Source organism: Streptomyces sp. NPDC098781, from assembly GCF_044759995.1.
Classification (GTDB): Bacteria; Actinomycetota; Actinomycetes; order Streptomycetales; family Streptomycetaceae; genus Streptomyces.
Genome location: NZ_JBIWAK010000005.1, coordinates 561,163 through 617,433, shown reverse-complemented (window position 1 = coordinate 617,433; position 56,271 = coordinate 561,163). Strand labels below are relative to the sequence as shown.

Genomic DNA, 56,271 nt, shown 5'->3' with positions numbered 1-56,271 from the left:
CACCTCGCCCTCCGCCTTCTCCCGCTCGGCCTGCTCCGGGCGACCCCCCTGCGCGAAGGCCTCGGCCGCCTCACGGCGCTTCTTCGCCTCGCGGGTGATCACCTTCTGCACCTCGTCGTCGGAGAGCTCGCGCTTCTCCTTGCCCGCGACCTCCTCCTTGGTGATCGCGGCGAGCGTCAGCCGGAGCGTCGAGGAGCGGAGCTCGTCGCGCTCCTTGATCGCGGCGTTGAGGTCTTCCTGGAGCTTCGACTTGAGCGTGGTCATGGGGTTGATTGTCGCAGGTGCGGGGACGGTAACGCCCGTGGATTTCAAGGGGCGGGTGGGGAAGGTGCCGGGGAGGACCCGGGACCTGCGGCCCGAGGGTATGAAGATCTGCGAGGACCTGGTGGGCCTGGTGGGCCTGCTGGGCCTGGGGACGACGGCCCGGCACAGCACCCTCCCCCGGTCTGACACGATGGTCGTATGCGCGCGCGATACGGAGTACCCCTGGGAATCACGGCGGTTGGCGCCGCCGGACTGCTGTACTCGGCGGGAATCGAGGCCCGCTCGTTCCGCCTGCGACGGGTGACGGTCCCCGTCCTGCCGGCCGGCATGCGACCGCTGCGGGTGCTCCAGGTCTCCGACATCCACATGGTCGGCGGCCAGCGCAAGAAGCAGCGCTGGCTGCGCTCACTGGCCGGCCTGCGCCCCGACTTCGTGATCAACACGGGCGACAACCTGTCGGACCCCGAGGGCGTGCCGGAGGTGCTGGACGCGCTGGGGCCGCTGATGGAGTTCCCCGGGGCGTACGTCTTCGGCTCGAACGACTACTACGGCCCGAAGCTGCGCAACCCGGCGCTGTATCTGATCGAGAAGGCCCAGGGCCGCCATGGCCTGAACGGCAACGCGCCCGCCGTCGGCGCGATCCACAACCCCTGGCAGAACCTGCGCGACGGGTTCGACGCGGCGGGCTGGCTGAACCTGACCAACACCCGCGGGACGCTGAAGGTCGAGGGCGTGTCGGTGGAGCTCACCGGCCTGGACGACCCGCACATCAAGCGGGACCGCTACGAGCAGGTGGCCGGTGGCCCGTCGGGCGCCGCCGACTTCGCGATGGGCGTGGTCCACGCGCCGTACCTGCGCGTACTGGACGCGTACACGGCCGACGACTACCCCCTGGTCCTCGCCGGCCACACCCACGGCGGCCAGCTCTGCATCCCGTTCTACGGCGCCTTGGTCACCAACTGCGACCTGGACACGGACCGGGTGAAGGGTCTGTCGACGCACACGGCGGAAGGCCGCACCTCCTACCTGCACGTCTCGGCAGGCTGCGGCGCGAACCGCTACACCCCGTTCCGCTTCGCCTGCCCGCCGGAGGCGACGTTGCTGACGCTGGTGGGGCGGGAGTAGGGACCGGGGCTGGGGGCAAAGGGCAAGGGCCGGTGGCCGAAAGCCGCCCGGTTGAGGTTGGGACATAACCCCAAATAACCCACCCGGCCCACCCGTATCGCCCATTTCCCTCACGCTGCTTAGCGTGAGGGCATGACTGCCCCGATACCCAGGGACATCCCGGATCTCCCCGCGATACCGGGCATACCCGTCCTGTTCCCCTCCCACGTCCCCGCGACAGCGGTGGTGGCCCCCACCCCTCGCCGCCTGGCCGCCGTGTTCCGCCTACTGGTGGCCCTGGCCGCGGCCGCGGCGGTGACCGTGGAACTGGCCCTCGGCAGCCCCCTGCGCACCCTGAGTCACTTCGCGATCCAGAGCAACATCCTGTTGGCCCTGGTCTTCGCCCTCTCGGCCCGCCTCGCCTGGACCGCGCGCCGCCCGCTCCCCTCGACCCTGACGGGCGCCACCCTCCTCTACGCCGTGACCACGGGCCTCGTGTACCACCTGCTCCTGGCGAACGGGGGCAGCTCCTACGCGCTGCCGGGCGTCCTCACGGGTACGGCGACCGCCCCGACGGGCTGGCACGCGATCACCAACCAGGTCCTGCACACGGCCACCCCTGTCGCCGCCCTGCTGGACTGGCTGCTTCTCACGTCCTCCGGCCACCTGCACCTGCGCCAGGCCACGACGTGGCTCCTGTACCCCCTCGCCTACCTGGGGTTCGCCCTCACCCGAGGCGAGCTGCTCGTCCCCGGCACGCCGGGCCGCTACCTCTACCCGTTCCTCGACGTCGCCCACCACGGCTACAAGAGCGTCCTGGGCAACGCCCTCCTCCTGGGCCTCGCGATCTACGCCCTCGCGATCCTCCTGGTAGCCCTGGACCACGCCCGCCCCAACCCACTGCGCCACCGCGCCCACCACACCCCGAAAACCGGATTTCGTCTCCAGCCACCGGTGGGCTAAAGTAAACGACGTCGCCGCGACAGCAGCGACATCGGGGTGTAGCGCAGCTTGGCAGCGCGCTTCGTTCGGGACGAAGAGGTCGTGGGTTCAAATCCCGCCACCCCGACAGTGAAACACCAGGTCAGGCACCTACCGGTTCGGTAGGTGCCTGACCTGTTTGGTCTGTGTGTCCATCTGGGGTCAGCACGAAGACAGCGGAAGCGCTTCGGCTGAGCCTTGGTCGGGGACCCGTCGGGTGAAGCGGTAGCACTGGTTGGCTGCGGCCTCGGAGCTGGAGACCAGGACGGAGATCGTCAGGGTGTCCTGTTCACGCTCCACGTTCCTGACCTCGAAGGAACGCCGTCCGGTGGGGTCGAGGGCATCCTGCACCCCCGTACGCGTCAGGTCCTCGGCGTGCATGCTCGAAATGCGTGTCAGTGCGAGACGGACTCGGCTGCCGATCTGGGTGCTCGGGCGGCACACGTCGTCGTCCCGTTCGGAGACTCTTGCCGTCCATGTCCGGTCGGGGCGGTGGGTGTAGGTGGAGACGAAGCACCGGGTCGCCTCGACGGGGCCGCCGCCGGGGAGCATGGCGTCCTCGTCGTACTGGGTGGTTCTCGCGGCGGTGGCGGTGAACTCGCGGCGGGACGGGTCGTAGGTGATCACGGGGGCTTGGGAGTGGTGCCAGATCACGCCCGTGAGTGCGTCGGGATCAGTGGTGCCGCCGGCGGTCAGCGCGCGGGCCGTGTCGTCGGCGGTGGCGCGGGCCTGTTTCCGGAGCGATGCGAACGCCTTGTCACTGCGGTCGCTGTTGACGTTTTCGTCATGCCAGTGCCGGTACCACAGCCAGGAGACGACGAGGCCGAGAACGACAGCCAAGGCGATCAGGGTGGTCAGGCAGCCGGTGGTCACGAAGCGGTTCGCCCGCCTCGTGACCACCGTGCCGCCGTCTATGTCAGATCCCACTAGCTGCCCTTGTACCCGATCGCGGCCAGGGCCTGATCCATGACCCGGGCGTAGCCCGTGGTGCCGGCATTCTTCGGGTGGAACGACTCGAGGCTGGCGCAGACATTCTCCCCGGGCCAGGGCAGGCAGGGAGCCTGGTTGGCCGGATCCCCGTCGTGGAAGTCGCCGTCGCCGTTCGGGCCGGCGACGACACGGTTGATCCACTCGTCGCCGTCACAGATTCCGTGCCCCCGGAAGGCGGGTATCGCATCGGCGAAGGCCACCTTGGTCCCGGCCCTGTTCAGCTCGGCCACCTTGGCCTGCTGCTTGTCCCGCACGTAGTCGGCCAGCTGGTTCAGGGCGTCGAAGTCGGCTGTCACGCATTGCTCTTCACTGACCAGGCGAGGGTAGCCCATGAGGACGATCTGAGCGTTCGGCGCAGCATCAGCGATGTCATCGATCAGGGCGCCGGTGGCCGAGACCGCCTGGTCGACCTTGCCCGTGTAGTCGGCCGGGTCGCACACCCCGACGATGAAGCAGTTCGTGACGGCGTTGGTGAAGTTGTCACCGTCGTTGCCGCCGATGGTCAGCATGACCAGGGTGGTGTCCGGGCTGAGCACACCGGAGTCGATCTGGCTCTTCTCGCGGTAGCTGCCGATCTTTCCCCACGGTGTGGGGTTTCCTGTGGTCAGCTGCCAGGTGTGCGCACCGGAGCAACTGACGTCCAGGTAGTCGACGGTGCTGCTCCTGTCGTCGGAGAGCTCGCCGAGGCTGGTGCTCTGGCCGGGCAACAGGACCTTGCGCGGCCAGGAGTTGTCGCTGCGCCGGCACGCGTTCCAGCTGCTCTCCCCGTGGTCCCGGTCGGACTCGGGTGAATAGGCTCCGGCACCCTCACCGGAGGTGTAGGAGTCACCCATGGCGACGACCATGTGCTTCGGCTTGCCCGACAGCGGCTGGAAGGCGACGGCGTCCCAGGCGACATCCTCGTCGGCGGTGCCGTCGTCCGTGGTGTTGGTCAGTTCCACCTGCGGGGTGCCGGTGAAGCGGTAGACGCCGAGTTCGACCCAGGTGTTCTCACTGAAGTGGGTGTTGACGTAGCGGTGGCGGTCACCGCCCGCGACTCCCTTGATCACGTAGTGGGCCTGCTGGGTGTGCGCCCCGGTGTCCGGTTGGTGCACGAGAACGCGAGCCCACTCGACGGTGCGGTCGAGTGTCCAGGTGCCGTCGATCGTCATCCGGCCGCCGGCGCCGCCGAGATGAGCGGTGTCGCGGGTGTGCGTGTACCAGAAGTGCCCGCCGTGCCCACCACCGATCTGATGCAGGTCTCCCTTGGCCTCGTACGGGCCCAGACCCGGTCCGGTCGCCGCCGGGTTGGGGTGGAACGTGAACTGGAAGTTACCGGCGTCGGTGCCGGACGATCCGCAGGAACTGTGGGTGTCGATGCTGTCGGGGACGGACTCCACGATCAGCGCCCCGGTGGGGCCGGCGTCGCACTCCGGCGTGCCGTACTTCAGGCGATAGCCGCGGCCCGGCTCCTCGCGCAGTGTCACGTACTTGATGCTCTCGTTGCCGCAGTCGGCATCGCAGTTCGGCTTCCATGTCACGTTCGAGCCGCGCCACCAGTACTTCTCGTAGCACTGTGCGTCGGGACAGTCCGGTGGGTTGGCGGCGTCACAGTTGTTGGTGGTGTTGCAGAACGCGTCCAGGGGTGGCTTGACCCGGTCGCGCTGCCCCGGGTTGATCCACCAGGCCGGGCGGAAACCGGCGCTGGAGAAGCCGGACTCGCCGGGCCAGTCCTGCCGCCCGTCGGTGGCATAGGAGTAGCCGGTGTCCATGGACCAGGCGGACCAGCCCATCACCTTCTCCTGGTACGGCCAGTTCTGAGGCTTCGCGGCGTCACGCGGGTCGGACATGAACGGGTGCCGCGAGGGCGGGTAGAAGGGGTTCGCGGGGTTGTTGTACCAACCCAGGCCCCACGGCTTACCGTCACCCTTGTTCTCGTTGAAGCCGAGGTTGTAGTTCCACAGCGCGGCGAACCAGTTCTCCGGCTTCGACGGGTCGTCGTTGTTGACCGTGATGGTCTGTCCCGCGGTGTGCAACTGGTTCCACTTGTCCGCGAGGATGTACATCGACGCCGCGATGTTGACCGCGTAGTCCAGGGCCACGGCCTTCTGCGTCGCCGGCGGGAGAGACGTCTCGCCGTCCTTCTCGTGGCCCGCGAGGCGCATGCCGTCGGTGACCTGGCCGACGCCGTAGCCGCAGTCGGACTCGGCCCAGCGGATCTTCCAGTACTCCTCGGACGTCTCCCCCTTGTGGCCGTAGAAGCCGGCGATCGCTGCCTGCGGGCTGCCCATCTGGCCGGGGATGGAACCGGATTCGGCCTGCCAGAGGTTCGACTCCTGCGCGAGCACGCCCAGCATCACCTGGGCGGGGATCCGCCCGCCGCCCTTCAGAGTGGGGGGCGGGAACAGGCCCTGCGGGTCGACGGTGCCCAGGCCGGACTGGGAGCGCCAGTCTCCCTGCTTGATCCACTTGGCGCGCAGTTCGCCGCGGATCGCCATGTCGACGGCCCACTCGACCTGGTTCGGTGTCGGCTGCAACGCCAACGCCTTGACGTCGTTGCGCGGGACGGAGCACCAGCGGTCGGTGTCGACCGGGTTGTGGGCCCGCTCGTCGGCGCGCGCGGCCCGTCCGGTGCCACCCGAACCACCCTTGCCGGTGGCCTCGAGGGCCGGGGAGAAGGACGCCTTCCCCGTGCCGCCGGGCCGATCGGTGACCGTCTCGGTGATCTTCTCGCCGGTGGTGGTCGCCGTACTGGTGATGGTCAGCGGTGCGGCATCCCCGTCTGTCGGATCCGGCGACGTGCGCGCCCGGGGTGAGGGTTCGGCCTTGGTGAATCCCTTCCCCGCCTTGCCGATCCGGTCCAGGCCCGCACGCACGCCGGGCATGAGCACGGGGTCGACGGCCAGTCGGCCATCGCTGGACACATCCGTGTCCGTCGGAACGTCCAGGCGAGTCACGCCGGTGCCCGCGAGCTTCGTGTCCGTGGCGTCCCCGGTGAGGAACGCCCGGCCTCCGGTGCCCTGTTCGAGGGCCAGGTCGCCCAGATTCCCCGACGCGAGTGTCGTCGTCGCACCGTGGCGCTTCCACAGCTTGGCGCGCGCGGTGCTGCCGCTGGGGTCGAGGAACGCGATCCCCTTGCTGGTGGGGCGGATGTCGAACGGCACCCCGTCCGCGGCCGCCAGTCTCCGGAGCTTCCCTTCCGCCGGGTCGACGTGCACCAGCTGACCGCCGTGCGCAGCGACGACACCGTCCTTCACAGGGACGGCGGAGGTCACCTGCCCGGTGACCGTGGTATCGGCGGCTGTCCTGCCACTGGTGTCGACCGTCACGAGCCGGGTCTTGTCGTCGCGGAACGCGGTGAACGCGGCCGTCCGGGTCTCGGGGTTGCACGACGGGTCGAAGTAGGCGAGCGAGCTGGTGAAGGGCAGCTTCGTCACGCGGCCGGTCTCCAGATCGACGACCGCGGCCAGCGCCCCGCCCTGCATGAGGTCCGGCTTGTTCGTGAACGTGCGCGGCGCGTACACGACCGCGGCGTGATCACGGTCCATGACGCAGGAGTTGCCGATCCACGAGTCCGCCGGCATGCCGGGCTCCGCCAGCGTGGCGGCGGTCCGCCACTCGTACGCGTCCATGCTGTCCGCCACGAGGACCTTGAAGCCGCCGCTGTCCGCCGCGGTGGTCACGGCCCGGTCCGCCGAGGTGTTCCAGCCCTTGCCGAGCCTGCTGCCGGGATCCGGCACGCGTGTCGGCGGCACGGACGACGCGCTGCCGGACGCCTTCGGGTCGGGCGGACTGGTGTCGGCGAACGCCGGGGCGGCTTGTATGAGCCCGGTCAGGACCGCGGTGGCCGCAAGGCCCGCGATCCCGGCACGGGCCGGTCTGCGAACTCTCAACTGCTCTCCTCCAATGGGAGTCTTCGGGCAGGGCCGAGAAACCGACGCAGCCTTGCGGGAGACAGGGAACCGCGACGGTCGACTGTGGTGACGTCCTCCCGGCCCTGAAGGCCGGGACTTCCTGGCTGTGAACCGAGCGAGAGAGTGGCTGTCGGTGCCGGCGAGGACCGCCCGCGCACCGTTCCGGCGTGAAGAGGCGCAGTCGCGTCCTGGGGAGCCGGGGTGAGGTCAGGTATCCGTCGGCACCCGGGGACTGGTCGATCCTGAAGGCGACTGTCGGCATCGCGGCATGGCGAACCCCCTCCCCCGGAGCGACACCGGCCCCCCGGTCGCTCACTGAAAGCGCTTGTGCGGTGGCCATGCCCCGCCGCGCACGGCAGTCACCATAGGCACAGGCCACCCACACGTAACAAGGGGTAACTCCGGACTCACGTGATGTTGACGTGAAACGGTTGCTCGGTCAGCGCCGCACCACTCGTGCAGACCGACGATCAGAACCAGCCATTCGCACATCACGCCCAACGGGGGCAAACAGAGAAACTGCGCAGGAGTGAGGGCCCTGGTGGTACATGGCCCCACTGGTTACCCATGGCCGAAAATAACCTGATCGTTACCGGCGGACACTGTGCTAGATTTCCGTTTCGATTCCGGCCAGTCACGCTTCGCTGCCCGTACAGGGCCGAAAGCGGACCGGGCCATTCTGACCAAGTGGCCCGGGACGGAATCGCAGGGAAAAAAATGGGGGGATACATCTTGAGCGGAAAAGCTGCACGAATGGCGTTGCTGCGTATTGCCGAGTCGGCCGAGAAGTCGATTCCGTAGACCACAACCTCGTACGCAGATTTCTGTTTCCGCCGGCGCGTCCGCCGCTCGGCGATGTGAGTCGATTTCCATTCGGTCACCGGTCCGTGACCGAAGGCTCTGACGCGCCCCATCTCACCCACGATTCTTTTCATGTATGAGCAGAAAAACAGGGGGCCTTTCGTGCGCATACGCACCATACTGACCATGGCAGCTGTCGGATCGATCGCGTTGACCGGCGTCACCGCGACTCCGTCTCTGGCCGCCGGCGAACCGGTCCCGGTGCCGGAGATCGTGTCGGACGTTCTGACTCCCGAGGAGGAGGCGGAGGTCCACGCCGAGGCGGACCCCACCGACAAGGTGGACATGTTCTACAAGGGCGAGAAAGTGGACCCGGCATCCGACTGGGACGGCGCCGAAGTCTGTGCCGAGGTGTCGGAGGACGGCACCATGCAGTGCTTCGACAGCAACACCGAGGCCAACAAGCACCTCGCCGCCCATGCGCCCACAGCTCAGACCCGGGCCGGAGCGAAGCAGGCACTGACCGCCCGGAAGTCCCAGGACTGCCCCAACAGCTGGGTCTGCCTCTGGCAGGACTCCAACTACACCGGCAGGCGGCTCCAGTGGCCCACCTACGACACGGCCAAGACTCGCCACCTCGACCAGTACTCACCGTCGTTCAGGGACAAGGCCACCTCGGCCTTCGTCAACCGCCCGCAGCGCGGAGTCGAGGTGTACGACTTCCGGACGGGTATGCCCGACCCTCACCTGTTCCTGGGCGCGGGATACAGCATGTACAAGAACTTCAAGGACATTGATTACACCTACGGCGGCAGTTGGAACGACAAGGCTGACGCCATCAAGTTCTGATCCAGCGATTTGGCCGGTACCGGCACCACGGATTCGGGGTGCCGGTACTCTGATATATCGCCTCCAGCCCAAGAATGCGACGGAGTACCCAGTGAAGCGCACCCCCCACACCGCAGCCGTTCTCGCGCTCGGTGCCGTCCTGGTCGCCGGAACTTCGGCATGCAGCACCGATAGCGCTGCGAAACCGGACAAGATCGGCGTCGTGGAAAAGCTGCCGACGGACACGGACGAGGCGCAGTCGAAGAAGAATGCCCGGGAATTCCGGTCCTGGATCACTGAGCACGGCACCGCACAGCAGAAGGAAGCGGTCGGTCGGGTCCAGCGCATCATCGGTGAGTGGAACGAAAAGACGGGGAACGCCTACATCTCCACCGACATCAACGGGGGAAAGACCCAAGTCGAGGATCCCCAGGCTGCCGCGACCTCGATCGCCAAGGCATTCGGCGACTGGAAGGACTCCGACGAGGGATATGCGTCCGTGTACGACGTCTTCGGCAACGCCATGATCACCAACTACAAGTTCTGACGAAGCCTCAGTCGGGTCCCGCCCGGGGTCCTCACCGATGGACCGCCCATCCCACCGCTCGTTCCGACGAACCCCTGCAAGCCCGCCCCACCGCAGGAGCGCACAGGACCGTCACCGTCGCCGCCGCGATCAATGTGACCGTCAGTTCTCCGATCGGCCCGCGGAGCCATGCCGCGGCGTACCAGTCCCCGTGTTCGGCGGTCTGGGCGATGAACCCGTGGAGGAGGTAGCCGTAGAGCGTGCCCGTGCCCAGGGGTGTGAACCACGTTCTGTGGCGCGGTACGTGGGCGAGGAAGGCGGCCGTCAGGGCGGTGGAGCAGCCGAATGTCGTCAGGGTCATGAGGGGGCCGTACCAGGCCGGGGCGGACAGGGCGGTGGCGCTGGTGTTGTGGAAGAACCAGGCGTAGTTCAGGTGCGGGACCGCCCAGTACGCCAGGAGCAGTGCGCAGGCGAACAGGGGGGCGGCCAGGAGGCGGGGCTCGGGCCGGGTCGTCAGGTGGTGGAAGTGGTGGGGTTTCAGGCACAGGCCCAGCACGAAGTACGGGAGGAACTGGGCCACCCGCTGAAGGTCCAGGTCGTTTCCGATGGACGGGGACAGGGTCGCCGTCGCGGCGATCACGAGGGCCACCGGCAGCGGCCATCGCAGGGACCGCCAGATCGGCGTCGACAGGCGCCAGATGAACAGGGCCGCCAGGTACCAGGTCAGGTACAGCGGGTCCAGGAGGGTGATCGGGCGGTCGGGGTCCTCGCTGGACCAGCGGGTGAACAGGGTGTACGCCGTCTCGAAGACGACGTACGGCACCGCTACGGCCGTCAGCAGGCGGGTGATGTCTCTCGGCGTCGCCCGGAAGCCGCGCGATAAGTAGCCCGAGATCACGGCGAACAGCGGCATGTGGAAGGCGTAGACGAGCATGTAGAGCGCGGTGATCGGCCTGCTGCCCTCGCGCAGTGGTTCCCAGGCGTGGCCCGCCGCCACCAGGACGATGGCCAGGTACTTGGCATTGTCGAGGAAGGGGTCCCGTCGCGCCGCAACGCGCCCTGCCGGTCTCGCCGGCGCAGTTGCTTGTGGGACGGCAGTTGCGTGGGGGGCGTGGGCGTCCAGGTGGGGCATTGGCAGCAACCCTAAACACACCCCTGCGCCCTCGCTCAACTCCCCGAGGTCAGGGCTGGGTGTCGTCTTTGCCGGCCGGCCGTTTCCGCATGGCCCATGGGCCGTTCAGCGGATGCGGCCGGCCTCCAGGTCCTTGCCGACGACCAGGGTGAGCGCGCCCGCCGCCGCGTCCGACGCCGGGGTGGGCCTGAGGCCGGACAGGCCCAGCCGCGCGACCAGCGCCTCGGCCTGCTTCTCCTGGCCCGGCGGGTAGGTGACCTTCGTGACGCCGGTGTTCTCGGGGGCGTTGCCCGTGCCGGTGACCGTGACTCCGGACTCGCGCAGCCGCTCGGCGACGGTGCCGGCCAGCCCCTGGACCGCAGTGCCGTTGAGGACCTGGACCCGTACGGCGGAGGCGTACAGGGGGTTGTCCTTGGTGTCCTTCTCCAGGCGCTTCTTGTCGACCTCCCTGTCCTTGGCCAGTGAGGTGAACAGGTTGGTGGCCTGCGGGTACTGCCAGACGACGTTGGCCCGGTCGGTGGCCACGTCGGCCTCGCGCGGGTAGTTGGGGACCGTGAGGAAGGTCAGGCGGTCGCTCGGGATTCCCTTGAGCTCCGACGCCAGGGAGTACAGCGGCCTGATGCCGGCCAGATCGGGGTCCGTGGTCAGGGACTTGGTGGCGGAGCGCAGAAAGCCGTAGAGCGAGTTCGGGCTGGTCAGCTTGGACTGGGCCTTCTTCGTCAGGGCGTTCATGAACTCCTGCTGGCGGCCGATGCGCCCGATGTCGGAGCCGTCGCCTACGCCGTAGCGGACGCGCACATAGCCGAGGGCCTGTTCGCCGCGGACGGTCTGGCAGCCGGCGTCCAGGTCGAGCCGGGCTTTCTTGGAGTGGATGGCCTCCTCGGGGCAGACCTCTATGCCGTCGAGGGCGTCCACCATGCCCTTGAAGCCCTGGAAGTCGACGGACATGAAGTGGTCGATGCGCAGACCCGTGTTGGCCTCGACCGTCTTGATGGAGCAGGCGGCGGCCCCGGCGACCTCCCCGCCGGAGCCGCCGATCGCGAACGCCTCGTTGATCTTGAAGTGGTGCGGGCTGGAGGTGCCGCCCTCGCCCTTGTCGCAGGCCGGTATCTCCACCCAGGAGTCACGCGGGAACGACACGACCGTGGCCCACTCCCGGTTCGCGGGCACATGCAGCACCATCAGCGTGTCCGACTGCATGGTGGTCAGGTCCTTGCCGTACTTCGCGTTGGCGCCGTCGCGGCTGTCGGAGCCGACGACGAGGATGTTCTTCGAGCCGGGGCTGAGGTTGGCGGGACGGTCCCCGCCGATCCGGTCGTCGACGTCGGCGGATCTGATGTTGTCGTCGAGGTCCTGATAGACCCAGGCGCCCACACCGGCGACACCCAGGACGGCCGCCGAGGCCACCACCGCGCTCCACGCCAGGATGCGTCCCCGCCTGGTCAGCCGTGCCTTGCCCGGCACGACCGGCGTCCGTCGCCGTTTCCCCGATCCACTCACCAGCGTCCCTCCCCCTGGGCCACGTCGGCCCCATTATGAACAGACGACGAATTCGGTGCCTTCCGTTGCGCCGACGGTGCAAAGAGGCGCCGCCGCGCGCAGGGTGAGGACCAACCGCCGAGTTCGCGGACGCCATCTCCGATACGACCGTCCCCGCCGCCGCGCACCAGGCGGCCGGCCGTCGTGGGCGAACAGCGCCCGGCGTCAGGCGGGTTGGAGGTGGTCCGGCAGGCCGGTGGTGGCCACCACGCGGTCGCTTCGGCCACCGGGCAGCGCGTACGTGTGCGGCAACTCGTCGGGAAGTAGCGCCAATTCGGCGTCCGGAAGCCCGGCCAGCGCCCGGTGCGCGCGGTGGCGTCCCGAACGGGTTGGGCGGTGGCCACGACTCGCCGTCGAGCACCCGCAGCATGTACGGCCGGCCGCTCGACCGCATCGACAAGGGTGCCGGGGACTTTGGCCACCGCCGCCGATGTGGAGGCCGAGAAGGCGATCCTCGGCGTCATCCGTGCCGCACGGCCCGACGACGCGGTGCTCGGCGAGGAAGGCGGGCAGCACGGCGCCACCGACGCTGTGCGCCAGTGGTTGGTGGATCCCTTGTGCGGCACGCTGAACTACGCGGTCGGAAGCATGCTGGTGGCCGTCAATGTAGCGCTGCGCGATGGGGCTGCGGCGGTGGCCGACCCGTTCGGCGGTGAGGTTTTCTGCACCGACGGGGAGACCGCCGGGGTGCGGCAGGACGGGGCCGACGACGCACTGCTAACGCCCACGCCCGCCACCCGGTTGGTGGACGTCGACCTGGAGTCCAGGAGCGTGCATTTCGCGGCCGGCATCGCTTTGTGCCGGGCTGCCGGCTGCATGGTCACCGGGATCGACGGTGCCCCGATCGGTGAGGCAGGTCGTGGGCTTGTGGTCGCCGCCGACGACGAGACCCACGGGCTGCTGATGTCGATGCTGCGCGGCCGAAGCCGGCGCTGTGACGGCACGGGCGGCCGGGGCGGGATCGTGATCACCGTCGTATGGGCGAGCTCCCCGCCGAGGCGCTCCTGCACCAGCCGGCCGTCGCCGGGCCGTCGGCCTCCCGCGGCTCCGGCAGGACCAGCGCCTCCAGCTCGCCCCGTCCCCAGCGCCGGGGGGCGGACGGCTGCGGTCCGGGCGTGCCGTCCGGGCGGATGCACGCGGCCGCCGAACCGGGCCGTCGCGCTGTCCGCCCGGTTCCCCGCGGCCGGCCCAGCCGGGGATCGGCCATGCCCTGTCTCCCTCGCGCTGACCCGCACGTCGTCCGCGATACATCGGGCGGTACCTCGTGCGGAAGGCAGACCCCCCGCCCGGCCAGGACGCCCTTCATACTGGGGCACGGCCCCCGGCTCACCAGCAGAACAGGACCCTCATGTTCGGACTGAGCGAAATCGCGATCATCCTCCTCGTCGTCGTAGCGGTCCTCTGTGCCCGGAAACTCCCGGACCTGGTCCGCTCGGCGGGCAGGTCGACGCGCATCCTCAAGGCGGAGGCCGGGGCGACGAGGGACGAGGACGACCGCTCGGTTCCGCGGGTGATCCAGGGCGAGACGGTCACCAAGCCCGAGGGGACGCAGCCGCCGCAGGGGTGACGAGCCACGCAGGGGGCGGGCGGACAGGTCGTCCGACGTCGTCTCAGTCGATCCTCGGCGCCACCCGGCCCAAGCCATGGATGCCCTGGTGGCGGGGTTCCGCCTCCCGTGGGGGGCCCTGTTTTCCGAGTTGCTCGTCCAGGGCCATGGCGGCGGTGATCAGGGAGAGATGGGTGAACGCCTGGGGGAAGTTGCCCAGTTGTTCGCCCGAGGGGCCGATCTCCTCGGCGAACAGGCCCACGTGGTTGGCGTACGTGAGCATCTTGTCGAAGGCGTAACGGGCCTGGTCGAGCCGGCCGCTGCGGGCGAGGGCCTCGACGTAGAGGAAGCTGCACAGGTTGAACGTGCCCTCGGAGCCGCGCAGGCCGTCCGGGGAGGCCACGGGGTCGTAGCGGTAGACCAGGCTGTCGCTGACCAGCTCCTCCTCCATGGCGTCGAGGGTGCTGAGCCAGTCCTGGTCGTGTGCGGAGACGAAGCCGACGCGGGGCATCAGCAGCAGTGAGGCGTCCAGGACGTCGGTGTCGAAGTGCTGGACGAAGGCCTGCCGTTTCTTGTGCCAGCCCCGCTCGACGATCTGCCGGAAGGCGGCGTCCCGGGCGACGGCCCAGCGAGGCAGGTCGGCGGGGCGGGAGGCGTACAGGGCCGCGCGGATGCCGCGGTCGAACGCCACCCAGGTCATGAGCCGGCTGTAGGTGAAATTGTGCCGTCCGCCCCGGGTCTCCCAGATGCCCTCGTCGGGGCGGTCCCAGTGGTCGCAGAGCCAGTCCAGCACGCCGTTCAGCGCCGTCCAGCCGCGGATCGCGCCGATGTCGTGGCCGACGATCAGGGCGTCGGCGGCCTCGCCGTAGATGTCGAGCTGGAGCTGGTTCGCGGCGGCGTTGCCGGAGCGGACGGGCCGGGAGCCCTGGTAGCCCTCCAGGTGGTCGAGGATCTCCTCGGTCAGGTGGGGTTCGCCGTCCACCCGGTACATGACCTGGAGGGGGTCGCCGGACGCCATGCCGCCGGCCACGATGCGCTCGTGCAGCCAGCGCCGGAAGGCGAACGCCTCGGTCTGGAAGCCCAGGTCGATCAGGGCCCGCACGGACAGCGAGGCGTCGCGGATCCAGGTGTAGCGGTAGTCCCAGTTGCGCTCGCCGCCGATCTGCTCGGGCAGTCCCATGGTCGCCGCCGCGACGGGGGCCCCGGTGGGGGCGTAGGTGAGGAGCTTGAGGGTGATCGCCGAGCGGTTGACCACGTCCTGCCAGCGCCCCCGGTAGGTGCAGTCGCGCAGCCACCGCAGCCAGAAGGCGCGGCAGCGCTCCAGTTGCTCTTCGACCTCGTCCCCGGACAGCACGGGCGGCTCGGGGCCGCCGCTGTCGGTGGTGGTTAGCACGATGGTGGCGAACTGGCCGGCCGAGAGCGTGAAGACGGCGGTGACGTCGTCTCCGTCGGCGTGCAACGCGGCGTCACCGGTGATCCGTACATGCAGGTCGGTGCCGGGGCCGTGCAGAACGGCGGAGCGGTCGTCAGGCCGGGTCAGTCGGTGCGGGGCCCGGCCGTAGTCGAAGCGCGGCCGGCAGTCGAACGCGAAGGGCAGACTTCCGCGGACGACTCTGGCGACCCGGACCAGGGTGTGCCGGTCGGTCGCGACGGGCGAATCGAGCGGCACCATGAAGTCGGCCACCTCCCCGACGCCGCCCGGTGTCATGAACCGGGTGACCAGGATGGCGGTGTCGGGCATGTACAGCTGCCGCACGGTCGTGGACCCCTCGCCGACGTCCGCCGCCAGCCGGCAGTGGCCGCCGCGCTCGCTGTCGAGCAGCGAGGCGAACAGGCTGGGCGAGTCGAAGCGGGGGCTGCACCACCAGTCGACGGATCCCTCCGAGGACACCAGGGCGGCGGTCTGGAGGTCGCCGACCATGCCGTGATCGGCGATGGGCGGGTAGGGGTTCACGTGCCGTCCTCCTGCGGTGTGCCACCACGGCCGTACGGCGCCGGGCCGGGGCCTGCCGGTTCGGCTCGGGCCGGCCGGGAGAGACTTTGCCTCCCGGCCGGCCCGCGCGTGCCGGCCCGCGACGTCGGCATGATCCGGACGACCGGGCCTAGGCGCTGAAGTCGTCCTTCCGTGCGACGCAGAGCGCCCAGATGACGAACCCGGATATCGCGATCATGATGACCGACCACACCGGGTAGTACGGCAGGGAGAGGAAGTTGGCGATGATGATCAGCCCCGCGACGGCCACGCCGCCGATCCTGGCCCACATCGTCGGCGCGAACAGCCCGATGCCGATGAGTACGGCGACCACGCCGAGGATGAGATGGACCCAGCCCCAGCCGGTGAGGTCGAACTCGAAGACGTAGCTGCGGGTGGCGACGAACACGTCGTCCTCGGCGATCCCCATGATGCCGCGGAAGATGGCGATGAGTCCGGTGATGGTGAGCATGACGGCGGCGAAGACCGTCAGGCCCCCCGCCCAGGCGTGTTTCGTCGTGTGCGCCTGCCTCGTCTGTGGTGCGGCCATGGTGGTGCCTCGTTTCCTTGTGGCGGGTCCTGGCAGGTACGGGCTCAGGTGTGGTGGGACGTGGGGGTGTCGGCGCGGGCCGACGAGCCGGCGCCGCTCAGGACGAGTTCCTTGGCACGGCGGAACTCGTCGTCGGTGATGTCGCCGTGGCTGCGCATCTCTGACAGCTTGGCGAGCTCGTCGGCGCTGCTGCGGCGCGTGCCGTCACCCGCCGTGTCACGGATGTAGTCGTCGACCGCCCGCTGCTGTGCCTGGGCGTGGTCGATCTCGCGACGGCCCATTCCCTTGCCACGGGCGATGAGGTAGACGAACACGCCGAGGAACGGCAGCACGATGCAGAACAGCAGCCAGCCGGTCTTGGCCCAACCGCTCAGGGAGTCGTCGCGGAAGATGTCGACGATGACCCGGAAGAGCACGACGAACCACATGATCCACAGGAAGAACCACAGCAGCGTCCAGAACATGCTCAGCAGCGGATAGTCATAGGCGAGGTACGTGTGTGTGCTCATCGTCTGCCTCCGTCCCTGGCGGGGCGTCCGCGCTCCACCCACTTCAGCGTGCGCATGCTCAACAGGAACGACCTCACCCAGGGCGGGTGAAGCTTCCCCGGCGCAGCGCGGACCGCCAGGCGAAGGCCACGCCCAGCTCCACGAGTCCGAGCAGCACCAGCCACAGGCCGAGCAGCCGGGTCAGCACCACGGCGGACTCGCTGGGCAGGGCCAGCACCACGATGCCCGCGACGACGCCGAGCGCCCCGGCGGCGAGGACGAGGCCGCGGTGGGGCAGGCCCTCGGCGGCCAGCGCCGTCCAGGCGGTCAGCATTCCGGTCACGACCCATGTGGCGCCGACGATCAGCGAGAGCGCGGCGATCGTCTGGAGCGGGTGGCGCAGGCACAGCACCCCGGCGAGGACGTACAGCGTCGCCGCGAGCAGCCCCAGGTGCCGGTCGCCGCGCTCCCGTGCGAAGGAGGCGACGAACCGGAACCCGCCGGTCACCAGCAGGTACAGCCCGATGATCACCGCCAGGACGTGCAGGGTCGCGTCGGTCCAGGCCAGGGCGATGACGCCCGGCACGAGAGCGGCGACCGCCGAGCCCAGCAGCCAGGTCCACGAGCCGCCGACCTGCGCCAGCAGCCACTCGGTGTCCTGTTCCGGGGCGCGGACCGTCCCGTCGGCCGCAGGTTCGGGTCCGGGCTCCGGCGTCGGACCACGCGGCACGGTCATGGCTCCTCCTCGCGCGGTACGACGTGTGCGGCACCCTCACGGGGCAAGCCTGGCGCGCGCCGCATCGTCCCGGGTCACCCCTGGCGGGTGATCCCTGACGCCGCCGATGGCGATGAGGTGGACTCGGACGAGTCTGACGGATCTGCCCGGCAGCAGGGCTACGGCCGTCCGGAGCTGGAGGGTGAGCCATGTCGATACCGAGTGCGTTCGCGGCCTCGCTGCCTCCCGACGAGCGGGCGGCGTACGGCAGAAGCGCCCGTGGGCGGGTCTCGCGATCCGGGCAGGGCCGTTTCGAGGCGGGGACCGACCGCCCCGACCCGATCGAGGTGATCGAGCGTCAGTCGGCCACCCGGGTACTGGAGTTGGTACCGATCCGCTACGGCCGGATGCTGGAGTCCCCGTTCCGTTTCTACCGGGGCGCCGCGGCCATCATGGCGATGGACCTGGGCCGGCTGCCGGACACGGACCTGACGACACAGCTGTGCGGTGACGCCCATCTGTTGAACTTCCGGCTGCTGGCCTCGCCGGAGCGCCATCTGGTCTTCGACATCAACGACTTCGACGAGACGCATCCCGGCCCGTTCGAGTGGGACGTCAAGCGGCTGGCGACCAGCTTCGTGATCGCCGCCCGCGCCAACGGGTTCTCCACCGCCGAGCAGGACGACGCCGTACGGGAGTGTGTGCGGGCGTACCGGACGCGGATGCGGGAGTTCGCCGGGATGGGCACCCTGGACATCTGGTACGCCCAGGACGACGCCGATCACATGCGGGAACTGATGGCGTCCTCGATGGACAAGCGGACCAGGCACCTCACGGCGCAGGCCACCCGGAAGGCGCGCACCCGCACTCATATGCAGGCCTTCGCCAAGCTCACCCGGGTCACCTCCGACGGCCGGCGGATCGCGCCGGACCCGCCGCTGATCATGCCGCTCAGCGACCTGATGACCGGCTCGGGCGCCGGCGAGGAGGCCAAGGAACTCCAGACCGTCTTCGAGGAGTACGCGAAGACCCTGTCCTCCGAGCGCCGGCACCTGCTCAGCCACTACCACCTGGTGGACCTCGCCCGGAAGGTCGTGGGGGTCGGCAGCGTCGGCACCCGCTGCTGGATCATCCTGCTGCTCGGCCGGGACGACGAGGATCCCCTGCTGCTCCAGGCCAAGGAGGCGCAGGAGTCGGTGCTGGCCGCCCACGTCGGCGGTGACCCCTACGACAACCAGGGCCGGCGTGTGGTCACCGGGCAGCGGCTGATCCAGACGACCAGCGACATCTTCCTGGGCTGGACCCACATCGTGAGCGGCCTCGACGGCCGCGGCCGGGACTTCTACATACGGCAGCTGCGGGACTGGAAGGGCATCGCGCGCCCGGAGACCTGGGACCCCGACATGCTGCGCCTGTTCGGCAAGCTGTGCGGCGGCAGCCTCGCACGGGCCCACGCCCGCTCCGGCGACCCGGTCGCCATCGCCGCCTACGTGGGGGGCAGCGACCGCTTCGACCGTGCGCTGACCGAGTTCGCGCAGGCCTACGCCGACCAGAACGACCGGGACTTCGCGGCGCTGGGCGAGGCCGTCCGCTCCGGGCGGGTGACGGCGACCGACATGTGAGGTCGGTGCGGTCCGTCGGGCAGCTGCCGCTCAGTCCGGCAGCTGCCGCATCTCCAGCACCCGCAGCCCCAGCGACTGGCAGCGGGCCAGCAGTCCGTACAGGTGGGCGTCGTCGATGACGGGGCCGTACAGCACCGTCTGACCGGACATCACCACGTGATCCAGCTCGGGGAACACCTTGGCCAGGGTCTCCGACACATGTCCCTCGACTCGGATCTCGTAGCGCATGTGCTGCCCTCCCGCCGGCAGACGCTGGCAGACCTGCTGGGGCCATCGTCCCGCCCCGGGAAAGGGCCGCACCTCACCCGGCGCAGGTGACCCGGGCGCCGTCCGGGCGCCGGGATCAGTGGGTCAGGACGATCTTGAACAGGATGATCAGCAGGCCGAGCACCAGGTTGACGGCGGCGCTGAGGGCCATCAGACGCGCCGAGGCACCGGCCCGCCGGGCGGCGGCCAGTGACCAGCCCACCTGTCCCGCCACCGCCACGGACAGCGCCAGCCACACGGCACCCGACACGTCCAGCCCCAGGAGCGGGCTGACGGCGACGGCCACGGCCGGCGGAACGGCAGCCTCGACGATCGGCCACTCCTCGCGGCACACGCTCAGCACAGTCCCCCGGTCCAGGCCGTGCTGCTGCGCGAGGCGGGCGCCGAACAGCTGGGCGTGCACATGCGCCACCCAGAAGACCAGTCCGGTGAGGAGCAGCAGCAGGACCATTTCCAGTCGGGGGAACGACCCGAGCGCGCCGGCGCCGATCACCACCGACGCGGCGAGCATGGAGCCGTAGACGCCGCCGGTGTAGTCGGCGTGCTCCCGGCGCCGCGCCCGGCGGTCCCGGGCCGTCGCGGACCGGTCAGTCGACATGGCCGCCTCCCGAAGTCGGCGTGTACGGCGGCGCCGGTCACAGCAGACGCAGCTCGCGGGCGCGTCGTACGGCGTCGCTGCGGCGGTTGACCGCCAGCTTCCGGTAGACGCTCTTGAGGTGGGTCTTGACCGTGTTCACGGAGACGTACAGGTCGGCGGCGATGTCCTCGGTCGACATCATCTGCGCGAGCCGTTCCAGGACGTCGTGCTCGCGTCCGCTGAGTTGCTCCACCAGCAGCGGGGCGGGCTCGTCGGAGGCGGGCCCCGGCATCAGCCAGTCGGCGGCCAGGGCGCGCAGCGGCGGGCCGGCCAGGTAGGGGCCGAGCCATGCCCCGGCCTCCAGGAACGGCAGCCGCAGCCGCTCGCGCCGGGCGTCGGTGAGCGCGCGGGCGAGCAGCCTGCGGGCGGTGGCGAGGTCTCCCGCCGCGTGCGCGGCCTGCGCCCTGAGCAGGGTGGCCCGCACCAGCACCGCCGGACCGGTGTCCGCCTCGGCGCCGATGACGTCGAGCAGCTTCAGGGCCATGTCCGGGTTCCCCGCCGCGAGGTGGGCCCGCGCCGCGCCCACCGCGCAGGTCGGCAGGTCGCCGGCGACCGGCTCAAGCACCTCCGCCGCCTCGTCCGCCCGGCCCTCGGCCAGGTGGGCGGCCGAGGCGACCAGCGCGGCGTGGCTGCGCTCCCAGGGGGAGACGGCATCGGCGGTCACGGCGGGTTCGGCGGCCGCGAGGGCGGCGCGGGTCCTGCCCCGGGCCAGCAGGAGGCGGGCGGTCGCGATGGACCGGCCCGCGGCGGTCACCGGGTCGCGCGCCGCGAGGTGGCTCGTCCCGTCCAGCAGCGCCTCGGCCTCGGCCAGTTCGTTGCGGTCGACGGCCACGGCGGCCAGCACCAGCCGGCCCAGCGCGGACACGGACGCCTCGGGCAGGCTGAACCGCTCCGTCTCCGTCATCGCCGCGACGGCCTGGCGTTCCGCCCGGGTCGGCCAGCCGTCGAGGTAGTCGATGAGCGCCAGATGCTCCAGCGACTCCTCCCTCGGCAGTGCCGTCGCGGCGCCCGCTGTCGTGTCGGCGACGGTGCTGAACGCGTCCCGTGCCTCCGCGAAGCGCCCGGCCCACAGCCGGGTCGAGCCCAGGTGGGTGAGCAGCAGCGCGGGCAGCTCCGGGTGCTTGTCCAGCAGGTGGGCCGGGACCTCCCGCTCCAGCTCACGTGCCGTGCGCACGGCCTGCTCGGCCCGGCCGGGCGCCCCGGCCAGCCGGGCCGCGAGCGCCTCGAGGAGCGCACAGCTGAGCCGGGCCGCCGCGGGGCCGTCGGTGTCGGTGGCCAACTGCTCCTCGGCGTGCTGGAGGCGGGCCAGCGCACGGTCCAGGTCGCATGCGGACAGGTCGCGGGCCGCGCGCACGACGTCCGCCGCGGGGCTGGTCGGGCCGGGGCCCATGCCGGAGAACAGCTCGGCCAGGTCGTCGGAGCGCATACCGGTGAAGAGCTGTCCGATCGCCAGGTCGTCGACGAAGGCACGGGCGGTGAAGTCCCACTCCCCCGCGGCGGCGCCGTGGGCCAGCATCTCCGGCAGCAGCCCGGACCGTCTGAGCCAGCGCGCGGCCCGCAGGTGCAGCTCCGGTTCCAGATCGGCGGAGCGCTCCAGCAGATGGGCCCGGAGAATCTCCCGGAACAGTGGATGCAGCCGGTACCAGCTGTGTCCGAGGTCCTCGACGAACGCGTTCTCCCGGTGCAGTCCCGCGAGGATGGCCTCGGCGTCGCTCCGGCCGGTCAGGGCGTTCGCCAGGCCGACGCAGAAGCGCTCCAGGACGCTGACCCGCAGCAGCAGGTCCTGGGTGGGCGGCGGCTGCCGGTCGAGGACCTCCGCCAGCAGGAAGTCGGCGACCGTGCTGTGCCCGGCCTCGAACTCCTTCAGATAGCCCTCCGGGTCGGGGCGCTGCCGTGCGGCCAGGGCGCACAGCCGCAGACCGGCCGCCCAGCCGCCGGTGCGGTCCACCAGGGCGTCGGCCGCGTGGGCGGGCAGGAGCAGCCCGTGCCGCTCCAGGAGGGCGACCGTCTCCTCGGTCGTGAACGCGAGATCGGCGTTGCGGATCTCGGTCATGGCGCCGGCCGCGCGGTAGCGGTGCAGCGGCAGCAGAGGCTCGTTGCGGGTGACGATGACCAGGCGCAGTCCCGGCCCGGCGTGGCGCAGTACGAACTCCAGCTGGCGTGAGATCTCCGGGGCGCTGACCCGGTCGTACTCGTCGAGCACCACGGTCACCGCCTGTTCGCCGTCGGCGAGGCGGGCGGCGAGCCGGGCCAGCAGGGTGCGGCTGACCTCGCTGGCGTCGGAGGGGCAGCCGAGATCGGCGACGGGCACCTGGTGGATGCGCAGCGCCTGGAGCAGATGCGCCCAGAACATCCGCGGGCCCTGGATCGCCGCGTCCAGGGTGAGCCAGGCGACCGGCTGTGCCAGGTCCGCCGCCCAGTCGGCGACCAGCAGGGTCTTGCCCGCTCCGGCGGCGCCGTTGACCATCGTCAACGGGGTGTGCAGGGCCTGGTCGAGACGGTCGACCAGGCGTTGGCGGCGCAGGAACGTGGCGGGCCGGGCGGGCAGGGCGAACCGGGTGCGCAGGAACGGGTCTCCCAGCGGATCGACGACGGGCGCCGTCGGTTCGGAGCGGGATGCGCCCGTGTCGTCGTGGGGCGATGCGCCCGAGTCGTCGTGGGGCGCGGCCGGTTCGTAAGGGTCGTCCTCGTTCGCTGCCACCGCGCTCACCGCCCTGCGGGATCGGGATGCTGCTCCCTCCACCACTTTCACAGCTTTGCCGTGTTCGCGCGCGTCAGCCCCGGACAGCCGCCCCGGCCGCCTTTCCGGGAAGGAGGCGCAGGTCATGTCCGCCGGTGTCACGGGGGCTCGGGCCCTCTCGTCCCGTGGATGCAGCCATCACGACGGCCGAGGGCCCGGGCCGGCCGGCGGACGCCTGGGCGGTCACCCGGGAGTTGAGGAAGGTCCCTGCGGCGGAACCCCGCAGGCCCTGACCGCATCGTCCGGCACCGGTCCCTCCCCTCGTGGGGACCGGTGCCGAACGGCGGGGCGGAGTCGATCCGCTCCGACCCGTCGCCCCGGTGGGCCGTCGGGTCGAGGTGGATCGAGAAGGACGGGGACGGCGCGACTCGCTCGGGGCTCCCGCGCGGGCTGATCCGGCGAAAGGTGTCCGAGAACATGCGGCGCCATGAGTGGGGTCTCCGAGCTCTGCGCTGGTGGTCTGCCTGAGCGACGTACGAGGGCTGCGCATTTGCGTCGTGATCCTGCCAGCCGAGGGTGCCGGGGAGGAGGTTCCGGTCTCCGGACGCCTCCTTAGCCGCAGGTCAGCCGTATAAAGTGAGTTTTCCGGTCCGGATGTCCAGGTGGCGCTGAGAAAGGGAGTGCAGGCCCTTGAGTTTCGACTCGTCGGCGCGCACCGCCTTCGCGGAACGGCTCGCGTTGCTCTACAAGGAGGCCGGCAACCCGCCCCTGAAGAGCGTCTCGGAGGCGGTCGTCCGGCTCCAGCGGGTCGATGAGCGAGGACGTCCGGTACGGGTCTCCGCCCAGCGGATCAGCGACTGGCGGCGGGCCAGGAACGTACCCGCCCAGTTCGCCGCCCTCTCGGCCGTGCTGCACGTCCTGATCCCCCAGGCACGGCGTGAGCGCCCCACGCCGGTGTCCCCCGGACTCTACGACCTCGGCCAGTGGCAGCGCCTCTGGGAGCGGGCGACGGCCGGGGAGGAGGAGGCGCAGACGCCGGTCGAGTCGCCCGCGGTGTCCGGCGGGGTGTGTCCGTACCGGGGGCTGGCCTCCTACCGGCAGGAGGACGCCCGCTGGTTCTTCGGCCGGGAGCGCAGCACCGAGGCCCTGGTCGCCCAGCTGCGCGCGGTGGAGAAGACCGGCGGTCTGGTCATGCTGGTCGGCGCGTCCGGGGCCGGGAAGTCCTCCCTGCTGAACGCCGGTCTGGTGCCCGCCCTGCGCGGCGGCGCGCTCGGCGAGGAGGGCGAGCGGCCCGGCACGGTCGTCCAGTTCGTGCCGGGCGTCGATCCGCTCGGCGAACTGACCCGCCGCATACCGGAACTCGCCGACGTCGTGGCGTCCTCGGCGGGTCCGGACCGGGCGGAGGACCCGGAGGACCCGGGCGGCGGCCAGGAGGAAGGCGGCGCGGGCTTCGCGCAGGCCGCACGCGAGGCCGTCGCCGCGTGGGCCGGCCGCGAGGCCTCCGGCGGCGCCCCCGCGGTGCTCATCGTCGACCAGTTCGAGGAGACCTTCACCCTCTGCGCCGACGAGGCGGACAGCCGCACGTTCGTCCGGCTCCTCAACGCCGCCTGCACCCCCGCCGATCCGGCCGGGCCGCCGCCCGTCCTGGTCGTCCTCGGCATCCGCGCCGACTTCTACGAGCAGTGCCTGTCCCACCCGGAGCTGGCCGACGCGCTCCAGCACCGGCACATGGTGCTCGGGCCGCTGACGACCCCGGAGCTGCGGGAGGCGGTGACCGGTCCGGCGAAGGCCGTGGGGCTGGAACTGGAGCCGGGGCTGGCCGAACTGATCGTGCGCGAGGTGAGCGCGGACGGGCCGCGCGGCACCCATGACGCCGGCGCGCTGCCGCTGCTGTCGCACGCGCTGCTCGCCACCTGGCAGCGGCGCAAGGCGGGCCGGCTGACGGTCGCCGGGTATCGCGCGGCGGGCGGCATCCAGGGCGCGGTCGCCGCCACCGCCGAGCGCGCCTGGTCCGGCCTCGACCCGGCGGCCCGCTCGGCCGCCCGGCTGCTGCTGCTGCGGCTGGTCCGGCTCGGCGAGGACACCCAGACCACCCGGCGGCGCGGCACCAGGCGGCAGCTCGCCGCGGAGTCGACGAACCCCGGGAAGACGGAGGAGTCGCTCGAAGCGCTGGTGCGCGCCCGGCTGGTGACGCTGGACGCGGAGACCGTGGAGATCACCCACGAGGCGCTGCTGCACGCCTGGCCCCGGCTGCGGGACTGGATCGACGAGGACCGGCAGGGAAACCTGCTGCGCCAGCGTCTGGAGGAGGACGGTCAGGCCTGGGAGGCCTCCAGCCGTGACTCGTCGCTGCTGTACCGGGGTTCCCGGCTGGAGCAGGCGCGTGGCTGGGCGCGGTCGGCCGGGGACACCTTCCTCACCCGCGGCGCGGTGGAGTTCCTGGCCGCCTCGGTCCGGCTGCGCCGGCGCACGGTGTGGTTCCTGCGGAGCGCGGTCGCGGCGCTGGTCGCGCTGGCGATGCTGGCCGTCGGCGCGGCGGTGGTGGCCTGGCAGCAGCGGGACGACGCGATGTTCGCCCAGGTGCTGGCCGAGGCCGACCGCTTCCAGTACACCGACCCGTCGCTGTCCGCCCAGCTCGACCTGGTGGCGCACCGGTTGCGCCCCGGCGACGAGGACACCACCAGCCGGCTGATCTCGATCGTGAACGCGCCGCTGGCCACCCCCTTGCGCGGCCACACCGGCGCCGTCTACCTCACCAGCTTCAGCCCGGACGGCCGGCTCCTGGCCACCGCCAGCTACGACCGGACCGTACGGCTGTGGGACGTCGCCGACCGGGACCGGCCCAAGCCGCTCGGCACGCCGCTGACCGGGCACGACAGCTGGGTGAGCAGCGCGGTCTTCAGCCCCGACGGGCGCACCCTCGCCAGCGCCGCCGACGACGGGACGGTGCGGCTGTGGGACGTGACCCACCCGGACCGGCCGGCTCCGCTCGGCGCCCCCCTGACCGGGCACGAGGGCACGATCTACCTGGTCGCCTTCAGCCCGGACGGCCGTACGCTCGCCTCCGTCAGCGAGGACCGCACCGTACGTCTGTGGAATGTGGCGGACCCGAAGCGGCCCAAGGCGCTCGCCACGCTGACCGGGGCCGAGGCTGCCGTACGGTCCGTGGCGTTCAGCCCGGACGGCGACACCCTCGCGGCCGGGGGCGACGACAACACCATCCGGCTGTGGGACGTGGCCGAACCGGGCCGGCCGCGGGAGCTGGGCGAGCTCACCGGGCACACCGACCTGGTGCACTCCGTGGCCTTCAGCCCGGACGGCCGCACCCTGGCCAGCGGCAGCGCGGACGACACGATCCGGCTGTGGGACGTGACCGACCCCCGGCACGGGCGCCGGCTGGGCGCACCGCTCACCGGGCACACCGGCCCCATCTGGTCGGTCGCCTTCAACCCCCGCGGCACGATGCTGGCCGCCGCCAGCGCGGACAGCACCGCCAGCCTGTGGAACGTGACCGACCCGGCCTACCCGTCCCAGGTCGGTGAGCCGCTCGCGGGCGCCAGCGGGGAGATGTACGCGCTGGGCTTCAGCCCCGACGGGCGCACCCTCGCCACCGGCAGCGGCGACTCCAAGGTCCGGCTGTGGTCGATCCCGACGGCGGACATGATCGGCCGCGGCGGCGCGTTCCGGCCGGACGGGAAGGTGCTCGCCACGGCCGCGCGCGACGGCAGCGTCCGGCTGTGGAACGTGGCCAGGCCCGCCCGGCCCGCCCTGCTGAACAAGCCCTTCATGCCCGGCGACGGAGGCCAGCGCTCCCTGGCGTTCTCCCCGGACGGCCGTACTCTCGCGGTGCTGACCGGCAGTCGCCAGGTCCATCTGTGGGACATCGGCGACCCGGCCCGGCCGGTCTCCCTCGGCCCGCCGCTCACCCTGCGCACCCGGTTCATGGGGCCCGACGCGCTCGCGTTCAGCCCGGACGGGCGCACCCTGGCCACGGCGTACGACGACCGCACCATCCAACTGTGGAACGTGGCGGACCCGGCCCGGGTCGTCCCGCTCGGGCAACCGATCACCGGCCACACGGGCTACATCAACTCCCTCGACTTCGGCCCGGACGGCCGCACCCTGGCCAGCGGCAGCGCGGACTCCACGATCCGGCTGTGGGACGTGACCGCGCCCGACCGGCCGAAGGCGCTGGCCAGGCTCACCGGCCACACCGGTCCCGTCAACGCGCTGGAGTACAGCCCGGACGGCCATACGCTGGCCAGCGGCAGCGACGACGACTCCGTACGGCTGTGGGACGTCACCGATCCGCGCGCGGCCGGCGAGCTGGGCTCTCCCCTGACCGGGCACACCGAGGCGGTCGTGTCGCTGACGTTCGCCAAGGGCGGGCGGTATCTGGCCAGCGGCGGCAACGACAACACGGTCCGGCTGTGGAACGTCTCCAGCCCGTCCGGCGCCTCCGCGATCGGCCAGGCGATGAGCCCGAACGCCAAGACGGGCAACTTCCTGTCGTTCAGCCCGGCCAGCCACATGCTCGGCGTCTCCAGCGGCACCGACACGGTGCGGCTGTGGAACCTGGACGTGGACCAGGCGATCGACCATGTCTGCTCGACCACCCGGGGCGTGCTCACCCGGGAGAGGTGGCACGAGTACCTGCCGCGGCTGTCGTACGAACCGCCGTGCGCGTCGTAGGTCGCGTCGGCACCGGCCCGTCCCGCCGGCTCAGCTCCCCTCCGTGACGGGCCGGGGACGCAAGTGACATCACGGGGGCTCTGCGGACAGCGGTTTCCGTGATCCCGATCACAACGCCTCGTCGCAGCCGAAGAGGCGGCTCCCGAGAGGCAGGCAGCCTTGTTACTGTTGGCCCCAGCCCGATCGCTGGTGCATCCCCCGTCGCCAGCGGTCGGGCGTTCTCGTGCGTCGGGCGACCTCGTAGGAGGAGTCGTACGCTGAGGCTGTGCCCAAGGCGTACGAAGTGACCGCGGACGAACCGCGACGCCCTCGCACCCCGATGCTCCGCGACAACCAGCGGCACCAGTGGGAGAAGGACCGCGCCCGCCGCCCGTACGCCACTCGGGCCGCCACCGGCGCGACGGAGCACGAGACCGGCCTCGAACCGCGGGATCTGGTGTTCCACGCCCGTTACCACGTGATCGCCGCACCCCGTGAACTCGCCGACGCCTTCCGCGTACCGGAGGGCACCTTGCTGCTGGAGCGCGCCTACCGGACCCGGCGCGCCGCCGAGCACGCCCCCTTCAGCCTGGTCACCTCCTATCTGGTGCGCGATCTGGTCGCCGCCAACCCCGCGCTGCTCGACGCCGCCAACGAGCCCTGGCCGGGCGGCACTCAGAACCAGCTCTACACCGTCGGCGTCGAGGTCGGCCGGGTCGAGGAACGGGTCTCCGCGCGGCCCCCGACGCGCGAGGAGGCACGGGAACTGGGGCTGCCGCCGGGGACGTCGGTGCTGCTGCTGCGCAAGACGTCGTACGACATCACGGACCGCGTCGTGGAGATCGCCGAGGTGACCCTGCCCGGCGACCGCGCGGATCTGCTCTTCACCACGTCACTGGAAAGGTGGTGAACGCCGCCGTGTCCCGGCGCGTCATCGTCGTCACCGCGGTCCACGGCCCTTCGGCGCCCTTCCTGCCCGAGGCCCACAAGTCGCTGCGCGCGCAGGAGTTGCCGCCGGGCTGGGAGTGGCACTGGGTGATCCAGGAGGACGGCCGGACCGAAGACGTCCGCCCCTACGTCCCCGACGACGCCCGTGTGACGTTCCGTCAGGGCCGCCCCGGGGGCCCGGGGGTGGCACGCACCTTCGCACTGGCGCACGCCGAGGGCGAGTACGTGAAGGTCCTGGACGCCGACGACCAGCTCACCCCGGGTGCGCTGGCCCGTGATCTCGCCGCCCTGGAGGCCGACCGCTCCCTCGGCTGGGCGACCTCCCGGGCCCTGGACCTGCTGCCGGACGGCACGACGGCCGGCTTCCCCGGCGACCCCGGCGAAGGGCCGATCGAGCCGGGCACGGTGCTGGAGTTCTGGCAGGCCGCCGACTTCCGCGCCCAGGTCCACCCGGCGACCCTGTGCGTACGCCGGGAACTGCTGCTCGCGCTCGGCGGCTGGATGGCGCTCCCGGCGTCGGAGGACACCGGCCTGCTCCTCGCGCTCGACGCCGTGAGCCGCGGCTGGTTCACGGCCGAGGCGGGCCTGCTCTACCGCAAGTGGCAGGGCCAGGCCACCGGCCACCCGGCCCACACCGACCCGGCCGAGCGACAGACCCGCATGGCCGTGGTGGCGGCGAGGGCCCGAGCACTGGCCACGCTCGGCTGGCGGTACCCGCCCGCGACCGGGTGACGCGGACGGGATCGCCGCCCCCGCCCGCTGGCGGCACCCGCCTGCGACCCGGTGACGCGGACGAGATCGCCGCCCCCGCCCGAGGCGCCCTCCGACGCCACCGCCGTGCAGCCGCGGGCGGCCGGGGGAGAACGCCCCCTGAAACGCCGGCCGCGGCGGGGCCCGCCCGAGGCCCCCGCCCGGCGCCCGTCGCACCGCCATACGGCCGCAAGCACTCCCCGCACACTGATCCCGAGCACCTCACGCGCCGGCATCCGCGGACGGCCGGGTGAGAGGGTCGCGGGAACACCGCGCCCGGGGGCGGGGCCGTCCGGGGGCAACCGGCTTCGGCGCCCGCCGCCCCACCCAACTCGTGCGGTGCGCTTGCGGCAGCCCGCGCCGAAAGCCGCATCCCGCCGACGCCCAGGTGTGCGCCCCTCGCCGGCAACGCCGCGGCGGGCGGGGCCCGTCCGACAGTCCCCCGGGCCGCATCTCGATCGGGGCCCGTCACTACGGCGTCGGCGTCGGCCTACCGGTCGAAGGGGAGGTCGAGCATGCGGATCGCGTTGCCGCGCAGCAACTTGTAGGCGACCTCGTCGGAGAGCCCGCCGACATGCTCCTGGGCCACCCGCTTCGTCTCCGGCCAGGTCGAGTCGACGTGTGGATAGTCCGTCTCGAAGGTCGCGTTGTCGACGCCGACCGTCTCGATCGCCTCGATGCCGTGCTTGTCGCGGAAGAAGCAGCAGAAGATCTGCCGGTAGTAGTACGTCGACGGCGGCTCCGGGATCAGGTCCTTCACGCCGCCCCACGCCCGGTGCTCCTCCCAGACGTCGTCCGCGCGCTCCAGGGCGTACGGGATCCAGCCCATCTGGCCCTCGCTGTAGGCCAGTTTGAGCCGAGGGAACTTCACCAGGACCCCGGAGAAGAGGAAGTCCATCATCGACGCCATGGCGTTGTTGAAGCTCAGCGAGGCCTGGACGGCGGGCGGGGCGTCGGGGGACGCGGCCGGCATCTGGGACGAGGACCCGATGTGCATGTTGACGACCGTGCCGGTCTCCTCGCAGGCCGCGAAGAACGGGTCCCAGTAACCGGAGTGGATCGACGGCAGGCCGAGATAGGTCGGGATCTCGCTGAACGTCACCGCCCGCACCCCGCGTTCCGCGTTGCGCCGGATCTCCGCGACCGCGAGGTCGATGTCCCACAGCGGGATCAGGCAGAGCGGGATCAGCCGGCCCGCGCTGTCGCCGCACCACTCCTCGACCATCCAGTCGTTGTAGGCGCGCACGCACGCCAGCCCGACCTCCTTGTCCTTGGCCTCCGCGAAGGTCTGGCCGCAGAAGCGCGGGAAGGTGGGGAAGCAGAGCGAGGCCTCGACATGGTTGATGTCCATGTCCGCCAGCCGTGCCTTCGGGTCCCAGCAGCCGCGCCGCATCTGTTCGCGGGTGATGCCGTCGAGCGTCATCTCGTCCCGGGAGAAGCCGACGGCCGCGATGATGCGCTTGTAGGGGAAGAGCCCGCCCTCGTACTCCCACCAGTCGGTGATCTGGCCCTCCGGGTCGGTGGTGAAGCGGTACTTCCCGCCGACGTACTCCAGCTCACCGATCCCGGCGGTGAGGGGCTTCGGACCCCGGTCCCGGTACTTGGCCGGAAGCCAGGTCTCGAAGAGGTGCGCGGGCTCGATCACGTGATCGTCCACGCTGATGACCTTGGGCAGGTCCTTCGTGCCGCTCTCGGTACTGGCCACGCCATGCCTCCCGAATCTGACGGTCCATCAGATTCAGCGTAGGGGGCGTGCCGGGGAGCGGCAAGAGAGAGCGGCGTCAGCCGTTCCAGCTCTCGTCGTACGGATCCGTCGGCTCCGCCACCGGTTTCGCCTCGGTGACCTCGATGAACGGGATCGGCCCGCCGTTGACCGGGTCCTCGGCGCGGCGCGGGGTGTAGGTGCCGGTGACCCGCAGCCAGGTGTCCGGCTGGAGGACCGGCGGGACCTGACCGGTCAGCGCGACCTTGACCGGCTGGGCGTCGGCGGCACAGCAGTTGAGGGCCATGCGGACGAGGTAGGGGGTGCCGTCGCGGTCGACGGCGAGGAAACCGGTGAGCTGGATCCGGCGGCCCCGCACGGTGCGGCCGTGGTCGTAGACGGCGCGGCCCGCGTAGTCGACCACGCTGAGGGGCAGCGGGTCGGTGGCCGGGAGGCGCGGATAGGCGAGGGGTTCCTGGAGGGCGGTCCCGGCGCGGGTCGCGCTGTAGGAGCCGAGGGCGGGCGGCGCCACCAGGATGAGGGCGAGGAGGGGGAGGACCAGGAGCCAGGAGACCCGGGGTTCGGGGTGGGAGTGAGCCCGTTCGGCGCCCCGCCTGCGCTCGTACCAGACCGTCGCCACCGCCGCCGCGACCAGCACCGCGCCGGCGACCAGCACCAGCGGGCGCAGGCCCTGCTTGACGTACCGCAGATACAGGTCGGTGCTGCCCGCGTGCAGCAGGGACGCGCCGAGCAGGAACAGGACAGCCGACTGGGCCTGCCGGTTCACAGGATCACCCACCCGGTCAGCACCGACGCGACCACGGCCAGCGCGAAGGTGGCCGGTGCGAAGCGCAGGGCGAAGGCACGGCCGAAGGTGCCCGCCTGCATCGCGAACAGCTTGAGGTCGATCATCGGGCCCACGACCAGGAAGGTGAGCCGGGCCGTGAGCGAGAACTGCGACAGGGACGCCGCCACGAACGCGTCGGCCTCGGAACATATGGACAGCACCACGGCGAGGACCGCCAGGGCCAGCACCGAGAAGACCGGGTTGTCGGCCGCCGCGCCCAGCCACGCCTCCGGCACCACCGCCTTGAGCGTCGCCGCCGCCATCGCCCCGATCACCAGGAAGCCGCCGGCGTGCATCACGTCGTGCCGCACGGAGTCCCAGAACGCCTCGCCCCTGCTCTGGCCGTCATGGGCCGGACGGGACGGCGGCTTGAGCCAGTCGGCGCGGCCCAGGCGCAGCCACAGCCAGCCCATCGCGCAGGCCACCAGCAGGCTCGCGACCAGACGGGCGAGAACCATCTCCGGATTGCCCGGGAACGCGACCGCCGTCGCCGTCAGCACGATCGGGTTGATCGCGGGGGCGGACAGCAGGAACGCCAGCGCGGCGGCCGGGGTCACACCCCGCCGGACCAGCGCCCCGGCCACCGGCACGGAAGCGCACTCGCACCCGGGCAGCACCGCGCCCGCCGCTCCGGCGACCGGGACGGCGAGGGCGGGGCGGCGGGGCAGGGCACGGGCGAAGAAGGACGGCGGCACGAACACCGCGATGGCCGCCGAGAGCAGCACGCCCAGCACCAGGAAGGGCAGCGCCTGCACCATCACGGCGACGAACACCGTCGTCCAGCTCTGCATCACCGGAGCGGACAGGGCGCTGCGGATCGGGCTCTGGAGCAGCACCAGCGCCAGCATCACGATGGTGAGGACCAGCGGGGAGTCGAGACGCCGGCCGCTCTCTTCCCTTGGCGTCACCGTTTCACCGGGGTCGTCGGTCCGCTGCGGGACGGTCTTGGTGATCGCCACGGGCGAGGTACCTCCGGTGGTGCGGAAGGGCGCTGGTTTCCCTCCCCTCCCGTACGTCCGCGAAGGCAGGAGCGTTCAGCCGTGGACGGGCTGCTTCTGGAACCACCCGTCACATTGAGGCAGTGTTCTCCCTCGTGGCGAGCGTTCCGAATCAGAACTTAGGGAGTGACACGACCGCGCACATGGTCGTGTGCGGTGACGACGGGCTCGCGCACCGGCTGGCGGCCGAGCTGCGCGGCGTGTACGGCGAACAGGTCACCCTCGTGGTGCCGCCGTCCCAACGCACCGTACGGCCGCCGGTCGTGGGCCGGGCGCGGGCGGCGTCGGCGGCACTGCTGGACCGGGTCGTCAACGCCGCCGTGGGCCGAGCCGCGGGCGGTGGCCCCGAACCGGCCGGGAACGTACGGGTGGTGGAGGCCGCCGAGGCCAGTGAGGCCAAGCTCGCCGAGGCCGGCGTGGAGCGGGCCGACGCGCTCGCCCTGGTCTATGACGACGACGAGACCAACATCCGCGCCGCCCTCACCGCCCGCCGCCTCAACCCCCGTCTGCGGCTCGTGCTGCGGCTGTACAACCGCCGGCTGGGCCAGCACATCGAGGAACTCCTCGACCAGGCAGCCGCGTTGGCGACGGGCGCGGGCGACGCCGGTCTGGACGCCTCCACGACCGTGCTGTCCGACGCGGACACGGCGGCCCCCGCGCTGGCCGCCGCCGCGGTCGCCGGCACCACCAAGGTCGTACAGGCGGACGGCCTGCTGCTGCGGGCCGTGGAGCGCCCGCCCCTGCGCCCGGGACAGGCGCCCCCTTCGGGGGTCACGCTGGCGCTGCTGTCCGCGAACGGCAACGGCTCGGGCGGGGGCGACGATCCGGGGAGCGAGGAGCACGGCCCGCTGCTGCTGCCGGACGCGGCGGCGGTGCGGGAGGCGAGCGGCCGGGGGACGGTCGTGCTGGAGCAGGTGTCGTACGCGGGCACGTCGATGCCGGCCGGCGGGAGCGGGCGCGGGATCGTCCCGGCGTTCGGCTCGCTGTTCTCGCGGCGCCTGCGGTGGTCGCTGGCCGGACTGGTCGGGTGTGTGGCGGCGCTGGCCGTGGCGCTGACGGTGGTGACCGGCGAACACCCGCTGTACGCCACGTACATGACCCTCCTCGACCTGTTCGCCATCAACGAGCCCGCGCTCCACCAGCCGCTGGCCCGCCAGATCCTCCAGCTGCTGTCCGGGCTGACCGGGCTGCTGCTCCTGCCGGTGCTGCTGGCGGCGGTGCTGGAGGCGCTGGGGACGTTCCGCACCGCGTCCGCCCTGCGCAAGCCGCCGCGCGGGCTCGGCGGCCATGTGGTGCTGCTCGGGCTGGGCAAGATCGGCACCCGGGTACTGACCCGGCTGCGCGAACTGCACATCCCCGTGGTCTGCGTGGAGGCCGACCCCGACGCCCGCGGACTCGCGACGGCCCGGCGGCTGCGGGTGCCGGTGGTGCTCGGGGACGTCACGCAGGAAGGCGTCCTGGAAGCCGCGAAGATCCACCGCTCGCACGCCCTCCTCGCGGTGACCAGCGCGGACACGACGAACCTCGAAGCGGCCCTGTACGCCCGCTCCGTACGCCCCGACCTCCGGGTGGTCCTGCGCCTGTACGACGACGACTTCGCCACCGCCGTCTACCGCACCCTGCGCGCCGCGCACCCGCACGCGTCCACCCGCAGCCGCAGCGTGACGCATCTGGCCGCGCCCGCGTTCGCCGGGGCGATGATGGGCCGCCAGATCCTGGGCGCGATCCCCGTCGAGCGGCGGGTGCTGCTGTTCGCCGCGGTGGACGTGGCCGGTCATCCACAGCTGGAGGACAGGACGGTGGGCGCGGCCTTCCGGCCCGGCGCCTGGCGGGTGCTGGCCCTGGACCGGACGTCGGCCCAGGAGCGCCGGGAGGAACCGGCGGCGGAGGAGTCCTACGAGGACCCCCGGGCCGGCGACGCCGAGTCGGGGTGGGTGTGGGACCTGCCCGACACCTACGTCCTCCAGCGGGAGGACCGGGTCGTCCTGGCCGCCACCCGGCGGGGGCTGGCCGAGCTGCTGGGAAGACGGTCGCGGGAGCGGACGCAGGCGTAGCCTGGGGACGGTGAGCGAGAACAGGCGGGTGTCATGAACTGCGAGGACTTCGTCGAGCTGGTGACCACCTTCCTCGACGGCGCCATGGACGAGCCGACCGAGCTGCGTTGCCTCGTGCATCTGTCGGAGTGCGAGGGCTGCGTGACGTATCTCGACCAGTTCCGGGGGACTGTCGCGACGCTGGGCGAGCTGCCCGCCCCGCGCTTGTCCGCCGAGGCGCGCGATCAACTGCGGGGCGCGTTCCGTGCCTTGCGGCGCGGCTGACGGACCCGCCGCCGCCCGCTCCGGTACGGCCGTGCATGTCCTTACCGGGGCATGAACAAACGGACCACCATACGGTCGCACCCCTTGAGCTGCCCTAGGCTGAGCCTCCCACTCGGCAGCCGGCAAGGAGAGACGCATGGCGGGCGCCCGTGAACTGCCCCCGGACGAGGTCCTGGTCCAGCGGCTGCGTGACGGCGACGAGGAGACGTTCGCCCTGGTGCTCGACACCTGGTCGGGCAGCATGCTGCGGCTGGCCATGTCGTTCGTGTCCACCAAGGACTCCGCGCAGGAGGCCGTCCAGGACACCTGGCTGGCGGTCATCAAGGGGATCGGCGACTTCGAGGGCCGTTCGTCCCTGAAGACCTGGGTGTACCGGATCCTGGTCAACACGGCCAAGGCCCGCGGCACCAAGGAGAGCCGGACCGTCCCCTTCACCAGCCTGCTGCCGGACGAGGAGGGGCCGACGGTGGACGCCGACCGGTTCCGCGCCCCCGGCGAGCCGTACGCCGGGCACTGGGCCGTCGGGCAGAAACCGCATCCCTGGCACATCCCCGAGGACCATGTGCTGCGCGGCGAGGTCCGCGAGGTGATCGCGGAGGCCATCGACGAACTGCCGCCCCGTCTGCGCACGGTGATCACCCTGCGCGATGTCTCCGGGTACGGCTCGGAGGAGGTGTGCGACCTGCTGGAGATCTCGCCGGGGAACCAGCGTGTCCTGCTGCATCGGGCCAGGGCTTTGTTGCGCCGTAAACTGGAGAAGTACTTGTCCGGTGCTCATGACGTCGCGGGCGGGAGGGGACGAGCGTGAACTGCAACGAGTTCGTGGAGCTGGTGACCGAATTTCTCGACGGCGCCCTGCCCGAGGACGACGAGCGGCGCTTCATCGAGCATCTGGCGGAGTGCTCCGGCTGCGAGACCTACCTCGATCAGTTCCGGCAGACGATCGCCACCACGGGCGAGTTGACCCCGGAGGGCATCTCGTCGGACGCCAGGCAGCAACTGCTCGGCGCCTTCCGGGACTGGCGACGGTCGTAGCTCCGGCAGGGGTCTTGTAACGCTCGTGCGGCGCGCCGCTCTGAACGTGCATGACTCTGCTCAGAAGACTCCTGTTCGGCGTCGCCGCCGGACTTCCGGGCGGCGCCGTCCTGGCGCTCGTGACCGACCCGCCGTGGCTCTCGTGGGCCGCGCACACCGTGGTGCTGGGCGCCGTCCTCGGCCTCCTCTTCGGCGGACACCGGCAGAGCGCCGGCTCGGCCTTCTCCGTCGGCCTGCTCGTCGGGCTGCTCGACTGGGTGACCTGGACCCTCACCCTCGCACCGGCGCTGGACGGGAGGACGCCGTCCTGGTCCATCGCGGTGGCCGAGGCGCGCTTCCCCGAACTGGTCGGCGCCGCCCTGTTCGGCGCGATCGCCGGGCTCTGCCTGCACGCCCTGTGGACCTGGCGCCCACCTCGGCCGGCGCCCCAGCGGGCCAAGCCGCATGTGGTGATCGTCGGTGGCGGGTTCGGCGGGGTCGGTGCCGCCCGCGAACTGGACCGACGGATCGGCCGGGGCCTCGACGCCCATGTGACGCTGATCAGCGACTCGAACTTCCTGCTGTTCACCCCGCTGCTGGTCGGCGTCGCCTCCAGCACCGTGGAGGCCCGGCATGTCAGCGCCCCGGTGCGTGCCGGACTCGGCCACGCCTCCTTCCTGCACGGGCGGGTGGTCTCGATCGACACCCGGACGCGCAACGCCTACGTCTCCGCCGGCAAGGAGGGCCTGCTGCGGGTGCCGTACGACGAACTGGTCCTGGCGGTCGGCGGGGTGCCGCACTTCTTCGATCTGCCGGGCGTGGGCGAGCACGCCTTCGCGCTGAAGTCCGTCGAGGACGCCACCCGGCTGCGCAACCAGGTGCTGAGCGCCCTGGAGCGGGCCGACCTCGAACCCGATCCCGCCGAACAGGCCAGGCTGCTGACCTTCGTGGTGGCGGGCGGCGGATTCGCCGGTACGGAACTGGTGGCCGAGCTGTTCGACCTGGTGCACGACGTGCTCCACTTCTATCCGCGGCTGCACGGGCTGCGGCCCAGGTTCGTGATCGTGCACGCCGGTGAACGGCTGCTGCCGGAGCTGTCGCCGGAACTCGGCCGCTACGCACAGCGCAAACTCGGCGGCCGCGGCATCGAGTTCCGCCTCGGCGCACGCGTGAGCAGGGCCACCGCCACGGACATCACGCTCGACTCCGGCGAGACCATTCCCACCCGCACCCTGGCCTGGACGGCGGGCAACCGGCCCAACCCGCTGGTGCAGCAGATCGCGCAGGGGCCGCTCGTCGTGGAGCCGACCATGCGGGTCCCCGGCACGCCCGGTCTGTGGGCGCTGGGCGACTGCGCGAGGATTCCCGACAGCGCGGGCGGCACACACCCGCCGACCGCGCAGCACGCCCTCCGCGAGGGCAAGGCGGTGGCGCGCAACATCGCCGCGGTCCTCGGCGGACGCCGTCCCGAACCGTTCCGTTTCGGCGGGCTCGGCGTGCTGGTCTCGCTCGGGCACCGCACGGCGGCCGGCGAGATCGACGGCCGGCGGGTCTCCGGCTTCCTCGCCTGGATCCTGTGGCGCTCGGTGTATCTGAGCAAGCTGCCCAGCGTGGAGAAGCGGCTGCGGGTGCTCGCCGACTGGACCCTCGACCTGGTCTTCGCCAGGGACATCGCCCTTTCGACCACCACGACCCACTCGACCCACTCGTCCCGGACCACCGTCCCGACCAAGGGTGACCGTCATGCGTAACGCCGGATTCGGAGCCCTCGCCGGTCTCGTGGGTGGACTGGTCTTCGGCGAGGTGATGGTGCTCATCGGCTATCTGCCCACCGTCGCGGCGATCGTCAGAGCCGACTCGCCCGTGGCCGGTTTCGCCGTCCACCTGCTGATCGCGGCGGTCATCGGGGGCGTCTTCGGCGCGCTCGTGACACGCCAGCGCGAGCTGCTGTTCTGGGGACTCGCCTACGGGGTGCTCTGGTGGTTCCTCGGACCGCTGACGCTGCTGCCGCTGCTGCTGGGCAGGCCGGTGGCCTGGGATGTGGCCACGGCTCAGGCGCTGATCCCCAGCCTGCTCGGCCACCTCGCCTACGGCGCGGTCACGGCCGCCGTCCTCGCCCTGCTGCTCCGCCGGGGGCAGCGGTTGCGGCCCGGTCTCCTGGTGCGCGCGTCGGCGTCCGGGCTGCTCCTCGCCCCGGTGCTCGGGCTGGACGGGCCCGACCTGCTGGTCGGTGTGCTGGTGGGCGCCTCCTACGCGGTGCTCTTCGGCGACCCCGGCGAGGGCGGCGGGCCCGCCCTGGTCCGCGGCGCCGCCTTCGGCTTCGTGTGGTGGGTGCTCGCGGCGGTGACGGTATCGCCGCTGCTGGACGGACGCGGGCTGGAGTGGACGCCGGCCGCGGTGCGCGCCGCCGTGGAGTCGCTGCCGGGCCATGTGCTGCTCGGCGCCGGTACGGCCCTGCTCACCGGCTGGCTGGGCGGACTGTCGCGGGCGGTGTTCTCCGACGACGTACGGCACTCTCTGGAGGGGCGTCTCGCCGGCGGGCGGGTGATCTCGCTCTGGCACGGCGTGGTCGCCGGGCTGGCCGGTGGCGTGATCTTCACCGGTGTCATGGTCGCCGTGGGGTATCTGCCGGTCGTCGCGGCCCTGGTCGGCTCCGAGTCCGCGGTCGTCGGCCTCGTCATCCATCTGCTGATCTCCCAGGTCGTCGGCGTCAGTTACGCGGTCTTCTTCCGCCGCCGCAGCTTCGACCCGGCCTCGGGGATCGGCTGGGGTGTGTCGTACGGCTTCCTGTGGTGGGTCCTGGGCAACCTGACGCTGCTTCCCGTGCTGCTCGGCGCCGAGCCCCGGTGGAGTGCCGCCGCGCTGGCCGTGTCCTTCCCCTCCCTCGTCGGCCACCTGGCCTACGGCGCCGTACTGGGCCTGGTGTACCAGCGGCTGGAGGAGCGGGTCGCCCCGTGGCATCTGACCCGCAGCCAGGCGAGCGCGGCCCGGGCGGCCGCCCGGCACGAGCAGACGCTGAGCGCGGCGCCCGCGCTGTGGAGCCTGATCACCTGCGTGGCCCTGCTCATCCCGATCCTGGTGTCCTAGAGGGCCGGAGAGCCGAAAAGCCGAGGCGCGGGTGGCGATCGCCACCCGCGCCTCGGCTTTCCGTGCGGTCGTCGCACGCGTTCCGCCGTCGTCAGACGCGCTGCTCCAGGTCGGCCGCGCCGAACGACACGCTGAAGCGCTCGCACCAGATCGTCACCGTGGAGAACTTGTTCAGGTCGGTGCCCGCCGGGATCGCGTAGTTCTGGTTGCCCTCGTTGCCCTTGAGGTCGCCGAGGTCGACGTGCTTGCCGTCGTCGAGGTTGCCGCCGCCGCCCTGCTGTACCGGCTGGTCGCTGAGCCACACGTGCAGGGCCGGGCCGTCGGAGGTGCGCAGGTCCGTCAGACGCAGCGTGGCCTTGCCGTCCGCGAGGCGGATGACCTCCACGGTGCCGCTGGTCTCGTGCTCGTGGGAGACGAACGCCCCGGTCGCCAGCTCCTTGGCCGAGCCGCCCTGCTGGGCGGCGGCCGCGGGCGGGGCCTCATCCACGCGGTTGGTGGTGAACAGCCGCCACGGCTGGAAGAGGTAGAGCCCGACGGCCGCCGCGACGACGACCACGGCGGTGGTGATCCACAGGAGGGGACGCTTGTTTCGGCACATGAGGGTTTTCCGTTTCTCGTTCGGGTGTCGGCATTCAGAGACGGAAAGAGCGGCGAACGTTACAGATGAACGCCCGCCGCTCCTTCGGGACTTCTTCGGTGACCGCCGGCCTGGGGCCGTCAGCAGTTCTCGGGGGCGGGGCTCGGCCGCTCGGCCTCGACGGTCTGCCCGGCCCTCGCGCGGCGCAGCTCGTCGGCCTCGTCACGGACGGCGTCGAGCCTGACCTCGAGCATGCCGACGCGCTCGCGGTAGCGCTCCAGCTCGGCCCGGACGAACTCGGCGTCCGCCACCTGACGGCCCGTCTCCTCGCGGATGGCGGTGGTCTCCTCGGCGAACTTCTGCTGTGCCGTGTCGAGCGCGGTGACGGCCATGTCGGCCGCCTCCTCGGCGAGCGCGGCGCGCTCCTCGGCGGCGAAGATGCGCTGGGCGGCGGCGCGGGTCACCGTCTCGATCCGGGCCTCGGCCGCGGCGGAGTCGGTGATGATCGCCAACTCCTCGATGTAGGACGGCAGATCGGTGGCGAGCTGCCTGATGAGCGCGACGAGGTCGTCCCGCGACTGGGCGGCACGGTCGCCGTCGACCGTCGCCATCGCGGCCATGGCCGCCATCGCCTCCATCTCGCCCTGCTCGGCTTCCGCCGGCATGTGCTCGGACACCTCGGCCACGGGGGCGTGCTCGTGGGCGTGCGTGTGCTCGTGCTGGTGCTGCTGCGGCACCGCTTCGGCGCCCGGCACCTGTCCGGACGGCTCGGACACGATCGGCCAGGCCTGTCCGGCGACCGGCGCCTGGGTCTCCGCCGTGCCCTCCTTGGCCGCCTTCTTGGCCTCGGCCGCCGCGCGCTTGTCCTCCTTGCGCTGCTGCCGCTTGGCACGGAACTTGCGGAAGGCGCCGAGCGCGTTGTGCTCGGGGTGCCCGCAGTAGCGGGACGCCGGGCCCTGCGCGTCGGGGGCGGGCGGCTCGGTCGGGTTGGTGCAGCCCGGGTAGGCGCAGGTGGGGACGGCGGTGGAGGCGGTCTCGACAGTCATTTTTCTCAGCCTTTCGTCTTGGATTCGGCGATTTCCGGGAGTCGGCGGTGCTCCGGGTTCAGCGGTACTCCGGATTCAGCGGTACTCCGGGTTCAGCGGTACTCCGGGTTCTCGAAGTCGAACCGGCACCCTGCGTCCCACTGCGACCGCTGGTTGCCGTGCGCCGGGATGCCACCGGCGTCCTTGAGCAGCCGTGCCATGTGCAGCAGGTTCCACGTCATGAACGTGGTGTTCCGGTTGGTGAAGTCGTTGGCGGGACCGCCGGAGCCGGGGTCGAGATAGGAGGGGCCCGGCCCGGCCTCCCCGATCCAGCCGGCGTCGGCCTGCGGCGGGATGGTGTATCCGAGGTGCTGGAGGCTGTAGAGGACGTTCATGGCGCAGTGTTTGGCGCCGTCCTCGTTGCCGGTGATCAGACAGCCGCCCACCCGCCCGTAGTAGGCATACTGGCCGGCCTCGTTGAGCAGGCCCGAGCAGGCGTAGAGACGCTCGATGACCAGCTTGGCGACCGAGCTGTTGTCGCCCAGCCAGATCGGCCCGGCGATGACGAGGATGTCGGCGGCCATCACCTGCTGGTAGATCGACGGCCACTCGTCGCGTTCCCAGCCGTGCTCGGTCATGTCGGGCCACACACCGGTGGCGATCTCGTGGTCGATCGGCCGCAGATGCTCGACCTGAACGCCCTGCTTCTCCATGATCCGCGAGCTGAGGTCGATCAGGCCCTGGGTGTGGCTGCGCTCCGGGCTCTTCTTCAGCGTGCAGTTGAGAAACAGTGCACGCAGGTCGTCATGGCTCATGCCCTTCAGTGCCGTCAGCCCGTCGAACGTTACAAGCGGGCCCGGCACTTGATTGGCGGGAACGGCGGGACGGGCGATCGGGGGGCGTTCGGGGAGGTGATCGGGGAAGTGATCGGGGAGGTGATCCGGACGGCAGAAGGCACCGGCCCCCGCAGCCGTGGTGGGCTGCGGGGGCCGGTGCCCGGAAGGGTCCGCCCGCTACGGGCGGGCGCGGGTCAGGAGGAGTCGCCGCCCTTCAAGTGCCGCTCGGCGAAGTCCAGTTCCAGCCGCACCTGCTTGATCCGCTCGTCCACCACCAGCGAGCCGTGTCCCGCGTCGTACCGGTACACCTCGTGCACCGCGCCCCGGGCCTCCAGTCGCTTCACGTAGTTGTCGATCTGACGGATCGGGCAGCGCGGGTCGTTCACCCCCGCCGAGATGTACACCGGTGCCTCGACCCGGTCCACATAGGTCAGCGGTGACGACGCCTCGTAGCGCTCGGGGACCTCCTCCGGGGTGCCGCCCAGGAGGGTGCGGTCCATGGCCTTCAGGGCCTCCATCTCGTCGTGGTACGCGGTGACGTAGTCGGCGACCGGGACCGCCGCGATGCCCAGCGTCCACGCGTCCGGCTCGGTGCCGAGGCCGAGCAGTGTGAGGTAGCCGCCCCACGAGCCGCCGGTCAGGACCAGGCGGGCCGGGTCGGCGAGGCCGGACGTCACCGCCCACTCGCGGACCGCCGCGATGTCCTCCAGCTCGATCAGGCCGACCCGGTGCTTGAGCGCGTCGGTCCACGCGCGGCCGTAGCCGGTCGAACCCCGGTAGTTGACGCGCACCACCGCGTACCCGTGGTCCACCCAGGCCGCCGGGCCCGCCGCGAAGGCGTCGCTGTCGTGCCAGGTCGGGCCCCCGTGGATGTCGAACACGGTGGGGAGCGGCCCCTCGACACCCTCGGGGCGCTGCACGAGCGCGTGGATACGGCCGCCCGGCCCCTCCACCCACACGTCCTCCACCGCGACCGAGCCGGGGGACTTCATGCCGGGCGGGTCCAGCACGACCCGTCCGGTCGTCGAGCGCACCGCCGACGGCTCGGCCGCCGACGACCACAGGTACTCCACGCTGCCGTCCGGCCGGGCCGTCGCCCCCGACACCGAGCCGGCCGGGGTCGGGATCCGCTCGGCCGCGCGCCGCGCCAGGTCGTACCGGAAGAGCTCGCTGCGGGCCTCGAAGCTGTGCACGATCAGCAGGGCGCTCCCGTCGGGATACCACTCGGCGCTCACATCGCCCGGCAGCTCCAGCGCGAGGTCCGTCTCCTCCCCCGTGGCCACGTCCCACACCAGCGGCTCCCAGCGGCCGCGGCGCTGATGCCCGATGAGCAGCCGGGTGTCCCCGTCCACCGGGGCGAAGCCCAGGACCTCCAGACCCAGCTCCTCGGTACCGCCCGCGGTGTCGTCGAGCTCGGCGACCGCGGTGCCGTCGGGGCGTACGACCCGCAGGGCCGAGTGCATCGCGTCGCCGTGCTCGGTGTGCTCGACGGCGATCAGCGTGCCGTCGTGCGAGAGGTCGCCGACACCGGCGGACTCGCGGTGGCGGTAGAGCTCCACCGGGGGCTCGCCCGCGCGGGCCAGATGGATCGTCGTGCCGTCCTCGTCGGTGGAGCGGCCCACGATCGCCGTGCGCCCGTCCCGGCCGAGGGCCAGACCCGCCGGGTACGAGGGGTCCAGGCCCGGCGCCGCGAGCTCGTCCTCACCGCCGCCGAACCGCTGGCGGCGCCAGACGCCGAACTCGTCGCCGTCCTTGTCGTCGAACCACCAGATCCAGGCGCCGTCCGGGGTGAGCACCCCGTCCGTCGTGCCGTTCGGCCGGTCCGTCACCTGGCGCTGCTCGCCCGTCGCACGGTCCCAGGCGTACAGCTCGTACGTCCCCGTGGCGTTCGACACGAACAAGGAGCGGTCCGGTGCGTCCTCCGCCCAGTCGGGCAGCGACACCCGGGGCGCCCGGAAGCGCTTCTCCCAGTCCGGCATGTCCTTGTCCTGCATCTGGTGATCCCGCGAATCGGACCCGTGGCTCTCAGTCATGGCCCCATAGTGCCTGGCCGGACGGACAACGCGCTGCCGAGGTCCCCAGCCTGTGGATAACTCCCCGGCCCCGGGCGACTCCGGGCGACTCCGGGCCGACGGAGGTGGCCGATGTCACGAGCCGCGGCGAGCGAGCCCCGGAAGAACGCCCGCCGGCCGCGACCACCACACCGAGCGCTACTGACCCCGCGCCCCACCCCCGCGCGGCGCCCCCGTACCGTTGGGGCGTGTACCGGTTTCTGCTGACGCCCCGTTGGTGGGGGATCAACGTCTTCGTGCTCCTCGCCATCCCGTTCTGCGTGTTCATGGGGTCCTGGCAGCTGAGCCGGTTCGAGGCGCGGGTCGAGGACCATCGCAGCGCCGGTGCGCAGGCCGAGGAGAACAAGCGGGAGGCCGCGCGGCCGCTGGCCGAGCTGCTGCCGGTGGACAAGGCCACCTCGGGCAGGCAGGCCACCGCGAGCGGGCGCTACGACAAGCAGCTGCTCGTGCCCGGCCGGGAGCTCGACGGCAAGCAGGGCTACTACGTCCTGACGCTGCTGCGCACCGACGACGGCGAGGCCCTGCCGGTCGTGCGGGGCTGGCTGCCGGGCGACGCCGACCGGGCCGACGCCCCCGCCGCGCCCACCGGCGAGGTCGAGGTCACCGGCGCGCTCCAGGCGTCCGAGGTTCCCGGGGAGAACGGCGTGCCCACGCAGGGCGGCCTGCCGTCCGGTCAGACGGGCGCGATCAGCGCGGCGACGCTGGTGAACCTGGTGCCGTACGACGTCTACGACGCCTGGATCACCCTGGACCGGGCCGACGCCGGTATGAAGGCGGTGCCCGCGACCGCGCCCGGTGACACCGGCCTGGATCTGAAGGCGTTCCAGAACCTCGGCTACACCGGCGAGTGGTTCGTCTTCGCCGGCTTCGTGGTCTTCATGTGGTTCCGGCTGCTGCGCCGCGAGGTGGAGTTCGCCCGGGACGCGGAGCTGGGACTGACGCCCGACCCGGACGAGGAACGCGCCTCGAGCCCGTCGGGCGTCTGAACCACGGCCACCCGCGACTACGCCCCCGCCAGCACACCCGTCCAGTAGATCGTCCCCGCGCAGGCGTTGGACACCACCACCGTCGCCGTCGGCGCCCCCGCCTCCGTGGTGTTGGTGACCGTGACGCTGCCGTCGAGGGTGGTGTCCTCCGTCAGCAGCTGCGTGGACGTACCGGTGTCGCTGCCGGTGGAACCGTCGGTCGTGCCGCTGGTCGGGTCGGTCGGCGTCGGGTCGGGCGAGGGCTCGCCCGTGCCGCCGTTCGTGGGGTCCGGCGTCGTGGGGCAGGTCTCCGTGGGGACCCAGGCGAACTTCACCTCGTAGGCGGCGCCCGGCTTCAGGACGAGGGAGGTCAGCTCCTGGGCGGGGTCGGGCAGACCCGCCGCCGCGTCGCCGGCGACATGCCGGGCGGTGCCGATCTTCGTGGCGTCCGCCGCCCCGCTCGGCACGAAGCTCACCGTGCCGGAGCCGCTCACCGTGCAGTCGGCCGTGGAGATGTTGCTGAAGCGGAAGGTGCCGTACACCGCGCCGGACGAGTCGGCGGCGCCGCTGCTCCCGCCCGCGGTGCCGAGCTGCTCGGCGGTGCACGCGGCGAGGCCGGCCGCGGTGGTCGCGGCGGGGTCGTCGGTGCCGGAGGAGCCGCCGCCGGGACCCGTGCCGGTCCCCTTGTCCTCCTCCTTGTCGCCCCCCTTGCCGTGATCCTCGGTCTTGCCGGAGGAGCCGCCCGAGGTGCTCTGGCCGCCGTTGGTCTCCTTGCCCGGACCGGACCCGCCCTGCGCCTGCTCGCCATGGCCGGCGTTGGACGAGTTCACGTCGGTGCCGGTGGAGTTGGACACATGCACCAGGGCAGGGACGGCGGTGCCGACGAAGAGGGCCGCGGCCGCCATGCCGACCAGCGCCTGCCGCTTGCGTGCCCGGCGTGCGGGCACCGCCCGCCGCAGATGGTCCAGCGTGCCGTCGCGCGGTTCCATCTCCTGGACCGCGTCGTGCAGCATGCGGCGCAGTGCCAGCTCGTCCGAGTCGAGCCCCGCGGAGCTCTGGCCGTCGGGGCCGTGGTTCACAGTTCCGTTCCCAGCGTGCGATTGCTTCGGATCTTGCTCGTCCGGGCGCTCTGCCGGATCACGCCGCCCGCCCTGGTCCCCGCTCATGCCGGCGCCTCCATGGCGACCCGCAGCGCCGCGATGCCGCGCGAGCCGTACGCCTTCACCGAGCCCAGCGAGATGCCGAGGGTCTCGGCGACCTGCGCCTCGGTCATGTCCGCGAAGTACCGCAGGACCAGCACCTCGCGCTGGCGGCGCTGAAGGCCCTTCATCGCGTTGATGAGGGAGTCGCGCTCCAGCTGGTCGTACGCCCCCTCCTCCGCGCTCGCCATGTCGGGCATCGGCTTGGACAGCAGCTTCAGACCGAGTATGCGGCGGCGCAGGGCCGAGCGGGACAGGTTCACGACGGTCTGGCGGAGATACGCCAGTGTCTTCTCCGGGTCCCGCACCCGCTTGCGCGCGGAGTGGACCCGGATGAACGCCTCCTGGACGACGTCCTCGCAGGAGGCGGTGTCGTCGAGGAGCAGGGCCGCGAGACCGAGCAGCGAGCGGTAGTGGGCCCGGTAGGTCTCGGTGAGGTGGTCGACGGTGGTGCCGGCCGTCGCGGTGTTCTCGGCGTGCTCGGCACCGTCACGCTGACTGGGAATGCGGGTGGGCCGCGCTGCGGGCATGGGCGCGATCACCGGCATGCCGCCGGGCGCCCCGGGCATGCGGGTCCGGACGGGCCGGCGGGGCGGCCGTAGGGCCGTGCCGCGGGTCGCCGCGCTGAAGTCGAGTACCTCTGCCACGCCTGTTGGACACGCGTCCCCCCTTGAGGGTTGTACGTGCCGGACGTCACTTTTGCGCCAGTCCTCGCATTCGGCCCTCTGGCCCCCGCAGCCGACCGTCTCGTGCCAGGCAGCACAGCCGACCGTGCGTCAAACGCCCACATGCCTACCCGCTCTTCCCTTATGTCCCACATGAACGGGCGTCCCCACGCCCAGCCCATGGCGTCCCCACGCCAGAAAAAAACGCGTCTCCACCCCCACAAGGGCGACCGCAAAGACGCTCCCCGCCCTGCAAGCGGTTGCAAGGCGGGGAGAAAAATCTTCGGCTGCCGACCGGGCCCGGTTCAAGTGGTCCGGACCATCGTTCAGCTCACATTCTTCACACAGATCCTACAAACGATCGATGGTGAGGCCAGGAGTTTTCCTGCCGCACGGGAGCTTCACGAAAACTCCGCCGCCACGAGCTCGGCGACCTGCACGGTGTTCAGGGCCGCGCCCTTGCGCAAGTTGTCGCCGCAGACGAACAGTTCGAGCGCCGTGGGGTCGTCGAGCGCGCGTCGTACCCGGCCGACCCAGGTCGGATCCGTGCCCACGACATCGGCCGGCGTCGGGAACTCGCCGGCCCCCGGGTCGTCGTACAGCACGACCCCCGGCGCGGTGGCGAGGATCTCGCGCGCCTTGGCGACCGTGACCTCGTTCTCGAAGCGGGCGTGCACGGTCACCGAGTGCCCGGTCACCACCGGCACCCGGACACAGGTCACCGCGACCGGCAGCTTGGGCAGCCCGAGGATCTTGCGGGACTCGTCCCGCACCTTCATCTCCTCCGAGGACCAGCCGTCCTCGCGCAGCGACCCGGCCCACGGCACGACGTTCAGCGCGACCGGCTCCGGGAACGGCCCGGTGTTGTCGCCGACGGCCCGCCGTACGTCACCGGGGCCGGTCCCCAGTTCGGTCCCGGCGACCAGGGACAGCTGCTGCCTGAGCGTCTCCACACCGGCACGCCCGGCCCCGCTCACCGCCTGGTACGAGGACACCACCAGGCCCCGCAGCCCGAACTCGGCGTGCAGCGCGCCCAGCGCCACGATCATGGACAGGGTCGTGCAGTTGGGGTTGGCGACGATCCCGCGCGGCCGCATCCGTACGGCGTGCCGGTTGACCTCGGGAACGACGAGAGGCACCTCCGGGTCCATCCGGAAGGCGCCCGAGTTGTCCACCACCACCGCGCCCCGCGCGGCGGCGACCGGCGCCCAGCGGGCGGCCACCTCGTCCGGGACGTCGAACATCGCGATGTCGACGTCGGCGAAGGCCTCCTCGGCGAGCGCCACCACCTCGACCTCCTCGCCGCGCACGGCCAGCTTGCGGCCGGCCGAGCGCGGCGAGGCGATCAGACGGATCTCTCCCCAGATGTCCGCGCGCTGGGACAGGATCTGGAGCATGACCGAGCCCACGGCCCCGGTCGCTCCCACGACCGCGAGCGTCGGTCGTCGGGTCATCGCCCGGTGCCGCCGTACACGACAGCCTCGTCGCTGTCGGAGTCGAGCCCGAAGGCGGAGTGCACGGCGCGTACGGCCTCGTTGACGTCGTCGGCGCGGGTGACGACCGAGATACGGATCTCCGACGTGGAGATCAGCTCGATGTTCACACCGGCGTCGGACAGCGCCTTGAAGAAGTCGGCCGTGACACCGGGGTTGGTCTTCATGCCGGCGCCGACGAGGGAGATCTTGCCGATCTGGTCGTCGTAGCGCAGCGAGTCGAAGCCGATGCCGTGCTTGTTCTTCTCCAGGGCGTCGATGGCCTTGCGGCCCTCGGCCTTGGGGAGCGTGAAGGAGATGTCCGTCAGGCCCGTGGACGCGGCGGACACGTTCTGCACGATCATGTCGATGTTGATCTCGGCGTCGGAGATCGTACGGAAGATCGCGGCGGCCTCGCCCGGCTTGTCCGGAACCCCGACGACCGTGACCTTGGCCTCGGAGGTGTCGTGCGCGACACCGGAGATGATGGCCTGCTCCACCTGCTTTTCCCCTTGCTCGATCGGCTCGCTGCTGACCCACGTGCCCTGAAGCCCGCTGAAGCTGGACCGGACGTGGATCGGGATGTTGTACCGCCGGGCGTACTCCACACAGCGGTGGAGCAGCACCTTCGAGCCGGACGCGGCCAGCTCCAGCATGTCCTCGAAGGAGATCCAGTCGATCTTCTTCGCCTTCTTGACCACGCGCGGGTCGGCGGTGAACACGCCGTCGACGTCGGTGTAGATCTCACACACCTCGGCGTCGAGCGCCGCGGCCAGCGCGACAGCGGTCGTGTCCGACCCGCCACGCCCCAGCGTGGTGATGTCCTTCTTGTCCTGGCTCACGCCCTGGAAACCGGCGACGATGGCGATGTTGCCCTCGTCCACCGAGGTGCGGATCCGGCCCGGGGTGACATCGATGATCCGGGCTTTGTTGTGGACCGAGTCGGTGATGACACCTGCCTGGCTGCCGGTGAACGACTGGGCCGAGTGGCCCAGGCTTTTGATCGCCATGGCCAGCAGGGCCATGGAGATCCGCTCTCCGGCGGTCAGCAGCATGTCGAGCTCGCGCCCGGCAGGGATCGGGGATACCTGCTCGGCGAGATCGATCAGCTCGTCCGTCGTGTCGCCCATCGCGGAAACGACGGCCACCACCTGGTGACCGTTCTTCTTCGCTTCCACGATCCGCTTGGCGACGCGCTTGATGCCCTCGGCATCGGCTACGGAGGAGCCTCCGTACTTCTGCACGACAAGGCCCACGTGCGCTCCTCGCTCAGTCCGTGTGTGTCGGCTCAGTCTATCGAGCGTCCGAAAACGACCATGGGGTTCCCAGATGGTGAGATTCGGACGCTCCGGAATGGTCTCTGCCCGGTGGGGAGCGGAGCACTCCGGAAAGTGGGGCAGGTCACTACCGGGTGGTAGCGCCGCCAGAAGGCCATTGACGCTCTCCGTAGTCGCACACTAACTTCGCGTCGTCGTCGCCACACCAGGGGCACAAGGCTCCATCGGGACTTGCGACGCGAAGGATTCTCCTCCTTTGACGACTGCGACCGCTTCCGAGATCCAGCACGTCACACCAGCCGATACGGACTCTCCGACCGGCCTTTTCAGGATCCAGCCCTTCACCCCGCACTGCGAGGTGATCCACGCCGCCGGCGACCACGCCGTCATCGGCGTCTCCCCCGGCAACAGCTACTTCTCCGCCCGCCGCGTCCACGACCTCGCCCGCTGGGGCCTGGCCCTGTTCGACCGGGTGGACTTCGTCTATACGGACCTGTACGTGGCCGAGATGTACGCGGCGTCCGGCTACCCGCCCGACGACGCGCGCCGCAAGGCGGTCAAGAACCTGCGCGGGGTACGGGCCAAGGTCCTCGGCGCCGTACAGGCCGCGGACCCCGCCGGCACCCGGCTGCGCGCCCACGCGATGTCCGACTTCCGCGGCAACCCGGCGTACCGCGAGATCCACGACCGGCTCCAGGCCCGCCTGGCCACCGACGACGAGTTCCGCACGACCTGCGAGAAGCTCGTCGACTCCTTCCTGGCCGAGCGGGCGGGGCACGCGACCGACGCCCAGCGCGAGGTCTGCCTGGCCTACGTCTGCGCCGAGGCACCCCTGTTCCTGGACACCCCCGCCATCCTGGGCGTGCCCTCCTCGCTCAACTGCTACCACCAGCTGCTGCCGATGGCCGAGCTGCTCTACTCCCGGGGCGCCGGTCTGCGCGCCTCCCGCAACCAGGGGCACGCCATCGTGACGCCCGCCGAGAGGGCCACCGATGCTCACTGAGACCGTCATCGACTTCCCGTTCTCCTGGCGCGGCGACCAACTCCCGTACGAGGTGGCCCAGTTGCGCGCCGACACGCCCGTACGGCGGGTGCGGACCATCGCGGGTGACGAGGCCTGGCTGGTGTCGTCGTACGAGCTGTGCAGGCAGGTCCTCGAAGACCCCCGCTTCAGCCTCAAGGACACCTCCGCCCCGGGTGTGCCCCGCCAGTACGCGCTGACGATCCCGCCCGAGGTCGTCAACAACATGGGGAACATCACCGGCGCCGGGCTGCGCAAGGCCGTCCTGAAGGCGCTGAACCCGAAGAGTCCGGGGCTCGCGCAGTGGATGCGGTCCTACGCCGCGGAACTCCTCGACGGGCTGATCCACGAGGGCGCCCCCGCCGACCTGCGCGGCGGCTTCGCCGATCCGTACTCGGCCGGCATGCACTGCCGCATCCTCGGCATCCCGCCGGCCGACGCGCCCCGGCTGATGCGGAGCCTGGACATCGCGTTCATGAACTCGGCGTGCCCGGTCACCGGGGCCCGGCTCAACTGGGACCGGGACATCGCGTACATGAGCCAACGGCTCGACGACCCGGCGACCTCGGGTCTGATGGCCGAGCTCGCGGCCCTGCGCGCGGACCCCGAGTACGGGCATCTCACCGACGAGATGCTCGCGACGGTCGGGGTGACGATGTTCGGCGCGGGTGTCATCTCCACCTCGGGCTTCCTGACCATGGCACTGGTGTCGCTGATCCAGCACCCCGACCTCCAGGCCGAGTTGGTGGCGCATCCCGACCGGATCCCCGCCGCCGTGGACGAGTTGCTGCGCATCAACCTCTCCATCGGCGACGGCCTGCCGAGGCTGGCCACCGAGGACGTACGGCTGGGGGATGTGGACGTGCGGGCGGGCGAGCTCGTCCTCGTCCTCGTCGAGGGCGCCAACTTCGACCCGGCCGCCTTCCCCGACCCCCACACGGTCGACCTCGACCGGGAGAACGCCACCGCTCACCTCTCCTTCGGCGGCGGCCGCCACTACTGCCCCGCCACCGCCCTGGGCCGCAAGCACGCCGAGATCGCCCTCGTGACCCTGCTGGAGCGGATGCCGGAGCTGCGGCTCGCGGTGCCGATCGAGCAACTGGTGTGGCGGACGGGCTTCATGAAGCGGATCCCGGAGCGGCTGCCCATCATGTGGTAACTGCCGGTCTCTGCACCACGGATCCACTGCTCACGGCTCGGCGACCGGTCGTCACGAACCGGTGGCCGAGTCGCCAGGGCTCAGCGGACGCACCGCGGCAGGCTTCCGCCGCCCACGCCCGCGCACCAACTCGGCCCCGGCGCCGAGCGATACGACGCCCATGCCGGCGGCGGTCAGGACGCCCTGGCCGCCGTCGACGACGAACGGGGCGAGCGCGGCGACGACGGCGTTGAAGAGGAAGAGGAACCACAGCACCGGGCGGGAGGAGAGCAGAGCCTTCATCGGGGTTTCCTTCGGAACGGGGCCGCGGTGGCGGCCGTTGACCTGGCGGGATCAACGATTCCGCGCCTGGGGGCACGCGACGAGGGAGCGGCCTGCCGAAGGGGTGGTGTAGCGGGCTACACCCGGCTGAACCGGGTCACACCCGCCCGCCGAACAGCGTCACCAGCCCCTGGTCCAGCTCCGCCGCCACCGTCTCCTCGCCGGAGGCGACCACCGTGTGGGTCCGGGCGAGGAAGCGGTCCAGGTCGGCGGTGGCGAACCGGAGCCTGGCCACGCCCTCCGGCGTGTGGAACTCGACATAGGTGTGGGACGCCCCGCACGGCCGGACGCGCACGGTGCCGAGCCCGGCGGGCGCCCGCAGTCCCTCGCCCAGCAGGACGCGGGCGAACGTCCAGGTCGCCGCCTCGCCGTCGAGGGTGGCGTGGGCCGGGAAGTCGATGTGCACGGCCAGCGGGTCGCCGGAGATGTACCGGAGGGTGGCCGGTATCGCGATCTCCTGGTCGGCGGCGGTGATCAGTCGGGCGCCGGTCGGCTGCTCCAGGGTGATGTGCATGGGCGGGCTCCGATTCGCGGGGCGGGGCGGCGGCCGAGTGCGGACGCTGTGTCAGAGAGAGCCCACGAGAGCCCCATGCATTACGCCGCTTCCCCAGACTTCTTGTGTAACCTGCGTCACCCCGCCGGGAGAGTTTCCTCCGGCCCCGGGTATTCCCTGGCCCCGCTCCCCGCGCGCGGCTACGGTCCACGGATGGAGATTTCGCGCTACGTGGCCTTCAGCAACGACCCCGCGGGAGGCAACCCGGCGGGTGTCGTGCTCGACGCCACCGGGGTCGACGACAAGGCGATGCTGGCGACGGCGGCCGAAGTCGGCTACTCGGAGTCGGCGTTCGTGGTTCCGGCCGACGACGGCACCCTGGACATCCGGTACTTCAGCCCGCTCGCCGAGGTGCCGTTCTGCGGCCACGCGACGATCGCCACTGCCGTGGCCCACGCGGAACGGCACGGCACCGGCCGACTGCTGTTGCGCACCCAGGCGGGCCCGGTGACCGTGACCACCGACCGGACGGCGGACGGCACGCTGACGGCGACCCTGGTGAGCGTGGCACCGCACACGGAGCCCCTCGCGGAGGCCGACCTCGCCGAACTGCTGGCCATCCTGGGCTGGTCCCCCGCCGACCTGGACCCGTCGCTGCCGCCCCGCGTCGCCTTCGGCGGCGCCCGGCACCCGATCCTCGCCGCCACCACCCGGGAGCGGCTGGCCGACCTGGACTACGACATGGGGGCACTGGCCGCCCTCATGGCCCGCGAGGACTGGACGACCGTGGACCTGCTCTGGCGGGAGTCCCCCACCGTGTTCCACGCCCGCAACCCCTTCCCGCCCGGCGGGGTCGTGGAGGATCCGGCCACGGGTGCGGCGGCGGCGGCGTTCGGCGGCTATCTGCGGGAGCTCGAACTGGTGGCGACGCCCGCCACCCTGACGATCCATCAGGGCGTGGACATGGGACGGCCGAGCACCATCACGGTGACCGTGCCGGCGGAGCCGGACACGGGCATCGGCGTGACCGGCACGGCGGTACGGATCTGAGCCCGACCCCGGCCGAGGGCCGCCGCTACTTCGCCGAGCGCAGCCCCAACTGCCCGCCGATCTCCTGCTCCATGACCCTGCCCGCCTCGAACTCCAGCGTCTCGTCCCCCATCACGCCCTCGTCGGTGTCGAGACCGTCCAGCTCCTCCAGGGGCTGGTCCAGGCGGACGTGGGCCAGGACCGAGTGCAGCGCGCGCAGGGTCGCGGACGCCGTGGAGCCCCAGTTGGAGAAGTAGGAGAACTGCCACCACCACAGGGCCTCCGCGGTGCGGCCGGCCCGGTAGTGGGCCATGCCGTGGCGGAGGTCGGTGATGACGTCGGTCAGGTCGTCGGAGATCCGGGCCGGCACGGCGGCCTTGCGGGGCTCGTAGGGGTCGAAGACCTCGGAGTAGACGTCGACCGGGTCGAGCAGTCGGGCGAGGTTCTCGCGGAGTTCGTCGACGTCCGGTTCGGGGCCCAGGTCGGGCTCGTAGCGCTCCTCGGGGACGATGTCCTCGTGGGCGCCGAGCCGGCCGCCGGCCAGCAGCAGCTGGGAGACCTCCAGCAGGAGGAAAGGCACGGTGGAGCCCGGCTCGTCGCCCTTCGCGACCTCCATCACCGCGACCAGGAAACTCTCGATCTGGTCCGCGATCTGGACCGCGAAGTCGTCCGGGTTCTGCTCGGTCGCGTGCAGCGTGGCGTCAGACATCTAGGAGTCGTCTCCCCTCGAAGGCGCGTCCGAGGGTGACCTCGTCCGCGTATTCCAGGTCGCCACCCACCGGGAGGCCGCTGGCCAGGCGGGTGACCTTCAGGCCCATGGGCTTGATCATGCGGGCGAGGTACGTGGCCGTGGCCTCGCCTTCCAGGTTCGGGTCGGTGGCCAGGATCAGCTCCGTGACCGTCCCGTCGGCCAACCGCGCGAGAAGTTCTCGTATACGCAGGTCGTCCGGTCCGACACCCTCGATCGGGCTGATCGCGCCGCCGAGGACGTGGTAACGGCCGCGGAACTCACGGGTCCGCTCGATCGCCACGACGTCCTTCGGCTCCTCGACCACGCAGATCACCGCCGGGTCGCGGCGCGGGTCGCGGCAGATGTTGCACAGCTCCTCCTGCGCGATGTTCCCGCACGTCGCGCAGAAGCGGACCTTCGCCTTGACCTCCATGAGGGCCTGCGCGAGGCGCCGTACGTCCGTGGGTTCCGCCTGGAGGATGTGGAAGGCGATCCGCTGGGCGCTCTTGGGACCGACGCCGGGCAGCCGACCCAGCTCGTCGATGAGGTCCTGAACCACGCCTTCGTACAACGGACTGCCGTCCTTCCTGGGATTCCCTACGGTACGTACGGTAGTTGGCGGCGACCCCTCTTAGAAAGGCAAGGCGGGGAACGCCCGGAGCGTCAGAAGGGCAGGCCGGGGATCCCGCTGCCACCGCCCAGGCCCTGGGCCAGCGGGCCCAGCTTCTGCTGCTGGAGGTTCTGCGCGTTCTCGTTGGCCGCCTGGACGGCCGCGATGACCAGGTCGGCGAGGGTCTCGGTGTCCTCCGGGTCCACCGCCTTCGGGTCGATCTTCAGCGCGCGGAGCTCGCCGGCGCCGGTGACAGTGGCCTGCACCAGGCCGCCGCCCGCCTGCCCGTCGACCTCGGTCTGCGCCAGTTCTTCCTGCGCCCGCGCCAGGTCCTGCTGCATCTTCTGGGCCTGCTGGAGCAGCTGCTGCATGTTGGGCTGGCCACCACCGGGGATCACGATCAGCTCCTTGCGTGTGTACGCGTTTCCCGTTCAGCACGAGCCTACGTGGTCCGGGCAGCCGTCGCCCCGGCACTCTTTCGAGTGAGAGAGAACCTGGAGGAACAGGCGTCCTATACCTGATCAAGACCCACTTCCGGGCGGAAAAGAGGCGAAAGGCATCTCTTCGCCACCCATTGGGCGGTAGGAAGGGTCCGGCGCGTCAGCCTCAGGTGTTGCGTGACGTTCCGTGCGCTGCGGGGGGTCGTACCCGGTACGTAGGTCGTACGTGATGTCACGCACCGTGACAGTAGGGAGTGCCGGGTGGGTCAGCCGGAGATGCAGCCCGACAGGTCGCCGCAGGACGGGCAGGGCGGCGAAGGGGCGGCCGGACTGCGGCCGGGCGATCTGACGGGGCGGGCGTTTCCGCTCGGGGACTGGGGGGAGCCGGCGGTGCGGCTGGACGAGCTGTACCGGTGGGTGGAGCGGGGTGCGCTGGACACGGCGGCGTGGTATCTCGCGGACCGGGTGTGGAAGCGGCGCGGGGCGCGGGCCCTGCGCGGCGGGGCGGCGGGCGGAGCGGTCGTGGGGGCCGCGTTGCCGCTGCTGGATCTGACGGGGGTCGCCAGCGGGGTGGCGCCCTGGGGGTATCTCTCCCTCCTGCTGGGAGTGGCGTGCGTGGCCGTCGACCGCTCCTTCGGTGTCACCTCGGGCTGGATAAGGGACCTCGCCACGGCGCAGGCGGTGCAGCGGCGGCTTCAGGTGCTCCAGTTCGACTGGGCGACGGAGAGCGTGCGGGAGGTCCTCGGTCCGGCCGAGGGGACGGCCGGTGAGGCCGCCGAGCGGTGCCTGGGCGTGCTGCGCCGTTTCTCGGAGGACGTGACCGAGCTGGTCCGCGCGGAGACGGCGGACTGGATGGTGGAGTTCCGGACGGGGTCGGCGCCGATGGGGATCCAGTCGGCGGTGGCCGGCGGGCCCCGGGCGGACGCGGGGGTGGGCCAGGGGCGTTTCCCGGTGGCGCCGCCGAACGGGGCGCGGCCCAACATGCCCCGGCAGCGGCCGCCCGAGCCGCGGTGAGCTCACCCCCGCGTCAGCGGCACAGCTCCAGTCCCACCGGTGTCCCGCACGGCAGGTGCCCCCGCATCCGGATCACCTGCCGGCTGCTCTCCTTGTCCAGGTAGGCGAGAAAGCCGGCGGTGAGGGAGTCGTTGTCCGGGATGCCGTAGGTGTAGGCGTACTCGATGTCGCGATAGGGATAGGCGCTGTCGCCGCGCTCGATCTCGTCCACGTCGGCACGGTCGCCGTCCAGCGGCACCGTCCGCACGCCCTGGTGCCGGGCGGCGACGCTCAGCTCGCTGTACCCGATGGCGCCGGGCACCTCGGCGATCCGGTCCAGGACATCACCGGTACCGGCGAGTTCGCACCGGGTCACGACGGTGACGGCGCCCTGGGGCGGCCGGCAGTCCAGCGAGGTGCTCTGGGCCTGCTCCCACCCGCCGAGCACCCGGTCCTGGAACACCTGCCGGGTCCCGGAGCTGTCGCTGCGGCTGACCAGGACGACGGGCAGGTCGGC

General features: G+C 71.5%; 49 protein-coding genes, 1 tRNA gene and 2 pseudogenes (2 of these 52 cut by a window edge). 22 read left to right on the top strand and 30 right to left on the bottom strand.

Annotation, left to right across the window (positions count from 1 at the left end; all coding sequences use genetic code 11):
- Positions 1-264, bottom strand: partial view of a GatB/YqeY domain-containing protein gene (locus ACIQWG_RS23680; protein ID WP_404099065.1) — the 5' portion only. Its footprint begins 201 nt before the window's first position; 264 of the gene's 465 nt are visible here — the first part of the coding sequence; its start codon is at positions 262-264; the stop codon falls past the left edge of the window.
- A gap of 198 nt (positions 265-462) precedes the next feature.
- Here ACIQWG_RS23680 and ACIQWG_RS23675 point away from each other — a divergent pair, with 198 nt between their 5' ends.
- The 3 genes from ACIQWG_RS23675 to ACIQWG_RS23665 all read left to right on the top strand — a co-directional run bounded on the left by ACIQWG_RS23675 (position 463) and on the right by ACIQWG_RS23665 (position 2,437).
- Positions 463-1,389, top strand: a complete 927-nt coding sequence (locus ACIQWG_RS23675; RefSeq protein WP_404099063.1) for a metallophosphoesterase — start codon at positions 463-465, stop codon at positions 1,387-1,389.
- A 132-nt stretch (positions 1,390-1,521) separates the two neighbouring features.
- Positions 1,522-2,331 carry a Pr6Pr family membrane protein gene (locus ACIQWG_RS23670; protein WP_404099060.1) on the top strand — a complete coding sequence of 270 codons (810 nt, stop codon included), beginning with the start codon at positions 1,522-1,524 and terminating at the stop codon, positions 2,329-2,331.
- Positions 2,332-2,363: 32 nt separating this feature from the next.
- Positions 2,364-2,437 (top strand) — tRNA-Pro (locus ACIQWG_RS23665).
- Positions 2,438-2,511: 74 nt separating this feature from the next.
- Here ACIQWG_RS23665 and ACIQWG_RS23660 read toward each other — a convergent pair.
- Together ACIQWG_RS23660 and ACIQWG_RS23655 are read right to left on the bottom strand one after the other, a co-directional pair.
- Positions 2,512-3,276, bottom strand: coding sequence for a hypothetical protein (locus ACIQWG_RS23660; protein ID WP_404099057.1), 765 nt, complete (start codon positions 3,274-3,276; stop codon positions 2,512-2,514).
- The gene (locus tag ACIQWG_RS23655) at positions 3,276-7,211 is read right to left on the bottom strand and encodes a hypothetical protein (RefSeq protein WP_404099055.1); all 3,936 of its coding nucleotides are present in this window, start codon (positions 7,209-7,211) and stop codon (positions 3,276-3,278) included. The genes ACIQWG_RS23660 and ACIQWG_RS23655 overlap by 1 nt, the downstream gene beginning before the upstream one ends.
- Before the next feature lie 1,008 nt (positions 7,212-8,219).
- On the opposite strand from ACIQWG_RS23655, the gene ACIQWG_RS23650 reads away from it, so the two are divergent.
- Positions 8,220-8,882, top strand: a complete 663-nt coding sequence (locus ACIQWG_RS23650; protein ID WP_404099052.1) for a peptidase inhibitor family I36 protein — start codon at positions 8,220-8,222, stop codon at positions 8,880-8,882.
- A gap of 91 nt (positions 8,883-8,973) precedes the next feature.
- Positions 8,974-9,408: a hypothetical protein gene (locus tag ACIQWG_RS23645; RefSeq protein WP_404099049.1), complete on the top strand. Its 435-nt coding sequence runs from the start codon at positions 8,974-8,976 to the stop codon at positions 9,406-9,408.
- Positions 9,409-9,439: 31 nt separating this feature from the next.
- Here ACIQWG_RS23645 and ACIQWG_RS23640 read toward each other — a convergent pair whose 3' ends face one another.
- Both ACIQWG_RS23640 and ACIQWG_RS23635 read right to left on the bottom strand, forming a co-directional pair.
- Complete coding sequence (locus tag ACIQWG_RS23640) at positions 9,440-10,519, bottom strand: acyltransferase family protein (protein ID WP_404099047.1); 1,080 nt, start codon at positions 10,517-10,519, stop codon at positions 9,440-9,442.
- A gap of 105 nt (positions 10,520-10,624) precedes the next feature.
- A complete protein-coding gene (locus ACIQWG_RS23635; protein WP_404099418.1) occupies positions 10,625-11,965 on the bottom strand; it encodes an LCP family protein in 1,341 nt (446 codons plus the stop codon).
- A gap of 396 nt (positions 11,966-12,361) precedes the next feature.
- Here ACIQWG_RS23635 and ACIQWG_RS23630 point away from each other — a divergent pair.
- A pseudogene (locus tag ACIQWG_RS23630) lies at positions 12,362-12,661 on the top strand (inositol monophosphatase family protein); the annotation flags it as partial.
- A gap of 347 nt (positions 12,662-13,008) precedes the next feature.
- Here ACIQWG_RS23630 and ACIQWG_RS23625 read toward each other — a convergent pair.
- Positions 13,009-13,190: pseudogene (locus tag ACIQWG_RS23625) on the bottom strand (hypothetical protein); the annotation flags it as partial.
- 216 nt (positions 13,191-13,406) lie between these two features.
- Here ACIQWG_RS23625 and ACIQWG_RS23620 point away from each other — a divergent pair.
- A complete protein-coding gene (locus ACIQWG_RS23620; protein ID WP_404099044.1) occupies positions 13,407-13,625 on the top strand; it encodes a twin-arginine translocase TatA/TatE family subunit in 219 nt (72 codons plus the stop codon).
- A 43-nt stretch (positions 13,626-13,668) separates the two neighbouring features.
- Here the strand turns inward: ACIQWG_RS23620 and ACIQWG_RS23615 are convergent, their stop codons facing one another.
- The 4 genes from ACIQWG_RS23615 to ACIQWG_RS23600 form a co-directional block, all read right to left on the bottom strand.
- On the bottom strand, positions 13,669-15,558 hold the full coding sequence (locus ACIQWG_RS23615; RefSeq protein ID WP_404099042.1) for a glycoside hydrolase family 15 protein: 1,890 nt from the start codon (positions 15,556-15,558) through the stop codon (positions 13,669-13,671).
- A gap of 148 nt (positions 15,559-15,706) precedes the next feature.
- Entirely contained in the window at positions 15,707-16,126 is a 420-nt protein-coding gene (locus ACIQWG_RS23610; protein ID WP_404099040.1) for a hypothetical protein, read from the bottom strand.
- Positions 16,127-16,170: 44 nt separating this feature from the next.
- A complete protein-coding gene (locus tag ACIQWG_RS23605; RefSeq protein ID WP_404099039.1) occupies positions 16,171-16,635 on the bottom strand; it encodes an SHOCT domain-containing protein in 465 nt (154 codons plus the stop codon).
- A 73-nt stretch (positions 16,636-16,708) separates the two neighbouring features.
- On the bottom strand, positions 16,709-17,350 hold the full coding sequence (locus ACIQWG_RS23600) for an HdeD family acid-resistance protein (protein WP_404099037.1): 642 nt from the start codon (positions 17,348-17,350) through the stop codon (positions 16,709-16,711).
- 188 nt (positions 17,351-17,538) lie between these two features.
- On the opposite strand from ACIQWG_RS23600, the gene ACIQWG_RS23595 reads away from it, so the two are divergent.
- Complete coding sequence (locus tag ACIQWG_RS23595) at positions 17,539-18,951, top strand: DUF2252 domain-containing protein (protein ID WP_404099034.1); 1,413 nt, start codon at positions 17,539-17,541, stop codon at positions 18,949-18,951.
- A gap of 30 nt (positions 18,952-18,981) precedes the next feature.
- Here ACIQWG_RS23595 and ACIQWG_RS23590 read toward each other — a convergent pair whose 3' ends face one another.
- The 3 genes from ACIQWG_RS23590 to ACIQWG_RS23580 all read right to left on the bottom strand — a co-directional run bounded on the left by ACIQWG_RS23590 (position 18,982) and on the right by ACIQWG_RS23580 (position 22,436).
- Complete coding sequence (locus ACIQWG_RS23590) at positions 18,982-19,179, bottom strand: hypothetical protein (protein WP_404099032.1); 198 nt, start codon at positions 19,177-19,179, stop codon at positions 18,982-18,984.
- A gap of 115 nt (positions 19,180-19,294) precedes the next feature.
- Positions 19,295-19,816 carry a hypothetical protein gene (locus ACIQWG_RS23585; protein ID WP_404099029.1) on the bottom strand — a complete coding sequence of 174 codons (522 nt, stop codon included), beginning with the start codon at positions 19,814-19,816 and terminating at the stop codon, positions 19,295-19,297.
- Positions 19,817-19,853: 37 nt separating this feature from the next.
- Positions 19,854-22,436, bottom strand: coding sequence for a LuxR C-terminal-related transcriptional regulator (locus ACIQWG_RS23580; RefSeq protein ID WP_404099415.1), 2,583 nt, complete (start codon positions 22,434-22,436; stop codon positions 19,854-19,856).
- A 789-nt stretch (positions 22,437-23,225) separates the two neighbouring features.
- Between ACIQWG_RS23580 and ACIQWG_RS23575 the strand changes: the two genes are divergently transcribed.
- The 3 genes from ACIQWG_RS23575 (at position 23,226) to ACIQWG_RS23565 (ending at position 28,886) form a co-directional block, all read left to right on the top strand.
- Positions 23,226-27,227 (top strand): AAA family ATPase, encoded by a 4,002-nt coding sequence (locus tag ACIQWG_RS23575; protein ID WP_404099026.1) that lies wholly within the window; start codon positions 23,226-23,228, stop codon positions 27,225-27,227.
- Positions 27,228-27,546: 319 nt separating this feature from the next.
- The gene (locus ACIQWG_RS23570) at positions 27,547-28,116 is read left to right on the top strand and encodes a UTRA domain-containing protein (protein ID WP_404099411.1); all 570 of its coding nucleotides are present in this window, start codon (positions 27,547-27,549) and stop codon (positions 28,114-28,116) included.
- On the top strand, positions 28,113-28,886 hold the full coding sequence (locus ACIQWG_RS23565; RefSeq protein WP_404099024.1) for a glycosyltransferase family 2 protein: 774 nt from the start codon (positions 28,113-28,115) through the stop codon (positions 28,884-28,886). Before ACIQWG_RS23570 ends, ACIQWG_RS23565 begins: the two co-directional genes overlap by 4 nt.
- Positions 28,887-29,394: 508 nt before the next feature.
- Here ACIQWG_RS23565 and ACIQWG_RS23560 read toward each other — a convergent pair.
- From ACIQWG_RS23560 to ACIQWG_RS23550, 3 genes are all read right to left on the bottom strand, one after another.
- A complete protein-coding gene (locus ACIQWG_RS23560; RefSeq protein ID WP_404099021.1) occupies positions 29,395-30,609 on the bottom strand; it encodes an amidohydrolase family protein in 1,215 nt (404 codons plus the stop codon).
- A 76-nt stretch (positions 30,610-30,685) separates the two neighbouring features.
- On the bottom strand, positions 30,686-31,393 hold the full coding sequence (locus ACIQWG_RS23555; RefSeq protein ID WP_404099410.1) for a TIGR03943 family putative permease subunit: 708 nt from the start codon (positions 31,391-31,393) through the stop codon (positions 30,686-30,688).
- On the bottom strand, positions 31,390-32,412 hold the full coding sequence (locus ACIQWG_RS23550; RefSeq protein ID WP_404099020.1) for a permease: 1,023 nt from the start codon (positions 32,410-32,412) through the stop codon (positions 31,390-31,392). The genes ACIQWG_RS23555 and ACIQWG_RS23550 overlap by 4 nt, the downstream gene beginning before the upstream one ends.
- Positions 32,413-32,594: 182 nt before the next feature.
- Here ACIQWG_RS23550 and ACIQWG_RS23545 point away from each other — a divergent pair, with 182 nt between their 5' ends.
- From ACIQWG_RS23545 to ACIQWG_RS23520, 6 genes are all read left to right on the top strand, one after another.
- The gene (locus ACIQWG_RS23545; RefSeq protein WP_404099018.1) at positions 32,595-34,505 is read left to right on the top strand and encodes an NAD-binding protein; all 1,911 of its coding nucleotides are present in this window, start codon (positions 32,595-32,597) and stop codon (positions 34,503-34,505) included.
- Positions 34,506-34,538: 33 nt separating this feature from the next.
- Entirely contained in the window at positions 34,539-34,769 is a 231-nt protein-coding gene (locus tag ACIQWG_RS23540) for an anti-sigma factor family protein (protein WP_404099016.1), read from the top strand.
- A gap of 136 nt (positions 34,770-34,905) precedes the next feature.
- Entirely contained in the window at positions 34,906-35,577 is a 672-nt protein-coding gene (locus ACIQWG_RS23535) for an RNA polymerase sigma factor (RefSeq protein ID WP_404099014.1), read from the top strand.
- Positions 35,574-35,804 carry an anti-sigma factor family protein gene (locus ACIQWG_RS23530; RefSeq protein WP_404099011.1) on the top strand — a complete coding sequence of 77 codons (231 nt, stop codon included), beginning with the start codon at positions 35,574-35,576 and terminating at the stop codon, positions 35,802-35,804. Before ACIQWG_RS23535 ends, ACIQWG_RS23530 begins: the two co-directional genes overlap by 4 nt.
- A 50-nt stretch (positions 35,805-35,854) precedes the next feature.
- Positions 35,855-37,534 carry an NAD(P)/FAD-dependent oxidoreductase gene (locus ACIQWG_RS23525; RefSeq protein ID WP_404099009.1) on the top strand — a complete coding sequence of 560 codons (1,680 nt, stop codon included), beginning with the start codon at positions 35,855-35,857 and terminating at the stop codon, positions 37,532-37,534.
- Positions 37,527-38,870 (top strand): hypothetical protein, encoded by a 1,344-nt coding sequence (locus ACIQWG_RS23520; protein ID WP_404099006.1) that lies wholly within the window; start codon positions 37,527-37,529, stop codon positions 38,868-38,870. Before ACIQWG_RS23525 ends, ACIQWG_RS23520 begins: the two co-directional genes overlap by 8 nt.
- Positions 38,871-38,961: 91 nt before the next feature.
- Here ACIQWG_RS23520 and ACIQWG_RS23515 read toward each other — a convergent pair whose 3' ends face one another.
- From ACIQWG_RS23515 to ACIQWG_RS23500, 4 genes are all read right to left on the bottom strand, one after another.
- The gene (locus ACIQWG_RS23515) at positions 38,962-39,468 is read right to left on the bottom strand and encodes a DM13 domain-containing protein (RefSeq protein ID WP_404099004.1); all 507 of its coding nucleotides are present in this window, start codon (positions 39,466-39,468) and stop codon (positions 38,962-38,964) included.
- Positions 39,469-39,587: 119 nt separating this feature from the next.
- Complete coding sequence (locus ACIQWG_RS23510; RefSeq protein ID WP_404099001.1) at positions 39,588-40,493, bottom strand: hypothetical protein; 906 nt, start codon at positions 40,491-40,493, stop codon at positions 39,588-39,590.
- Between the two features lie 92 nt (positions 40,494-40,585).
- Complete coding sequence (locus ACIQWG_RS23505) at positions 40,586-41,287, bottom strand: flavodoxin family protein (protein ID WP_404098998.1); 702 nt, start codon at positions 41,285-41,287, stop codon at positions 40,586-40,588.
- A gap of 215 nt (positions 41,288-41,502) precedes the next feature.
- The gene (locus ACIQWG_RS23500; RefSeq protein ID WP_404098995.1) at positions 41,503-43,341 is read right to left on the bottom strand and encodes a prolyl oligopeptidase family serine peptidase; all 1,839 of its coding nucleotides are present in this window, start codon (positions 43,339-43,341) and stop codon (positions 41,503-41,505) included.
- Between the two features lie 227 nt (positions 43,342-43,568).
- Between ACIQWG_RS23500 and ACIQWG_RS23495 the strand changes: the two genes are divergently transcribed.
- Positions 43,569-44,366 carry an SURF1 family protein gene (locus tag ACIQWG_RS23495; protein WP_404098992.1) on the top strand — a complete coding sequence of 266 codons (798 nt, stop codon included), beginning with the start codon at positions 43,569-43,571 and terminating at the stop codon, positions 44,364-44,366.
- A 17-nt stretch (positions 44,367-44,383) separates the two neighbouring features.
- Here the strand turns inward: ACIQWG_RS23495 and ACIQWG_RS23490 are convergent, their stop codons facing one another.
- From ACIQWG_RS23490 to ACIQWG_RS23475, 4 genes are all read right to left on the bottom strand, one after another.
- A complete protein-coding gene (locus ACIQWG_RS23490; protein WP_404098989.1) occupies positions 44,384-45,424 on the bottom strand; it encodes a hypothetical protein in 1,041 nt (346 codons plus the stop codon).
- Positions 45,425-45,507: 83 nt separating this feature from the next.
- The gene (locus ACIQWG_RS23485; RefSeq protein ID WP_404098987.1) at positions 45,508-46,191 is read right to left on the bottom strand and encodes a SigE family RNA polymerase sigma factor; all 684 of its coding nucleotides are present in this window, start codon (positions 46,189-46,191) and stop codon (positions 45,508-45,510) included.
- A gap of 419 nt (positions 46,192-46,610) precedes the next feature.
- The gene (locus ACIQWG_RS23480; RefSeq protein ID WP_404098986.1) at positions 46,611-47,663 is read right to left on the bottom strand and encodes an aspartate-semialdehyde dehydrogenase; all 1,053 of its coding nucleotides are present in this window, start codon (positions 47,661-47,663) and stop codon (positions 46,611-46,613) included.
- A complete protein-coding gene (locus ACIQWG_RS23475; RefSeq protein ID WP_404098983.1) occupies positions 47,660-48,937 on the bottom strand; it encodes an aspartate kinase in 1,278 nt (425 codons plus the stop codon). Before ACIQWG_RS23475 ends, ACIQWG_RS23480 begins: the two co-directional genes overlap by 4 nt.
- A 277-nt stretch (positions 48,938-49,214) precedes the next feature.
- Here ACIQWG_RS23475 and ACIQWG_RS23470 point away from each other — a divergent pair, with 277 nt between their 5' ends.
- Positions 49,215-49,961 (top strand): tRNA-dependent cyclodipeptide synthase, encoded by a 747-nt coding sequence (locus ACIQWG_RS23470; RefSeq protein ID WP_404098982.1) that lies wholly within the window; start codon positions 49,215-49,217, stop codon positions 49,959-49,961.
- Entirely contained in the window at positions 49,951-51,138 is a 1,188-nt protein-coding gene (locus ACIQWG_RS23465; RefSeq protein WP_404098979.1) for a cytochrome P450, read from the top strand. The genes ACIQWG_RS23470 and ACIQWG_RS23465 overlap by 11 nt, the downstream gene beginning before the upstream one ends.
- Positions 51,139-51,189: 51 nt before the next feature.
- Here ACIQWG_RS23465 and ACIQWG_RS23460 read toward each other — a convergent pair whose 3' ends face one another.
- Positions 51,190-51,420 (bottom strand): hypothetical protein, encoded by a 231-nt coding sequence (locus tag ACIQWG_RS23460; RefSeq protein ID WP_404098977.1) that lies wholly within the window; start codon positions 51,418-51,420, stop codon positions 51,190-51,192.
- A 136-nt stretch (positions 51,421-51,556) separates the two neighbouring features.
- Positions 51,557-51,973: an SsgA family sporulation/cell division regulator gene (locus ACIQWG_RS23455; RefSeq protein WP_404098975.1), complete on the bottom strand. Its 417-nt coding sequence runs from the start codon at positions 51,971-51,973 to the stop codon at positions 51,557-51,559.
- A 192-nt stretch (positions 51,974-52,165) separates the two neighbouring features.
- Here ACIQWG_RS23455 and ACIQWG_RS23450 point away from each other — a divergent pair, with 192 nt between their 5' ends.
- Positions 52,166-53,002, top strand: coding sequence for a PhzF family phenazine biosynthesis protein (locus ACIQWG_RS23450; RefSeq protein ID WP_404098973.1), 837 nt, complete (start codon positions 52,166-52,168; stop codon positions 53,000-53,002).
- Positions 53,003-53,027: 25 nt separating this feature from the next.
- On the opposite strand, the gene ACIQWG_RS23445 is transcribed toward ACIQWG_RS23450, so the two are convergent.
- From ACIQWG_RS23445 to ACIQWG_RS23435, 3 genes are all read right to left on the bottom strand, one after another.
- Positions 53,028-53,690, bottom strand: coding sequence for a DUF5063 domain-containing protein (locus tag ACIQWG_RS23445; RefSeq protein WP_404098971.1), 663 nt, complete (start codon positions 53,688-53,690; stop codon positions 53,028-53,030).
- Positions 53,683-54,282: a recombination mediator RecR gene (gene recR, locus ACIQWG_RS23440; protein WP_404098968.1), complete on the bottom strand. Its 600-nt coding sequence runs from the start codon at positions 54,280-54,282 to the stop codon at positions 53,683-53,685. The genes ACIQWG_RS23445 and recR overlap by 8 nt, the downstream gene beginning before the upstream one ends.
- Before the next feature lie 92 nt (positions 54,283-54,374).
- Positions 54,375-54,719: a YbaB/EbfC family nucleoid-associated protein gene (locus tag ACIQWG_RS23435; RefSeq protein WP_404098966.1), complete on the bottom strand. Its 345-nt coding sequence runs from the start codon at positions 54,717-54,719 to the stop codon at positions 54,375-54,377.
- A 303-nt stretch (positions 54,720-55,022) separates the two neighbouring features.
- Between ACIQWG_RS23435 and ACIQWG_RS23430 the strand changes: the two genes are divergently transcribed.
- On the top strand, positions 55,023-55,775 hold the full coding sequence (locus ACIQWG_RS23430) for an SLATT domain-containing protein (RefSeq protein ID WP_404098964.1): 753 nt from the start codon (positions 55,023-55,025) through the stop codon (positions 55,773-55,775).
- 13 nt (positions 55,776-55,788) lie between these two features.
- Here the strand turns inward: ACIQWG_RS23430 and ACIQWG_RS23425 are convergent, their stop codons facing one another.
- Positions 55,789-56,271 carry the 3' end of a PstS family phosphate ABC transporter substrate-binding protein gene (locus ACIQWG_RS23425; protein WP_404099408.1) on the bottom strand. 1,056 nt of this gene lie beyond the right edge of the window, so 483 of the gene's 1,539 nt are visible here — the last part of the coding sequence; its start codon lies beyond the right edge, outside the window; the stop codon is at positions 55,789-55,791.

What these genes read in the sequence shown, in the direction of transcription:
- ACIQWG_RS23675 (WP_404099063.1), top strand. Translation starts at nt 463, where the DNA reads ATGCGCGCGCGATACGGAGTACCCCTGGGAATCACGGCGGTTGGCGCC.
- ACIQWG_RS23670 (WP_404099060.1), top strand. Translation starts at nt 1,522, where the DNA reads ATGACTGCCCCGATACCCAGGGACATCCCGGATCTCCCCGCGATACCG.
- ACIQWG_RS23650 (WP_404099052.1), top strand. Translation starts at nt 8,220, where the DNA reads ATGGCAGCTGTCGGATCGATCGCGTTGACCGGCGTCACCGCGACTCCG.
- ACIQWG_RS23640 (WP_404099047.1), bottom strand. Translation starts at nt 10,519, where the DNA reads ATGCCCCACCTGGACGCCCACGCCCCCCACGCAACTGCCGTCCCACAA.
- ACIQWG_RS23620 (WP_404099044.1), top strand. Translation starts at nt 13,407, where the DNA reads ATGTTCGGACTGAGCGAAATCGCGATCATCCTCCTCGTCGTCGTAGCG.
- ACIQWG_RS23610 (WP_404099040.1), bottom strand. Translation starts at nt 16,126, where the DNA reads ATGGCCGCACCACAGACGAGGCAGGCGCACACGACGAAACACGCCTGG.
- ACIQWG_RS23605 (WP_404099039.1), bottom strand. Translation starts at nt 16,635, where the DNA reads ATGAGCACACACACGTACCTCGCCTATGACTATCCGCTGCTGAGCATG.
- ACIQWG_RS23600 (WP_404099037.1), bottom strand. Translation starts at nt 17,350, where the DNA reads ATGACCGTGCCGCGTGGTCCGACGCCGGAGCCCGGACCCGAACCTGCG.
- ACIQWG_RS23595 (WP_404099034.1), top strand. Translation starts at nt 17,539, where the DNA reads ATGTCGATACCGAGTGCGTTCGCGGCCTCGCTGCCTCCCGACGAGCGG.
- ACIQWG_RS23590 (WP_404099032.1), bottom strand. Translation starts at nt 19,179, where the DNA reads ATGCGCTACGAGATCCGAGTCGAGGGACATGTGTCGGAGACCCTGGCC.
- ACIQWG_RS23585 (WP_404099029.1), bottom strand. Translation starts at nt 19,816, where the DNA reads ATGTCGACTGACCGGTCCGCGACGGCCCGGGACCGCCGGGCGCGGCGC.
- ACIQWG_RS23570 (WP_404099411.1), top strand. Translation starts at nt 27,547, where the DNA reads ATGCTCCGCGACAACCAGCGGCACCAGTGGGAGAAGGACCGCGCCCGC.
- ACIQWG_RS23545 (WP_404099018.1), top strand. Translation starts at nt 32,595, where the DNA reads ATGGTCGTGTGCGGTGACGACGGGCTCGCGCACCGGCTGGCGGCCGAG.
- ACIQWG_RS23540 (WP_404099016.1), top strand. Translation starts at nt 34,539, where the DNA reads ATGAACTGCGAGGACTTCGTCGAGCTGGTGACCACCTTCCTCGACGGC.
- ACIQWG_RS23535 (WP_404099014.1), top strand. Translation starts at nt 34,906, where the DNA reads ATGGCGGGCGCCCGTGAACTGCCCCCGGACGAGGTCCTGGTCCAGCGG.
- ACIQWG_RS23525 (WP_404099009.1), top strand. Translation starts at nt 35,855, where the DNA reads ATGACTCTGCTCAGAAGACTCCTGTTCGGCGTCGCCGCCGGACTTCCG.
- ACIQWG_RS23520 (WP_404099006.1), top strand. Translation starts at nt 37,527, where the DNA reads ATGCGTAACGCCGGATTCGGAGCCCTCGCCGGTCTCGTGGGTGGACTG.
- ACIQWG_RS23515 (WP_404099004.1), bottom strand. Translation starts at nt 39,468, where the DNA reads ATGTGCCGAAACAAGCGTCCCCTCCTGTGGATCACCACCGCCGTGGTC.
- ACIQWG_RS23510 (WP_404099001.1), bottom strand. Translation starts at nt 40,493, where the DNA reads ATGACTGTCGAGACCGCCTCCACCGCCGTCCCCACCTGCGCCTACCCG.
- ACIQWG_RS23505 (WP_404098998.1), bottom strand. Translation starts at nt 41,287, where the DNA reads ATGAGCCATGACGACCTGCGTGCACTGTTTCTCAACTGCACGCTGAAG.
- ACIQWG_RS23500 (WP_404098995.1), bottom strand. Translation starts at nt 43,341, where the DNA reads ATGACTGAGAGCCACGGGTCCGATTCGCGGGATCACCAGATGCAGGAC.
- ACIQWG_RS23480 (WP_404098986.1), bottom strand. Translation starts at nt 47,663, where the DNA reads ATGACCCGACGACCGACGCTCGCGGTCGTGGGAGCGACCGGGGCCGTG.
- ACIQWG_RS23465 (WP_404098979.1), top strand. Translation starts at nt 49,951, where the DNA reads ATGCTCACTGAGACCGTCATCGACTTCCCGTTCTCCTGGCGCGGCGAC.
- ACIQWG_RS23460 (WP_404098977.1), bottom strand. Translation starts at nt 51,420, where the DNA reads ATGAAGGCTCTGCTCTCCTCCCGCCCGGTGCTGTGGTTCCTCTTCCTC.
- ACIQWG_RS23455 (WP_404098975.1), bottom strand. Translation starts at nt 51,973, where the DNA reads ATGCACATCACCCTGGAGCAGCCGACCGGCGCCCGACTGATCACCGCC.
- ACIQWG_RS23450 (WP_404098973.1), top strand. Translation starts at nt 52,166, where the DNA reads ATGGAGATTTCGCGCTACGTGGCCTTCAGCAACGACCCCGCGGGAGGC.
- ACIQWG_RS23445 (WP_404098971.1), bottom strand. Translation starts at nt 53,690, where the DNA reads ATGTCTGACGCCACGCTGCACGCGACCGAGCAGAACCCGGACGACTTC.